The organism is Sinorhizobium garamanticum (genome assembly GCF_029892065.1).
GTDB lineage: Bacteria > Pseudomonadota > Alphaproteobacteria > Rhizobiales > Rhizobiaceae > Sinorhizobium > Sinorhizobium garamanticum.
Genome location: NZ_CP120373.1, coordinates 2,683,903 through 2,741,107, shown reverse-complemented (window position 1 = coordinate 2,741,107; position 57,205 = coordinate 2,683,903). Strand labels below are relative to the sequence as shown.

50 protein-coding genes and 1 other RNA gene (2 of these 51 running past the window's edge) are annotated in these 57,205 nt (G+C 62.7%); 12 read left to right on the top strand and 39 right to left on the bottom strand.

Annotation, left to right across the window (positions count from 1 at the left end; genetic code table 11):
* Positions 1-2,105, top strand: partial view of an ATP-dependent helicase gene (locus tag PZN02_RS12700; RefSeq protein WP_280658341.1) — the 3' portion only. It extends 472 nt beyond the left edge of the window; only the last 2,105 of its 2,577 coding nucleotides appear in the window; the start codon falls outside the window, past its left edge; it ends in the stop codon at positions 2,103-2,105.
* A 160-nt stretch (positions 2,106-2,265) separates the two neighbouring features.
* Here the strand turns inward: PZN02_RS12700 and PZN02_RS12695 are convergent, their stop codons facing one another.
* The 3 genes from PZN02_RS12695 to PZN02_RS12685 all read right to left on the bottom strand — a co-directional run bounded on the left by PZN02_RS12695 (position 2,266) and on the right by PZN02_RS12685 (position 4,189).
* Positions 2,266-2,727 carry a GNAT family N-acetyltransferase gene (locus PZN02_RS12695; protein ID WP_280658340.1) on the bottom strand — a complete coding sequence of 154 codons (462 nt, stop codon included), beginning with the start codon at positions 2,725-2,727 and terminating at the stop codon, positions 2,266-2,268.
* Positions 2,728-2,791: 64 nt separating this feature from the next.
* On the bottom strand, positions 2,792-3,439 hold the full coding sequence (locus PZN02_RS12690) for a cysteine hydrolase family protein (protein WP_280658339.1): 648 nt from the start codon (positions 3,437-3,439) through the stop codon (positions 2,792-2,794).
* An 84-nt stretch (positions 3,440-3,523) separates the two neighbouring features.
* Positions 3,524-4,189 (bottom strand): phosphoribosyltransferase, encoded by a 666-nt coding sequence (locus tag PZN02_RS12685; RefSeq protein ID WP_280658338.1) that lies wholly within the window; start codon positions 4,187-4,189, stop codon positions 3,524-3,526.
* Between the two features lie 169 nt (positions 4,190-4,358).
* Here PZN02_RS12685 and PZN02_RS12680 point away from each other — a divergent pair, with 169 nt between their 5' ends.
* Positions 4,359-5,606 (top strand): GGDEF domain-containing protein, encoded by a 1,248-nt coding sequence (locus tag PZN02_RS12680; RefSeq protein WP_280658337.1) that lies wholly within the window; start codon positions 4,359-4,361, stop codon positions 5,604-5,606.
* Between the two features lie 118 nt (positions 5,607-5,724).
* Complete coding sequence (locus PZN02_RS12675; RefSeq protein ID WP_280658336.1) at positions 5,725-6,222, top strand: CreA family protein; 498 nt, start codon at positions 5,725-5,727, stop codon at positions 6,220-6,222.
* Positions 6,223-6,286: 64 nt separating this feature from the next.
* Here the strand turns inward: PZN02_RS12675 and PZN02_RS12670 are convergent, their stop codons facing one another.
* From PZN02_RS12670 to PZN02_RS12655, 4 genes are all read right to left on the bottom strand, one after another.
* A complete protein-coding gene (locus PZN02_RS12670; protein ID WP_280658335.1) occupies positions 6,287-6,598 on the bottom strand; it encodes a hypothetical protein in 312 nt (103 codons plus the stop codon).
* A 374-nt stretch (positions 6,599-6,972) separates the two neighbouring features.
* The gene (locus PZN02_RS12665) at positions 6,973-7,308 is read right to left on the bottom strand and encodes a hypothetical protein (protein ID WP_280661480.1); all 336 of its coding nucleotides are present in this window, start codon (positions 7,306-7,308) and stop codon (positions 6,973-6,975) included.
* 260 nt (positions 7,309-7,568) lie between these two features.
* Positions 7,569-8,033, bottom strand: a complete 465-nt coding sequence (locus PZN02_RS12660) for a chemotaxis protein CheW (RefSeq protein WP_136509137.1) — start codon at positions 8,031-8,033, stop codon at positions 7,569-7,571.
* Between the two features lie 2 nt (positions 8,034-8,035).
* A complete protein-coding gene (locus PZN02_RS12655) occupies positions 8,036-10,111 on the bottom strand; it encodes a methyl-accepting chemotaxis protein (RefSeq protein WP_280658334.1) in 2,076 nt (691 codons plus the stop codon).
* A 246-nt stretch (positions 10,112-10,357) separates the two neighbouring features.
* Here PZN02_RS12655 and PZN02_RS12650 point away from each other — a divergent pair, with 246 nt between their 5' ends.
* From PZN02_RS12650 to PZN02_RS12635, 4 genes are all read left to right on the top strand, one after another.
* Complete coding sequence (locus PZN02_RS12650; protein WP_280658333.1) at positions 10,358-10,516, top strand: hypothetical protein; 159 nt, start codon at positions 10,358-10,360, stop codon at positions 10,514-10,516.
* A gap of 163 nt (positions 10,517-10,679) precedes the next feature.
* Complete coding sequence (locus PZN02_RS12645; RefSeq protein WP_280658332.1) at positions 10,680-11,279, top strand: SCO family protein; 600 nt, start codon at positions 10,680-10,682, stop codon at positions 11,277-11,279.
* Between the two features lie 210 nt (positions 11,280-11,489).
* Positions 11,490-12,365, top strand: a complete 876-nt coding sequence (locus tag PZN02_RS12640; RefSeq protein ID WP_280658331.1) for a 50S ribosomal protein L11 methyltransferase — start codon at positions 11,490-11,492, stop codon at positions 12,363-12,365.
* A 605-nt stretch (positions 12,366-12,970) separates the two neighbouring features.
* Complete coding sequence (locus tag PZN02_RS12635; RefSeq protein WP_280658330.1) at positions 12,971-14,806, top strand: aminopeptidase P family protein; 1,836 nt, start codon at positions 12,971-12,973, stop codon at positions 14,804-14,806.
* A 493-nt stretch (positions 14,807-15,299) separates the two neighbouring features.
* On the opposite strand, the gene PZN02_RS12630 is transcribed toward PZN02_RS12635, so the two are convergent.
* The 6 genes from PZN02_RS12630 to PZN02_RS12605 form a co-directional block, all read right to left on the bottom strand.
* A complete protein-coding gene (locus PZN02_RS12630; protein ID WP_280658329.1) occupies positions 15,300-15,539 on the bottom strand; it encodes a hypothetical protein in 240 nt (79 codons plus the stop codon).
* Between the two features lie 168 nt (positions 15,540-15,707).
* Positions 15,708-16,016 (bottom strand): AzlD family protein, encoded by a 309-nt coding sequence (locus PZN02_RS12625; protein WP_280658328.1) that lies wholly within the window; start codon positions 16,014-16,016, stop codon positions 15,708-15,710.
* Positions 16,017-16,019: 3 nt separating this feature from the next.
* Positions 16,020-16,739, bottom strand: a complete 720-nt coding sequence (locus tag PZN02_RS12620; protein WP_280658327.1) for an AzlC family ABC transporter permease — start codon at positions 16,737-16,739, stop codon at positions 16,020-16,022.
* A gap of 200 nt (positions 16,740-16,939) precedes the next feature.
* On the bottom strand, positions 16,940-17,761 hold the full coding sequence (gene panB, locus PZN02_RS12615) for a 3-methyl-2-oxobutanoate hydroxymethyltransferase (protein ID WP_280658326.1): 822 nt from the start codon (positions 17,759-17,761) through the stop codon (positions 16,940-16,942).
* Positions 17,762-17,763: 2 nt separating this feature from the next.
* The gene (panC, locus tag PZN02_RS12610) at positions 17,764-18,639 is read right to left on the bottom strand and encodes a pantoate--beta-alanine ligase (RefSeq protein ID WP_280658325.1); all 876 of its coding nucleotides are present in this window, start codon (positions 18,637-18,639) and stop codon (positions 17,764-17,766) included.
* A 208-nt stretch (positions 18,640-18,847) separates the two neighbouring features.
* Positions 18,848-19,447, bottom strand: coding sequence for an NADPH-dependent F420 reductase (locus PZN02_RS12605; RefSeq protein ID WP_280658324.1), 600 nt, complete (start codon positions 19,445-19,447; stop codon positions 18,848-18,850).
* Positions 19,448-20,088: 641 nt separating this feature from the next.
* On the opposite strand from PZN02_RS12605, the gene PZN02_RS12595 reads away from it, so the two are divergent.
* Positions 20,089-20,493 carry a VOC family protein gene (locus tag PZN02_RS12595; protein WP_280658323.1) on the top strand — a complete coding sequence of 135 codons (405 nt, stop codon included), beginning with the start codon at positions 20,089-20,091 and terminating at the stop codon, positions 20,491-20,493.
* Positions 20,494-20,799: 306 nt separating this feature from the next.
* Here PZN02_RS12595 and ligA read toward each other — a convergent pair whose 3' ends face one another.
* From ligA to PZN02_RS12470, 25 genes are all read right to left on the bottom strand, one after another.
* Complete coding sequence (gene ligA / locus PZN02_RS12590; RefSeq protein WP_280658322.1) at positions 20,800-22,953, bottom strand: NAD-dependent DNA ligase LigA; 2,154 nt, start codon at positions 22,951-22,953, stop codon at positions 20,800-20,802.
* A 167-nt stretch (positions 22,954-23,120) separates the two neighbouring features.
* On the bottom strand, positions 23,121-24,794 hold the full coding sequence (recN, locus tag PZN02_RS12585) for a DNA repair protein RecN (RefSeq protein ID WP_280658321.1): 1,674 nt from the start codon (positions 24,792-24,794) through the stop codon (positions 23,121-23,123).
* Between the two features lie 36 nt (positions 24,795-24,830).
* The gene (locus PZN02_RS12580; RefSeq protein WP_280658320.1) at positions 24,831-25,697 is read right to left on the bottom strand and encodes an outer membrane protein assembly factor BamD; all 867 of its coding nucleotides are present in this window, start codon (positions 25,695-25,697) and stop codon (positions 24,831-24,833) included.
* Between the two features lie 266 nt (positions 25,698-25,963).
* Positions 25,964-26,917 (bottom strand): UDP-3-O-acyl-N-acetylglucosamine deacetylase, encoded by a 954-nt coding sequence (lpxC, locus tag PZN02_RS12575; RefSeq protein ID WP_280658319.1) that lies wholly within the window; start codon positions 26,915-26,917, stop codon positions 25,964-25,966.
* A gap of 354 nt (positions 26,918-27,271) precedes the next feature.
* Positions 27,272-29,044, bottom strand: coding sequence for a cell division protein FtsZ (gene ftsZ, locus PZN02_RS12570; RefSeq protein ID WP_280658318.1), 1,773 nt, complete (start codon positions 29,042-29,044; stop codon positions 27,272-27,274).
* 101 nt (positions 29,045-29,145) lie between these two features.
* On the bottom strand, positions 29,146-30,477 hold the full coding sequence (gene ftsA / locus PZN02_RS12565; protein WP_280658317.1) for a cell division protein FtsA: 1,332 nt from the start codon (positions 30,475-30,477) through the stop codon (positions 29,146-29,148).
* Positions 30,474-31,403: a cell division protein FtsQ gene (gene ftsQ / locus PZN02_RS12560; RefSeq protein ID WP_280658316.1), complete on the bottom strand. Its 930-nt coding sequence runs from the start codon at positions 31,401-31,403 to the stop codon at positions 30,474-30,476. Before ftsQ ends, ftsA begins: the two co-directional genes overlap by 4 nt.
* Positions 31,391-32,317 carry a D-alanine--D-alanine ligase gene (locus tag PZN02_RS12555; RefSeq protein WP_280658315.1) on the bottom strand — a complete coding sequence of 309 codons (927 nt, stop codon included), beginning with the start codon at positions 32,315-32,317 and terminating at the stop codon, positions 31,391-31,393. Before PZN02_RS12555 ends, ftsQ begins: the two co-directional genes overlap by 13 nt.
* A 510-nt stretch (positions 32,318-32,827) precedes the next feature.
* Positions 32,828-33,802, bottom strand: coding sequence for a UDP-N-acetylmuramate dehydrogenase (gene murB, locus PZN02_RS12550; protein ID WP_280658314.1), 975 nt, complete (start codon positions 33,800-33,802; stop codon positions 32,828-32,830).
* A 2-nt stretch (positions 33,803-33,804) separates the two neighbouring features.
* Entirely contained in the window at positions 33,805-35,214 is a 1,410-nt protein-coding gene (gene murC, locus PZN02_RS12545) for a UDP-N-acetylmuramate--L-alanine ligase (RefSeq protein WP_280658313.1), read from the bottom strand.
* A complete protein-coding gene (gene murG, locus PZN02_RS12540) occupies positions 35,211-36,335 on the bottom strand; it encodes an undecaprenyldiphospho-muramoylpentapeptide beta-N-acetylglucosaminyltransferase (protein ID WP_280658312.1) in 1,125 nt (374 codons plus the stop codon). The genes murC and murG overlap by 4 nt, the downstream gene beginning before the upstream one ends.
* Positions 36,336-36,338: 3 nt before the next feature.
* Complete coding sequence (ftsW, locus tag PZN02_RS12535; protein WP_280658311.1) at positions 36,339-37,493, bottom strand: putative lipid II flippase FtsW; 1,155 nt, start codon at positions 37,491-37,493, stop codon at positions 36,339-36,341.
* A 65-nt stretch (positions 37,494-37,558) separates the two neighbouring features.
* Positions 37,559-38,950, bottom strand: coding sequence for a UDP-N-acetylmuramoyl-L-alanine--D-glutamate ligase (gene murD, locus PZN02_RS12530; protein WP_280658310.1), 1,392 nt, complete (start codon positions 38,948-38,950; stop codon positions 37,559-37,561).
* A gap of 6 nt (positions 38,951-38,956) precedes the next feature.
* Positions 38,957-40,057, bottom strand: a complete 1,101-nt coding sequence (gene mraY, locus PZN02_RS12525; protein ID WP_280658309.1) for a phospho-N-acetylmuramoyl-pentapeptide-transferase — start codon at positions 40,055-40,057, stop codon at positions 38,957-38,959.
* A gap of 139 nt (positions 40,058-40,196) precedes the next feature.
* Positions 40,197-41,630, bottom strand: a complete 1,434-nt coding sequence (locus PZN02_RS12520) for a UDP-N-acetylmuramoylalanyl-D-glutamyl-2,6-diaminopimelate--D-alanyl-D-alanine ligase (RefSeq protein WP_280658308.1) — start codon at positions 41,628-41,630, stop codon at positions 40,197-40,199.
* Position 41,631: 1 nt separating this feature from the next.
* Entirely contained in the window at positions 41,632-43,092 is a 1,461-nt protein-coding gene (locus tag PZN02_RS12515) for a UDP-N-acetylmuramoyl-L-alanyl-D-glutamate--2,6-diaminopimelate ligase (RefSeq protein ID WP_280661479.1), read from the bottom strand.
* Positions 43,093-43,157: 65 nt separating this feature from the next.
* The gene (locus PZN02_RS12510; RefSeq protein ID WP_280658307.1) at positions 43,158-44,903 is read right to left on the bottom strand and encodes a peptidoglycan D,D-transpeptidase FtsI family protein; all 1,746 of its coding nucleotides are present in this window, start codon (positions 44,901-44,903) and stop codon (positions 43,158-43,160) included.
* The gene (gene ftsL / locus PZN02_RS12505) at positions 44,903-45,286 is read right to left on the bottom strand and encodes a cell division protein FtsL (RefSeq protein WP_280658306.1); all 384 of its coding nucleotides are present in this window, start codon (positions 45,284-45,286) and stop codon (positions 44,903-44,905) included. Before ftsL ends, PZN02_RS12510 begins: the two co-directional genes overlap by 1 nt.
* Positions 45,287-45,292: 6 nt before the next feature.
* Positions 45,293-46,318: a 16S rRNA (cytosine(1402)-N(4))-methyltransferase RsmH gene (rsmH, locus tag PZN02_RS12500; RefSeq protein WP_280658305.1), complete on the bottom strand. Its 1,026-nt coding sequence runs from the start codon at positions 46,316-46,318 to the stop codon at positions 45,293-45,295.
* Between the two features lie 14 nt (positions 46,319-46,332).
* Positions 46,333-46,773: a division/cell wall cluster transcriptional repressor MraZ gene (mraZ, locus tag PZN02_RS12495; protein WP_280658304.1), complete on the bottom strand. Its 441-nt coding sequence runs from the start codon at positions 46,771-46,773 to the stop codon at positions 46,333-46,335.
* 415 nt (positions 46,774-47,188) lie between these two features.
* Positions 47,189-47,587, bottom strand: an RNA gene (rnpB, locus tag PZN02_RS12490) — RNase P RNA component class A.
* Positions 47,588-47,662: 75 nt separating this feature from the next.
* Complete coding sequence (locus PZN02_RS12485; RefSeq protein ID WP_280658303.1) at positions 47,663-48,850, bottom strand: NAD(P)/FAD-dependent oxidoreductase; 1,188 nt, start codon at positions 48,848-48,850, stop codon at positions 47,663-47,665.
* Positions 48,851-49,129: 279 nt separating this feature from the next.
* A complete protein-coding gene (locus tag PZN02_RS12480; RefSeq protein WP_280661478.1) occupies positions 49,130-49,663 on the bottom strand; it encodes a lytic transglycosylase domain-containing protein in 534 nt (177 codons plus the stop codon).
* 228 nt (positions 49,664-49,891) lie between these two features.
* Entirely contained in the window at positions 49,892-50,656 is a 765-nt protein-coding gene (locus PZN02_RS12475; protein WP_280658302.1) for an N-acetylmuramoyl-L-alanine amidase, read from the bottom strand.
* Complete coding sequence (locus tag PZN02_RS12470; RefSeq protein ID WP_280658301.1) at positions 50,653-51,357, bottom strand: J domain-containing protein; 705 nt, start codon at positions 51,355-51,357, stop codon at positions 50,653-50,655. Before PZN02_RS12470 ends, PZN02_RS12475 begins: the two co-directional genes overlap by 4 nt.
* Before the next feature lie 323 nt (positions 51,358-51,680).
* On the opposite strand from PZN02_RS12470, the gene PZN02_RS12465 reads away from it, so the two are divergent.
* The 3 genes from PZN02_RS12465 (at position 51,681) to PZN02_RS12455 (ending at position 54,861) form a co-directional block, all read left to right on the top strand.
* Positions 51,681-52,895: a pyrophosphate--fructose-6-phosphate 1-phosphotransferase gene (locus PZN02_RS12465; protein WP_280658300.1), complete on the top strand. Its 1,215-nt coding sequence runs from the start codon at positions 51,681-51,683 to the stop codon at positions 52,893-52,895.
* 203 nt (positions 52,896-53,098) lie between these two features.
* Positions 53,099-53,734: a LysE family translocator gene (locus PZN02_RS12460; RefSeq protein ID WP_280658299.1), complete on the top strand. Its 636-nt coding sequence runs from the start codon at positions 53,099-53,101 to the stop codon at positions 53,732-53,734.
* A gap of 116 nt (positions 53,735-53,850) precedes the next feature.
* Entirely contained in the window at positions 53,851-54,861 is a 1,011-nt protein-coding gene (locus tag PZN02_RS12455; protein ID WP_280658298.1) for a lytic transglycosylase domain-containing protein, read from the top strand.
* A gap of 49 nt (positions 54,862-54,910) precedes the next feature.
* Here the strand turns inward: PZN02_RS12455 and PZN02_RS12450 are convergent, their stop codons facing one another.
* Positions 54,911-56,278, bottom strand: coding sequence for a serine hydrolase domain-containing protein (locus PZN02_RS12450; RefSeq protein WP_280658297.1), 1,368 nt, complete (start codon positions 56,276-56,278; stop codon positions 54,911-54,913).
* 178 nt (positions 56,279-56,456) lie between these two features.
* Between PZN02_RS12450 and PZN02_RS12445 the strand changes: the two genes are divergently transcribed.
* Positions 56,457-57,205: the 5' portion of a BtaA family protein gene (locus PZN02_RS12445; RefSeq protein ID WP_280658296.1), read on the top strand. Its footprint extends 502 nt past the window's final position; only the first 749 of its 1,251 coding nucleotides appear in the window; its start codon is at positions 56,457-56,459; its stop codon lies off the right edge, out of view.

Below are 57,205 nucleotides of genomic sequence, written 5' to 3'. Positions count from 1 at the left end.
TGCGGCTGATCAAACAGCTGATCCAGGCCGAAGGGCTCGACGACAAGCGCTGGCCAGCCAAGCAGTTCGCCGGCATGATCGACACCTGGAAGAACAAGGGCCTCGACCCCTCGCAGATTCCGGAGGGCGACGCCCGCGCCTTCGCCAACGGCAAGGGCCGCGAACTCTACGCCGCCTACCAGAACCGGCTCCTGACGCTCAACGCCTGCGATTTCGGCGACCTGCTCCTGCACCCGATCCGGATGTTCCGCGCCAATCCGGACGTGCTGCGGGACTATCACGACAAGTTCCGCTACATCCTTGTCGACGAGTACCAGGACACCAACACCGCGCAATATATGTGGCTGCGGCTACTCGCCCAGCGGCCACACGGAAAAACAACTGTCGCGAGGGCCGCGCCTGCGGGCGAAGCCCGAGCCAGCCAAGGCTGGCCGGACGACGTTTCGTCCGCCCCCGCGGAGCGCAGCCGCGCCAGCGGCGACAGCGTGAGCGCGAAGAAACCCACACAACAAATCAATATTTGTTGTGTGGGCGACGACGATCAGTCGATCTATGGCTGGCGCGGCGCGGAAGTGGACAACATCCTGCGCTTCGAAAAGGATTTCCCCGGCGCCAAGGTCATCAAGCTCGAGCGCAATTACCGCTCGACCGAGCATATTCTCGGCGCCGCCGCGCACTTGATCGCCCACAACGAAGGCCGCCTCGGCAAGACCCTCTTCACCGAACGCACCAATCCGGACGATGAGAAGGTACACGTGCATGCCGCCTGGGATTCGGAAGAGGAAGCCCGCGCCGTCGGTGAGGAGATCGAGCAGCTTCAACGGCAGAAGCACAACCTGAACGACATCGCGATCCTCGTGCGCGCCTCGTTCCAGATGCGTGAGTTCGAAGAGCGCTTTATCACACTAGGGCTCAACTATCGCGTGATTGGCGGCCCGCGCTTTTACGAGCGCCTCGAAATCCGCGATGCTGTTGCTTATCTGCGCGTTCTGACAAATCCATCGGATGACCCGGCCTTCGAGCGTATTATCAACACTCCTAAGCGTGGCCTGGGCGACGCGACGATCAGCACCCTCTTTCAGTTCGCGCGAGCTCGCGGTGTTCCGATGTTGGCAGCAGCCGCCGAAATCATCGAGACGGACGAGTTGAAGCCGAAGGCGCGCAAAGCCCTCTTCGACGTCGTCACCGATTTCCGCCGCTGGCAGACGCTGCTTGAAACGACGCCGCATACCGAACTTGCCGAAAAGATCCTCGACGAGAGCGGCTACACAGCCATGTGGCAGGCCGACAAATCGGCCGAGGCGCCAGGGCGGCTGGAAAACCTGAAGGAACTCATCCGCTCGATGGAGGCCTTCGAGTCGATGCGCGGCTTCCTGGAACACGTCGCGCTCGTCATGGACGCCGAGCAGAACGAAGACATGGATGCCGTCTCGATCATGACGCTGCATTCGGCCAAGGGCCTGGAATTCGACACGGTGTTCCTGCCGGGCTGGGAGGAAGGCCTCTTTCCCCACCAGCGCGCGCTCGACGAGGGCGGCCGCGCCGGCCTCGAGGAAGAACGCCGCCTCGCCTATGTTGGCATTACCCGCGCCAAGCGCCGCTGCCATATCTGGTTCGTCTCGAACCGCCGCATCCACGGCCTCTGGCAATCCACGATGCCTTCGCGCTTCCTCGACGAACTGCCGATCGACCATGTGGAAGTGGCCGAGCAGGATGTCTCCTACGGCGGCTACGGTCGCGGCGGCTACGGCCAGTCGCGCTTCGACAAGGCCGACCCGTTCGAAAACTCCTACCAGACCCCCGGCTGGAAGCGCGCCCAGCAGCACCGCTCGGAGGCGACCCGCGACAATTGGGGCACCCGCTCCGGCCACGCCGTCGAGCGCATCGGCTACGGCGAGTCAGGCCCGCGCACCCGCATGATCGAGGGCGAACTGGTCGCCAAGTCGACCACCTCGGAACCCTCCCGCTTCAACATCGGCGACCGCGTCTTCCACCTCAAATTCGGCAACGGCAACATCGCCGCGATCGAGGGCAACAAGCTGACGATCGATTTCGATCGGGCCGGGCAGAAGCGCGTGCTGGACGGGTTTGTGGAGAGGGTGTGATCAGGCCGAACGTTGGCCGCCACATCCTTCGCTCAGCCACCGCAATAAAATTCCTCATTCCTGTGCTTGTCAGAGGAATCCAGTCGCGCCGCGTCGGCGGCGCGGGAGACTCTTGATGCAAGTTGAAGCAGGCTCGCGGGCGGGAAGAACAGGCCGGCGCTCAAATCATCATCTTGTACATCACGAAACCCGACTTCTGCGCCACCTTGTCGTAGAGCCGCATCGCCTTGATGTTGCTTTCGTGCGTCAGCCAATAGACGCGCGATGATCCTGCCCGTCGGGCCGCTTCGAAGACGCCGTTGATCAGCGCCTGGCCGACGCCGTTGCCGCGCGCGGCATCGTTGATGAAAAGATCCTGGAGATAGCAATTCGGCTGGATCGAGATGGTGCTGCGATGGAAGACGTAATGCGTGAGCCCGATCAGCCGGCCCTTGCTTTCGGCAACCAGCGCATACATCGGCTCATAGGCGTCGAAGAAGCGTGACCAGGTCATGAGCGTGATGTCCGGCGTAAGCGCGGCCTCGCCCGAGCGGCCATAGAAGGCATTATAGCCTTCCCAGAGCGGCAGCCATCGGTCGTAGTCATTGCGCACGACGGGGCGGATCGAGAGGTCTTCGGTCATTTTTAGAGCCCACCAGTAAAGACCTTGCAGAGCGCGGGAGAATAAACCCTGGCATCGATCCGGTCTATCCGGCAGTGGCGCGCCCGCTCATCGCCCCGACAATCCCCTCGACATCGCTGACGATCGCGTCACCCATATAAGCGATGTTGTCGAAGGATCGTTCGGCCGCCTCCTGATGCCCCGCTCCGCAGGCGTCGCGGATGACGACCGGAACGAAGCCGAGATCTGCACCGTGGCGCACGGTCGGATCGATACCGATCTCGGTGGCGATGCCGCAGATCGCAAAGGAGGTCAGACCGAGGTCGCGCAGGATGATCGAGAGCGGCGTGCCCTCGAAGGCCGAGAAGGTGATCTTGTCGAGAATGGCTTCGTTTTCCCGAGGCGCAAGCTCGGGAACGATTTCGAAGCCAGGCGTGCCACGCAGGAACCATGGCTTGACCGCGTCCGGATCGTCGGTGCGCTGCCAGGCCATCGCCTGGCGAAGCTGGAACGCGCCCATCAAGTCGCGCGGCATCGACATGTGCCGCAGGAAAATGACCGGAAAGCCGCCTTCCCGGGCGGCTTCGACGACCTTCAGGACCTTGGCCGTGATCTCCGGGCCGTCCTTGACCTGCGGTACTATGCCGGCCTGCATGTCATAGACGACGAGCGCCATCCGGTCCGGGCGGCAAAAATCCCGTAATGTTCTCCCAATTCTAAGTGCAGCGATCATCACCCTCTCCTCATGTTTGTCAAAGACATGAGGCGGGTGTTCGAAAATTCAATACCCGACGGCAGCGGACAGTGGCTTGGAAGCTCACCGGCCATCTTCCCTCGCCTGCTTCAGGAGTGCGACCACCTCCGCGTCCGTTGTCTGCTCGAAATTGTCGTAATAGATGCTGACCGCATGGAACGGGCTGGGACTCGCGAGGCAAACGAACCGATCGACCTCCCGGCGCAGGCTGGTAACGGCGCTCGGCGGTGCGACCGGAACGGCGAGCATCAGGGCGGCAGCGCCTTCCTTGCGCAGCGCCTGGATCGCCGCTTTGGCGGTGCCGCCAGTGGCAATGCCGTCATCGACGACAATGACATTGCGCCCCTTCGGCGAAACGCGCGGTCGGTCGCCGACGTAAAGCGCCCGGCGCCGCGTAAGTTCGAGCCGCTGGCGTTCGGTCTCCGCCTCCACATAGGCCTCTGGCGGATGCACGAGACGCATCGCTTCGTCGTTCAACACAAGCTGCGGCACCTCGCCGTCGACGAGTGCGCCGAGGCCGAATTCGGCCTGCCCTGGCGCACCGATCTTGCGGACGATCAGGAGTTCGAGCGGCGCGCCGAGATGCGCCGCGACCTCGAACGCCACGGGCACGCCGCCGCGCGGCAGCGCCATCACCACGGGATCGGCGAAATCCTCGCGCTCGATCGCACGAGCGAGCTTTCGGCCCGCATCGACCCTGTCCGTAAACGGTATTCTTTCCCCGGGCATCGCATCCGCTCCCGTTGACCTCCCAGCGTACCGCATGGCGGCCGACCAATCGCTAAAATTGCATCAAAAATTGCCGGCTTTCGTTAATGCGCCACAGGTACCAATTGACGTCGCATATTGGCTGGAACGCAAGCCGCCTTTCTATTTTAGCACGCCAGGCCGTTTCGAAATGAGCTTTCTCCCTGCCATATCGTTCTTTGCACTTTTGATGGTGCTGCCGATCCTTGTGTCGCTGCGGAGGACGGCGGCGGCCGGCATGCAGTTTTTTTGCCTCGGCTGTGCGCTTTCGGCGGTCGCAATCGCCTCGATGATGGTTGCGGATATGGTCTCGGCCTTTTTTCCCGTGGTGCTCGGCTACGCCGCGCTGATGTCCGCATACCTCTTCATTCTTCTGGGGTTTCGCGGTCTCCTCGCGCTATCCGCTCCCGCTTTCCTGTTGCCGGCGCTGGCGCTCGCCGCGGGCATCGTTGGCCTGGTCGCCTCGCTGAACGGTGACGGCAGCCCCGGCGCCCGGCTGCTGATTGCGGTCGGTCTTGCCTCTGCCCTACTTCTCGTCGCCGGCCTCGCCGTGCTCGATCGCTGGCCCGAGGCACGGCGTGCGTGCCACATGGCTATTGTCATTTCGGCAACAGTCGGCTGCGCCGCGCTCGTCTATACGCTGAGCCCCATGCATCAAACGGCGGGGCTTTCCGCATCTGCTGCCTTCGAGTTCGCGGTTGCCGCAATGCAGGTAGCTTTTCTGCCACTCCTCTTCGTCGCCGTCATCCTAACCGTCCAGAGCCGCATCATCGCTGGCCTAAGGACGACCATCGCCCGCGACGGATTGACCGGTGCCCTGTCGCGCGGGGCGCTGATCGAGGCGGGAGAACGGATTTTCGCGGACTGCCTCGCGCGGCACCGGCCGCTTGCCTTCCTGCTCCTCGACCTCGATTATTTCAAGCAGATCAATGACCATTACGGCCACGCCTGCGGCGACATTGCGCTCAAGCATTTCGCCGAGACCGTGTCCGCTTTCCTCGACGGCCGCGGTGCCTTTGGCCGGATCGGCGGCGAGGAATTCGGCCTGATCCTGCCTGATCACACCGAGGAGCAGGCGACCGCGCTCGCCGAGGCAATCTGCCGGACCGTGCGTGAAACGCCGGTCACCCGCGTCCATCAACGCATCCGGCTGACCGTCAGCATCGGCATCGCGACCGCAGCGCCTGGCGACACGATAACCGAGGTGATGATCCGCGCCGATCTGGCGCTTTACGATTCCAAGGCGGACGGTCGCGATCGCTGCACGATCGCAAGACAACGCCAGGTCGACGCCAGCGCCCGTGCGCTTGCGGCGGCAGCGGCGCAGTTGCGCCAGTCCGATAGTCCGGAGCCGGAAAAGGCGGCTCCGCGTCAGGCGACGCGCCGATATCGGTCTTGACATTCGAACTGTCAACGCAGCGCTGCGTGCCCTGGCAAAGCAACCACGGGCCGGCGCCTCGCCTTGCATTGCCGCGTCCGCCACCTATCTCAACGCTGCAATCCATCGGAGAATATTCATGTTCCGCCCCATCCGCATCCTGCTCCTTGCCGGGCTTGCCGCCTGTGCTGCAGCGTCCCTCCCCGCGCGCGCCGAAACGGTCGGCGAAGTCGGCGTCGACTGGCTCGGCAACGACATCAAGATCGACGCCGTCCGCGATCCCAAGATCAATGGTGTCACCTGCCACGTGACCTATTTCGATCGCAGCGTGATCGATCGCCTGAAGAACGGCAACTGGTTCGAGGACCCCTCCAACAATTCGATCGCCTGCAGGCAAACCGGACCGATCACCATCGGCGACATCGATCTGTCGAAGGAAGGGGAAGAGGTTTTCCGCTCCGGCCTGTCGCTGATCTGGAAAGATCTTCTGGTGACCCGGATCTACGACAAAGCCAACGACACGCTGATTTACCTCGCGCATTCGCGACAGCTGACGGATGGATCGGCCAAAATGTCGATCACCACCGTGCCACTTTTTGGCCAGACGGTTAGCTGGGAGAAAGGGCGCCCACAATAGCGCTCTCAGAACTCAAGGCGGGTTGTCCCGTCCCGCCTTGAGAATTGTTTACGCCACCCGAATGTCAGGGTGTCGGGGGAACGATACCGCGATAATAGTCACCTTCCCCGGTCTGATAGCGTTGTTGCAGGGAGGATCCGCCACTCGGATAGATGACCTGACCGTTGCGGTCGATGCTGCCTGTCGGCATCTCGTCAACCGTAGCCGGCGCGCCCTGGCTCTGCGGCACGGCCGCGGCTCGTACCTGGTTCTGCGTGCCCGGAGGATTATTCGGGTCGATGCCCGGATAATAGGAGTCCGCAAGGGCAGGCGCCGCGGCGCCGAGTACGGAGGACAGGGCAAATGCAACAACTGATGTTTTCAGCGAAACTTTCATGACATTAGCTCCTATGTTCATTCAGCATCCTGCCTCCAACGGATGCTGAAAAAGCATAACACCTTTTGAGAGCAGTTGTTCCTTGCAAGCGGTGACGTTTTGTCACGAATGACTCATGCAACCGTGATGGAACATTAAGTAACTGTAACTTGACGCCCCTTTCGCCGGCCCTGTCGCACGTAGCACGTGACCGTCGAGAACAAACCACTCCCCGCGTAGCGGCGATGGAGATCTGTAATCGCCAATAGCACGCACCGGTGACGTGGCGCTCGCCTCAGCGAGGCCACGCATTCATAACGCGAGGACGAAAAAACGCCGATCACGCGTCGTCCGGTGCTGGAAGTATGTCGGTAAGATCCAGACTATGCTGTTACTCAGGGAACCGGTGCCGGGGGCAAGATACCCTGGTAGTAGTCGCCTTCACCGCCACCGTGGTATTCGTTCCGATACTGCTCACGCACGCGAGCGGGGGCTCCACTGACGCTACCTGTCGCCATGGGATCGACGTAGATGCTACCCGTGGGCATTTCATCGACGTAGTTGGGGCCTCCTTGCATGGGTACTAACATCGTTCCTCTGTTCTGAGTCCCGGGAGGATTGTGCGGATCGATGCCCTGATAGTAGCTGTCGGCAAGGGCCGAACCCGCAGCTCCCGCAAGGGCAGATGAGAGGATGAATGCGGCGAAAGACGTTCTCATGGAAACTCTCATGGCATTGCTCCTGTATCCGTAGCAGCATCCCGCCTCCCGAGGGATGCCGTGGTTTTCCAGCATAGGGGTCGTAACCATGCTGTTTTCGTATAACGCCTCCGCCGCGCTCGTGTTCCTGGAAAGCGACTGACTATCAGGCACCTTTTGACCATCGAACTTTGAAGCGCCCGGCGGAAACCGCGGCCAATCTGGATCGTCGTCATGCGAAAAGGCCCGCCGAAGCGGGCCCTTTGCTCAGAAGATCAGTGCCTGCATTTGGGCTATGCCGCCTGCGCCAGCTCGTCGGCGATGACGGTATCGAGATTGAGGAAGCAGACCATCGTCTTTTCAAGCGCCACGATCCCGCGGCAGAAGGCGCGCTGTGCCTCCGGAATGATCTCCGGCGCGGGCTGTAGGTCCTCGCTGCGGATCGTCATCATGTCGGAGACCTGCTCGACTAGGAGGCCGACAAGCTTGCCGTTGATATCGGTGACGATGATTGCCGAGCGTTCGGATGGCTCGGTCATCTTCATGCCGAGGCGGCAAGCCATGTCGATCACCGGGATCACGGCGCCGCGCAGGTTGATGAGGCCAAGCACATAAGGCGGCGTATGGGGCATCGGCGTCACCGGCGCCCAGCCGCGAATTTCGCGGATCGCCATGATGTCGATGCAGAACTCCTGGTCCCCGAGATGGAAGGAGACGATTTCGAGATAGGCGCCGGACTGTTTGATAGCGTTGCTCATGATCAGAATTCTTCCCAATTGTCGCCGGAGGCCGTAACGGAAGGTACGGAGCCCGGCTTGTTGCCGAAAGCGCCCGCCAGCTTGCCCATCAGGGCCTTGGCGGGAGATGGAGCTGCACGAGTGGATGCCTGCGCGGCCGCCGGTTTGCGCGGCGACACCGGCCTTGCGGGGGCAGCGGTGCTGGCCCGGACGGGGGCGTTGGCCGGGGCGCCGGCCCTGACGGAGGTTTGCGCCGGAGCCGGCGCTGCCTTCCGGAACGCTGCCTCGCTCACCTGCCCGTGGCGGAATTGGCCGACGAGTTCGCTGAGCTTCTCGGCGTCCTGCGCGAGCGTGTGGCTCGAAGTGTTGGTCTGCTCGACCATCGCAGCGTTCTGCTGCGTCATCTGATCGAGCTGGCCGACGGCGGTGCTGATTTCGTTAAGCCCGGTCGATTGCTCGCGCGCCGCCATCACGATCGAGCTCATATGTTCGTTGATGCGTGCGACGTCGGCGCCGATGCGGCCCAGCGCCTCGCCGGTCGCCTGCACCAGCTTCACGCCCGTGCCGACCTCATTGCCGGATCGTGTGACAAGCGCCTTGATGTCCTTCGCCGCGCCAGCCGCCCGCTGGGCCAGTTCGCGAACCTCTTGGGCAACGACGGCAAAGCCCTTGCCGGCCTCGCCTGCCCGCGCCGCCTCGACACCCGCATTGAGCGCAAGAAGGTTCGTCTGGAAGGCGATTTCGTCGATGACGTTGATAATCTTGCCGATTTCGTTGGAGGCGCCCTCGATGCGCGCCATCGCTGAGATCGCTTTGCCGACGATGCGCCCGGACTCTTCCGCGTTGGTGCGCGTCTCGTCGACCATGCGGCTTGCTTCTTCGGCGCGCTCGGTCGCCGTCTTCACCGTAACGGTGATTTCCTCCAGAGCGGCTGAGGTCTGCTCGAGCGACGCCGCCTGCCGTTCCGTCCGGCGGGCCAGATCGTCAGCGGCGCTGCGCATCTGCCGGCCGTTCGCTTCGATCGAAACGGCGTTCTCCTTGACGCTCGAAAGAACGTGACTCAACCGCTCGACGGTGTTGTTGAAATCGCGGCGCAGCGTATCGAGATCATCTGCGAAAGGTTCGCGGATCGCGACCGCAAGATTGCCCTCGGCAAGCTGGTTGAGCGCCCGCCCAAGCGCATCGACCGCGGTCTTGATGCGGGTGACAGCTTGGTCGCGCTCGGCCTCCTGACGCCGACGCTCCTCCTCGATTTCCTTGCGGCTCGCCATCGCGTTCTGCTCCAGCGAGCGTTTTTCGATCGCCGATGCCCGGAAGAGTTCCACGGACCGAGCCATCTCGCCGATCTCGTCACCGCGCCCGAGTCCAGCCACGCTGGCGTTCAGGTCACCCGAATGAATCCGCTGCATGCCGTCGCGCAAGCCGAGGATACCCCGGCGCAATACATTGCCGTGGAACCAGATCAACGCCAGCAAGGTCGCCATCGCCGCGAGGCCGGCCGCCGCCTGCAGGATGAATGCGTTCGTCGATGCGGCTTGCGTCTCGGCGATGCGCGCGGACGCAAGGCCAGCGGCCGCTTCGCTCAACTGCGCGAGTGCGATGCCGAGACGCTCCCCGCCACCGTCGATCGCATCGTCGATGCGGGCGAATTCCTCCGCTTGCGCTCCAGCCTCCACCAGCGCCTTCAGGTCCACCTCGACCGCCTTGCGCAGTTCGGCAAGATCCGCATCGAAGTTGGAAAGGACTTCCGGCTTGCCGAGGAGACTCGCCAGCGCCTGGACATCGGCTTTCCTGCTGTCGAGCGCCGCCAGCGAAGCTTTGATTTGGGCAACGCGTTCGGGCAGGATCTTGCGCGCGTCGCGATCGACGATCGTGTCCATCGCCGCCAGCACCAGCTCAAGACCGGCAAGCCGCATTTCCTCGACCGTCCTCATGCCGCGCTGAGCAGTAATCGCCTTTTCAAGCGTCTCTCCCGCGCGCCGCTCCTCGTACAAACCGACGGCGAGCACCGAGCCGAAGCCGAGGAAGGCGGCGGCTGCAAGCGTCGCCAGTCGTTGGCTGACCGAGAGGGTGCGTCCGACGGATGAAGAGGTATTCATTGATTGACAGTCCATGGCAATGGACCCGCCTGCGGCAGGCGAAGTCCTCCGTTGCGATCGATGCGGAAGGCCGGGCTCGATCAAAACCGGATGACCTCATGTCATGTCGAAGTGATGCACTTCTCCGCGTTCGGCGACACTGGCAAACAGACCTTAAACATTTGCTAAAATATGGCTACCAGCTCTGCGGATGAACGGTTTGTCCGCGCCTCTTTCCTTGTCGCCATCGAGTGCTATGATCCTCCCATGCACACCGACACGAAGAAGTCGCTCTCGCCCCTTGTCCTCGCAGTCCTTGCGGGCGCGTTCGCACTCGTCGCACTCTTGGCCTTCCAGGGCTGGATCGCCCACGGCGCCGACATCTTCCTGTCGCTGGCCCAAGCCGGCATTTCCTGGTGCTTCTGACGCCCTACAGCGCCGTGTCGTTAGAGTAGAGCGAAGCGGTTTGGCATGCATGCCGCATGAACCGCCTGCGGCAATTCTCCCTTTGCGCCGCTGGTGGTGACGCGGTATCACAACGCCACGTTCACTGACGGCCCTTACGAAGGCTCAGCAAACTGGTAGCAAGATGAAAACCATACGCATCGTCCTTTGGGCAGCCATCCTCGTCATGGTGGCGATCCTCGGCTGGCTCACCTACGACATGACGCAATCGAGGCAGCAGGCATCCTCCGGCCCCTTCGGCGTGCCGTTCACGCTTGTCGCACAGGACGGCAAGCCGATCACTGAACAGGCGTTCACAGGCAAGCCGACCGCCCTTTTCTTCGGCTTCACCCATTGCCCGGAAGTCTGCCCGACCACGCTATTCGAGATGAACGGCTGGCTTGAAAAGGTCGATCCCGACGGCAGCAAGCTGCAGGCCTATTTCATCACCGTCGATCCGGAGCGCGACACCCCGGAGGTTCTCGGCCAGTACGTCTCCAACGTCTCCAAGCGCGTCACCGGCATTTCCGGACCGCCGGACAAGGTGCTGGAAATGGTCAAGGGCTACCGTGTCTACTACAAGAAGGTGCCGCTCGACGAAAAGAAGCCGGACGGCGACTACACCATGGACCACACAGCCTCGGTGTTCTTGCTCGATGCGAATGGGCACTTCAGCGGCACGATCGCCTACGGCGAGAACCCGGATACCGCCATCCAGAAGCTCGATAACCTGACCAAGGGCTGAGCTAACAGTTCATCTGGCATTCTTGGAAGCGCCGGCCTACAGCGCCGCGCGTCTGATAAGACGCGCAAAGGACGCTGTGGCACTTTGAATTGCTGCATGTTTTTACCCTTACGTCGGCTACGACTTAAGGAAACATGCAGTGGCCGGCGCTTTGCGTTTCCGCCCCATTCATGATAGCCGCGAGGCCGATTGCAGCCGAAGGACAGACCGTTGAGCGAGATACGACTTTTCGTCACCAGCACCGAGAAACAGGTCGGGGCCGTGCTCGATGTCATGAGCACGATCTTTGAGGACGAGGACTATGCCATCGCGACGATGGAGATCGACGAGAAGCGCGACGTCTGGGAAGCCTCGGTCTACATGATGGCGGACGAGGAGGAGAGCGTCAGGGTGCGGCTTGCCGAGGGGCTCGCTGCGGATTTCTCCCATCTGCCGATTGAACGGGAAGTGCTGCCCGATATCGACTGGATCGCCAAATCGCTGGAAGGGCTCGCCCCCGTGCGCGCCGGACGCTTCGTCGTCCACGGCTCACATGACCGCGACAAGGTCAGGACCGGCGAGATCGCGATCGAGATCGATGCCGGCCAGGCCTTCGGCACGGGCCATCACGGCACGACGGCCGGGTGCCTCGAGGTGCTCGCCTCCGTCGCGCACACACGACCGGTCCGCAACGTCCTCGACCTCGGAACGGGAAGCGGCGTTCTTGCGATTGCCGCCTGGAAACTCTTGCATGTGCCGGTGCTCGCCACCGACATCGATCCGATCGCCACCCGCGTCGCCAGCGAAAACGCCCGCCGCAACGGCGTCGTCAACGGCATGACCTTTGCCACCGCTCCCGGATTCCACTCGACGGCCTTCAGCGCCAATGGCCCCTTCGATCTGGTCATCGCCAACATCCTGGCGCGGCCGCTGATGAAGATGGCGCCGCAGCTTGTCGCCAATCTCGCCCCCGGTGGCTCGGTCATTCTCTCCGGCATCCTCGCCGAACAGCGCTGGAAGGTGCTCGCCGCCTATAACGGCCAGCGCCTAAAACATGTGCGCACCATCTGGCGCAACGGCTGGGTCACGATCCACCTCCAGAAATAGGCGCTCGGCGGGCGGATGCCACTTGCTTGCGGCCGGGCATCAAGCTTGGCGTGGGGCGTGGGCCACACCAAGCGATACATTGAATTCTCGGGGGTTCGCGGGACGGACTGCTTCCGCTAGCTTCCTACGCCCGATCGAGAGAACACACTGCCAAGCTAAGCAGAAACAGAAAAGGCCGCCCAGTCCATCATGACGGGCGGCCTTTTCGAAACAAAGGCGATGCCAGAGGCATCGCCCGTGCCCGCGAGCCTGAGGAGGAGCGCTCAAGCGGGCGTCTACCGTTCTGAAATTGGCCACCCTTGAGGGAGGAGGAGAACAGAATGACCAACTATTCTCAGAACCGCAGCTTTTTGAACCACCGGATGTTCGTCCGTGTTCGTTGAGCGCGCTTATAAACCATTATTCCGATAGAGATAGATGCGTTGCAGCATGGGTGCCATGCATGTGACGCATATGTCCGCGGATTGGGCAAATGCCCTGCATGACAGACACCCTCTCTCCGCCTGTTCACGGCCGGATATCGCCTCTTTCCTCGGCAGCGGCCTTTCCGCTAACATGACGATCATCCCAGTCGCGGTTCTCCGCCAAATTGCCGGAAATATTCCATGTTTCAGTCCTTCGAAGTCACCTCCACGCCTCAGTTTGGCAAGGAGCGCACCGCCGCTCTGCGCGCCGCTTTCTCGGCCCTTGGCATTGACGGCTTCCTCGTGCCGCGCGCCGACGAATTCCAGGGCGAGTATGTGCCGGCTTCGTCCGAGCGCCTTTCCTGGCTGACGGGCTTCACCGGCTCCGCCGGCGTCGCGCTTATCACCCAGCGTGAAGCGATCGTCTTCGTCGATGGACGCTACGTGACCCAACTCAAGGAGCAGGTCGATGGCAGCGTCTTCACGGGCGGCGACCTTATCGGCGAGCCGCCGCATGTCTGGCTGGAGGGCCATGCTCCGAAGGGTTTCCGCCTTGGCATCGACCCCTGGCTTCATACCGGCGCCGAGGTCCTCAAGCTGCAGAAGGCGCTCGCGGCGGTCGACGGCACGCTCATTTTCCTCGATCACAACCCGCTCGACAAAATCTGGACCGGCCGGCCCGCCGCTCCCCTGGGCCGAGTGACGATCCAGCCGATCGAGCACGCCGGCCAATTGGCGAAGGACAAGATTGCCGCGATTGCCGCCGGCCTCGAAAAGGCAAAGGCGGGCGCCGTCGTCCTCACCGACCCCTCCTCCGTTGCATGGACGTTCAACATTCGCGGCAATGACGTGCCGCACACGCCGCATCCGCTCGCCCGCGCGATCATCCATGCGGACGGCCGCGCCGAGATCTTCCTCGACAAGCGCAAGACCGGCATCGAACAGGAAGCCTATCTGACCCAGCTTGCCGAGATCACCGCACCGGCAAGTTTCGAGGACCGGCTGGCGGCGCTCGCGGCGACCGGCGCGGCAATCATGATCGACCCAGACCTCGCGCCCTTCGCCATCGGTGAACTGATCCGCGCGAAGGGTGGCTCGGTCGTCGGCGCAGTCGATCCGGCCCGCCTCCCCCGCGCCCGCAAGAACGCCGCCGAGATCCAGGGATCGGCCCGCGCGCACCTGCAGGACGGCGCCGCCATGGTCGAGTTCCTCGCCTGGCTCGATCAGACCGCGCCTGGCAGCGTGACCGAGATCGCCGCAACCGAAAGGCTCGAGGCCGTGCGCGCGACCCTCGGCGAGCGCATGCAGAATCCGCTGAAGGACATTTCTTTCGACACGATTGCAGGCGCCGGCTCGCACGCGGCGATCATGCATTACCGCGTGACGACGGATACCGACCGGACGATCGAGCCCGGCACCGTGTTCCTCATAGATTCCGGTGCACAATACATCAACGGCACGACCGACATCACCCGAACGGTCGCGATCGGTGCCGTTCCGGAAGAGCAGAAGCGCTTCTTCACGCTGGTGCTGAAAGGCATGATAGCGATCAGCACGGCGCGCTTTCCCAAAGGTTCGCGTGGCGTCGATCTCGATCCTCTTGCCCGCATCGCACTCTGGAAGGCGGGCGCCGACTATGCCCACGGCACCGGCCACGGCGTCGGCTCCTATCTTTCCGTGCATGAGGGACCGCAGCGCATCGCCCGGCTTTCGACCCAGGAACTGCTGCCGGGCATGATCCTTTCCAACGAGCCCGGCTACTATCGTCCGGGCGCCTTCGGCATCCGTATCGAAAATCTCGTCGTCGTCCGGGAAGCCTCGGAGATCGAAGGCGGCGACCTGCCGATGCTCGGCTTCGACACGCTAACCTACTGCCCGATCGACCGGCGCCTCGTGCTCCCTTCGCTGTTGACCGACGAAGAGCTTGCCTGGCTGAACGCCTATCACGCGGAAACGCGCGACAAGCTCATGCCGCTCATCGCCAGCGACGAAACGCGCCGCTGGCTGGAGGCCGCCACGGAAGCGGTCGCGTGCTAGAACTACAGCGCCGCGTCTTATCAGACGCGCAAGGGACGCTGTAGCACTTTGAAATGCTGCAGGAGCGTCATTTCAAAGAGTTAGATCGCTTCGCGAGTTCATTGACGCAGTGAAACGATCTAACAGTCAGCCCGAAACTGGAGCGTCCTTTCGCGCACCGGATTTCCGTGACAATGAAGGGCGTGGGGAGGCCCGGCGGCGTAGGTTGGGGGCTACAGGGGGCGGCCGGGCCTCGGTTGGGAGGTACGATGTCTCTACCAACGACACTGTTATATTTCCCGCGCCACTCCGGCGTAACCCGGAAATTTTACGGGATTACACGCTTGGTTTGAAAATCGTCATTTCGCCAGGGCTGAAAGGCGCCGCGTGGCGGCTTGGCGCGTCACATTCCTTGGGCGGCCGCGCCCCAGATTCCGGCTCGCGGAGCACGGACATTCGGCGGATTATGTTCCGGACGTGGAACCGAAAGGCCGGGCGAACCTGGCTCTTCCATTCAGATCCCCAGCATTTTCTTCGCCTCGCCGAGCGCTGCCTCCGAGCCTGCGTGATCGCCGGACTGGTGCAACTGTTCGCCCTGCTGGCGCAACTGTTTGACTTTGGCCATGTCGGCTTCGGAAAGGGAGGCGTTCGGCAGGGCCGCGTCGATCGCCGCCATAATGGTGGGGCACTTATTGGCAAAGGCAGTCACAGGTGCGAGCGCCAGCAAAAGGGCAATCGAAATCCTGATAATCATGGGGTCACTCCTCCAAAGCCGGAGGGCGGGGGTGCCTCTCCGGCAACCAAAGGATGATAATCCAGTATCGGTCCAGCGCCAATGGCGGGTGACCCGGCTGCCCCTACAGCGCAACGCGTCTTATCAGACGCGCAAAGGAAACATGCCGTAGCTGACAGGATGAGAGATCTACAGAATCACGTGCCGGATCACCATCACAGCGACCCAGCCGACAAGCAGCATCCGGAGCGTTGCGAAGCGCAGTCCGATCGCGAAGGCGACGAGCATCGCTGCCGCAACGTCAAAGCCGCCATAGACAAAGGCCGGCGCAACCAGGGTCGTCAGGACCGCCGCCGGGACGGCATTCAGCGCCGCCTCGAGCCGCGGCGGAATGCGCTTCAATTGGGTGATCAGCACATAGCCACCGAACCGGGTCGCGAAAGTTGCGAGTGCGGCGGCGACGATCAGGTAGATGAGGTTGAGGTGCTGTGCATCCACGGCTCAGGCCTCCTTTTCCACGGGCGCCGGCCCTTGCCGCAAACGATGCTCCGGCGGCAGGACGGCCGCGAGCAGGATGCCGGCAAGCGCGCCGATGCTGACGTGCCACGGCGAGCCGACGAAGTGCATGGCGGCAACGGAGGCGACGGCGCTGGTGGCGACCACGGGCAGGAAGCGATCGCGCTTGCGGAAACCGAGCACGAGCCCGAGGAAATAGATCGGCAGCAGCACATCGAGGCCGATCGCCTTCGGATCGCCGATCAACTGGCCGAACAGTGCACCGATCAGCGTGTTGAGGATCCAGGGGAAATAGATCACGAGACCGAAGCCGAGATACCAGGAAAAGGTCACCGGCAGGCCGCGCTCGCCACGCTGCTCCGTCTCCGCATATTGCGGATCGACCAGCAGGAAGAAAGCCAAGAGCTTCTGGATGAGCGTGAAGTGGCGGATGTGCTTTGCGATCGAGGCCGAATAGAGCACGTGGCGGAAGTTGACCGCGAAGACCGAAAGCACGACCAGCCACGGCTGGACATTGTTGCCGAAGAGCTCGATGCCGACCATCTGGCTGGCGCCCGCGTATACGGTTGCGCTCATGAACACGGCATCGGCAACCGAAAAGCCGTTGTCGACCGCAAGCGCCCCGAAGAGCGCACCGAAAGGCGACGCGGAAAGCATGACGGGAAAGCCGCCGCGCAGGCCCGCCCGGAAATCGTCTCTGTTCATGATCATCCTCCGCCGAAACCGGAGGCATGTCCGCGAACCGGCATGGGACAGATAGGCGCTGCCACACGCCCCGACAATTCAATTGCGCTGATACAGTGATTGAATTTTCTGATGTTTGGTCCGCGAGGGAGTCCCTCGTGCCGCCGACGCGCCGTGAATGACTGAAGGAGAGGGGAACGGAGAGATGCTCCCCGCCCCTCTCAGCGCTTCAACTGAAACGTATGCTCGATGCCCGGGAAGGTCCGCGCCTTCACCTCGTTGGCATAGTCCTCGACCGCCTTCGAGATCGCCGGGGCGAGCTCGGCGAAATGCTTGACGAAGCGCGGCTTGAAATCGTTGAAGATGCCAAGCATGTCGTCGGACACGAGGATCTGGCCGTCGCAGGCGGGTGACGCACCAATGCCGATGGTCGGCGAGCGCAGCGTCGCGGTGATCTCCCGGGCGACCGGCTCCACCGTGCCTTCGACGACGATGGCGAATGCCCCGGCATCGTCGATCGCCTTGGCGTCGCGGCGGATCTTCGCCACTTCCTTTTCGTTGCGGCCGACCGAGCGGTAGCCGCCGGTCGTGTTCACGAGCTGCGGCATGAGGCCGACATGGCCGAGCACGGGGATGCCACGGCTGACGAGGAAATCGACCGTCTCGGCCATTTCCGCCCCGCCCTCCAGCTTCACCGCGCTGCAGCCGGTTTCCTTCAGGATGCGAGCGGCGCTGCGGAAGGCCTGCTCCTTCGATTCCTGATAGGAGCCGAACGGCAGATCGATGACGACGCAGGAGCGTTCGGAGCCGCGCATCACCGCCTGGCCATGCGCGATCATCATGTCGAGCGTGACGCCGACCGTGGTGTCGAGGCCGTAAAGCACCATGCCGAGCGAATCGCCGACGAGCAGGAAATCGACATGCGGATCGAGCAGGCGCGCGATCGGCGTCGTGTAGGCGGTGAGGCTGACGATCGGGCGTTCACCCTTCAGGGCTTCGATACTGGCGGGGCTCAGCCGCCGCTTCGCGGTCTGTACGCTCATTCTCAGGCTACCTTTGCAAAATGGGCGGATTTCGGAGCGATAACACGGTTATCGAGCAGCTTCGTGGTGCCGAAGCGGACGAACAGCAAGAGCAGAACCGGCTTCTCGCCGATTTCCTCGATCGGCTCCAGCGTTTCCGGATCGCGCAGCGCGACGACCTCCGGCCGCGCCAGCGGCTCTGTCGACAGAAAGTCGATGACACCCTTCTCGACCGCCGCAGGATCGGTCACACCGCCGGCGATCAACCGTTCGGCCTCGCCCAGCGCCTTCGGTACGATCGCGGCGGCGCGACGCTCGTCGGCGGTCAGATAGACGTTGCGCGACGAACAGGCAAGGCCATCCGCCTCGCGCACCGTCGGCACGCCGATCACCGAGACGGGCTGCGCCAGATCATCGACCATGCGGCGGATGATCTGAAGCTGCTGGAAATCCTTCTCGCCGAAATAGGCACGGTCCGGCTGAACGATGTTGAAGAGCTTGGTGACGACCGTCGCGACGCCAGCGAAATGGCCGGGCCGAACCGAACCCTCGAGCTCCAAGCCAAGCTTCGGCAAGTCGACCACGGTCTCCATCGGACGCGGATACATGTCGGAAACACCAGGCGCGAAGAGAAAATCGACGCCGCCTTCGGCGAGCATTGCCTGGTCGCGGGCGAGATCGCGCGGATATTTGGCAAGATCCTCGTTCGGTCCGAACTGCAAGGGATTGACGAAGATGCTGGCGACGACCACGTCATTCTCACTGCGCGCGCGACGCACGAGTTCCATGTGGCCGACGTGAAGAAAACCCATGGTGGGGACCAAACCGATGCTCTTCCCCGCTCGCCGATGCTCGGCGAGAGCCGCGCGCAGTTCGGCGATGGTGGTGATCGTTTTCATCTTCGGACCCTCCAATCCGCCGGGGCACGGGGGTATGCGTACCCCGTTTCGCTGATATGGCCCATCGTGAGCCCCGCGAAAAGGCAACTGCACAAATTTTGGCTGCAAAGCTCTATCTTGTGCAGCGCAAAAAGACAAATGGAAATGGTGCGCGAAGCGGGATTGCAGTGGTCAAAAAGCGGACCGGATCACCGGTCTTCCCTTGATTTCAATCGAACTTGACGAGGTTCAGCGCCGGCAGCGGACCACCGGGAAACTGCATGAGCTTTCCGCCGACCGAGAGTGGGCCGAGATCGATGCCAAAGAAGCCGAGCCGGTCGATCAACCTGCCGACTTCCGCCTTGGCGGCGACGTCATCACCGGAGAAGAACAGCACGCGGCGGCCGCCTTCTGTCTCCGGATCGCCGGAGATGAGGTGTGGCTGCAAATGGTTGAAGGCCTTGACGACGCGCGCACCTGGGACGAGTTCGGCGAAGACCTCGCTCGAAAGCCGCCCCTTGAGCTCAGCGGGCTTGAAGAGCGGCGCCTCGATCGGGTTGTTCGCGTCGATGACGATCCGGCCGTTCCAATCCGGCAGACCGGAAAGCGCCTTGGACAGCTTCGACCAGTTAACGGCGACAAGCACCAGATCGGCGCTTGCGGCCTCTTCGCGCGTCCCCGCGGTGATATAAGGGGAGAGTTCTTCGGCCAGCTCTTTGAGGCTCTCCGGGCCACGGCTGTTGGAAATGACGGCCGGGATCTCCGCCCGGGCGAGTGCCCGGGCAACGGCCGATCCGATGTTGCCGGATCCGATAATACCGATGGACATGGCGACTTCCTTTCAATGTTGCGAGTCGCTGCAACCTCAGGCGGTGAGGCCACCGTCGGCGACGATGTCGGCACCCGTGACGAAGGCGGCCTCGGGGTTCATATCGGTGTCGGTCGGACCGGGACGCACCGTGTCGACGGTTATGCCACGCGGCCCGAGATCGCGTACCAGCCTGCGGTTAAGGCCGGCGCCTCCGCATGTCGAGCGAGGCGGTCGGAAACGCGGCGTAGCGCACCATCAAGCTGCCGGTATGGATAACGCGCCCACCCGCCTTCATGTTGCGCACCACACCGCCTCCTGCGTGACAACGAAGACGTCGTGACATCGACCGCAATCATTCGATTGTAATCCGCCTCGCGTCTTCTAGTCGATCGGACCACCGAGCGCGATACCGGCCCGATATCGGTCTGTTACGGCAACCACACGCTGCTTCCTGCCAATGCTCGCGTCCTCATCGATTTCGTCGCCGGTCACTTCAAGCGGCAGCGACTCGCAGAGCGTTTTGCCGGAAGCGTCGGTTGAACTGCGGGTTGAAAGCCACCGCGCGAGCACCAGTTAAAATTCGTTTCCGCCTGTCGGCTGGCGGAAACGCGCTTCGTCCTTGTTGCGTAGAAACCAACATCCTTCACGAGGAACATCCCATGCGCATGATTTTCGTAAACCTGCCCGTCAAAAACCTGGAGGCCTCCCGGACCTTCTTCTCCGCTCTCGGCTTTACCTTCAACGAGCAGTTTTCGGACGACACGGCCGCCTGCATGGTGATCGACGACAACATCTTCGCCATGCTGCTGACCGAGCCGAAATTCCGCAATTTCATCACCGGAGAGATCAGCGACACGGCCAAGGGAACGGAAGTCATCACCGCCCTTTCCGCCACAAGCCGCGCCGAGTGCGACGACATGCTCGCCAAAGCGCTCGCCGCCGGCGCCAAACCGTGGAAGCCGGCAATCGACTACGGCTCGATGTACGGAATCAGCTTCCAGGATCTCGACGGCCATGTCTGGGAATTCATGTGGATGGACATGACGGCCGAGCAGGCGGCGTAATCAGCCGCACCGGAAGCGAAGAATGCCGGCGGCGCGTAGGGTCAAGGCGTACCGCTCTCCCCTATTGTTTCCGCTGGCCTTTCCCTTTGCTCCGTCATCCTCGGGCTTGACCCGAGGATCCAGTCTCAAGCGGCCTCCGGATCGCGAGGCGCTGTCGGGCACCTTGTATTTGGATCCTCGGGTCAAGCCCGAGGATGACAGACGGGTAGCGTCCCGTGAATCCTGTACCGACAGAAGGGCCGACACGACGCCGCTGCCATCCGCGCCGTGAAAGACCCCAAGCGCTTCAAAGCCTAACGCTCTGAATCACCCGCCGATCAGCGCCAACCACTCGTCCTCGTCCATGGTCTGAATGCCAAATTCGCGGGCCTTGTCGAGCTTCGAGCCGGCACCCGGACCGGCGACGACGATGTCGGTCTTCTTCGACACGGACCCGGCCACCTTGGCGCCAAGGCTTTCGGCCTTGGCCTTCGCCTCGTCGCGCGTCATCTTTTCGAGCGAGCCGGTGAAGACCACCGTCTTGCCGGCGACCGGGCTGTCGGTCACGACCGGCATCTCCGCGCTTTCCGGCGTCACCTCCTCCAGTAGCCGCGAGACGACTTCGACATTGCGGGGCTCCTTGTAGAACTCGACGATGGCCCGGGCGACGACCTCGCCGATGCCGTCGATGCTGTTGAGCTCGTTCCAAGCGTCACCGGCAAAGCTGCCCGCCTCGACCATCGCCGCGCCAAAGTGATCGTAGCTGCCATAGGAGCGCGCGAGCAGCTTAGCGGTCGTCTCGCCGACATGGCGGATGCCAAGCGCATAGATGAAGCGGTGAAGCGCGATCTTGCGACGGTTCTTGATCGCCTCGAATAGCTTTCTGACGCTGACCTTTCCAAAACCCTCGATGTTTTCAAGCTTGGTGAGCGAGGCCTCCTGGCGACGCTCCAGCGTGAAGATCTCCGGTGCAGTGCGGATCCTCAAACTCTCGTCTTCGCTCTCGAAGAAGAATTCGATCTGTTTGGACCCAAGCCCCTCGATGTCGAAGGCATTGCGCGAGACGAAGTGTTTCAGGTGCTCGACCGCCTGCGCCCGGCAGACGAAGCCACCGGTGCAGCGGCGCACCGCGTCGACCCTGCCGGATTTCTCGTTGATGTCGCGCACCGCATGGCTGCCGCAGACAGGGCATGTGGTCGGAAACTTGTAGGGCTCGGCGCCTTCCGCACGTTCGTCCATAACCACGTCGACGATCTGCGGGATGACGTCCCCTGCCCGCTGGACGATGACCATGTCACCGATGCGGATATCGCGCCCTTCGCGGATCGGCTCGCCTCTGTTGCCGACACCGCGGATATAGTCCTCGTTGTGCAAGGTCGCGTTGGTCACCACGACGCCGCCGACGGTGATCGGTTCCAGCCGCGCCACCGGCGTCAGCGCGCCGGTGCGGCCGACCTGGATGTCGATGCCCTTGAGCCGGGTGAAGGCCTGCTCGGCCGGGAACTTGTGCGCCGTCGCCCATCGCGGCGAACGCGAGCGGAAGCCAAGGCGCGCCTGCAGGTCGAGCCGGTCGACCTTGTAGACGACGCCATCGATATCGTAGTCGAGATCGGGCCGCTCGCGTTCGATGTGGTGATAGTGCTCCAGCAATTCGTCCGCGGAATCAAAACGTTGAATCAGCGGATTGACCGGGAAGCCCCATGCCTTGAACGTCTCGACCATGCCAAGCTGCGTGTCGGCGGGCATCGCCGACATCTCGCCCCAGGCATAGGCGAAAAACCGGAGCTTGCGGCTCGCCGTCACCTTGGCGTCGAGCTGTCGGAGCGAGCCGGCGGCGGTGTTACGCGGGTTGACGTAGAGCGGCCTGCCCTGCGCCGCCATTTCTGTATTGAGCGCAGCGAAGTCCGACTTCGCCATGTAGATCTCGCCGCGCACCTCGACGACATCCGGGGCGTCGGCTGGAAGCCTCTGTGGGATCATGCCGATCGTGCGGACATTGGCAGTGACGTTCTCACCAGTCGTGCCGTCGCCGCGTGTCGCGGCCGTCACAAGCCGCCCGTTTTCATAGCGGAGCGACATCGAAAGCCCGTCGATCTTCGGCTCGGCAGTAAAGGCGATCGAATGGTCCGGAAGCCGCCCGAGAAAGCGATAGACGCCGGCGACGAAATCGCGGGCGTCTTCATCCGAAAACGTGTTGTCGAGCGACAGCATCGGCCGCGCATGGACGACCGGCTGGAAGGTGAGCGACGGGGCCGCACCAACTCTGCGCGAAGGGCTGTCCTCGCGGATGAGCGCGGGGAACCGCTCCTCGATCAGGTCGTTGCGCCGCTTCAGCGCGTCGTAATCAGCATCCGAAATTTCGGGGGCGTCCTGCCGATGATAAAGCGCATCGTGACGGGCAATCTCGCTCGCGAGAAAGGCGAGCTCCTCGGCCGCTTCCGATTCGGTCAACTGCTCGACGGGTTTTCTTTCACTCAGCATGGGCGACGACTCCGGATTCGAGAGTCGTTTTTACTGCATCATTCCTCGAATCGGAATCGATTTGACGACAAAATCATGCAGCGATTCAAGGTGCTACAGCGGTCTTTCGGCGTCCAGAAGACGCTCGGCGCTGTGGAGCGATGGGCAGGAACGAAAAGCGGCTGTGATCAGCCGTTGCCGGCGAGCAACCTTGCTGCTGCCGCCCTCGCCTCCTCGGTGATCGAGGCGCCGGCAAGCATACGGGCGATCTCTTCCATACGCGCCTTGTCGTCCATGCGCGCGACGCGAGTGGCGATCGTCTCGGATTTTTCCGCCGACGGACCCTTGGAAATCAAGAGATGCGTCGCCGCGCGTGCCGCCACCTGCGGCGCGTGGGTAACCGACAGCACCTGGACATTCTTGGAGAGGCGCTTCAGCCGCTGGCCGATGGCATCCGCGACCGCCCCGCCGACGCCGGTGTCGATTTCGTCGAAGACAAGCGTCGGCGCCGAGCCGCGATCGGCAAGCGCCACTTTCAGTGCCAACAGGAAGCGCGAGAGTTCGCCGCCGGAAGCGACCTTCATGATCGGCCCCGGCCGAGTGCCGGGGTTGGTCTGCACATGGAATTCGACGATGTCGATGCCGTCGGCGGTCGGTGACGACGGATCGCTCGCGACCTCAACCATGAAACGCGCCCGTTCGAGCTTCAGCGCCGGCAGCTCCGCCATCACGGCAGCCGAAAGCGCGTCCGCCGTATGGTGGCGCTTCTCGGAAAGCGACCGGGCCGCCGCGTCGAAAGCCGCCCTCGCCTCTCCTACCTGCACTTCCAACTGCTTCAACTTCTCTTCGCCGGCGTCCAAATCGGCGAGGTCCGCGATCATGCGAACTGCAAGCGCCGGCAGTTCGGTGACCGGGACCGAATATTTGCGGCTGGCAGCACGCAGCGCGAAGAGTCGCTCCTCGGCACGCTCCAGTTCCTTCGGATCGAATTCGGTGTTGCGGAGCGCCCGCTCCACCGCCATCTGGGCATCCGAAAGCTGGTTCAGCGCCCCATCCAGAAGCTCCACTGTCTCTTCGAGCAGCCCCGGAGCCTCGTGGCTCTTGCGCTCGAGCCGCCGGACCAGCGAGGCGATCAGCGGAACCGGCGAGGTATTGCCGTTCAGAAACTCGGAGGCCTCGCTGATGTCGCCGGCGATCCGCTCAGCCTTCATCATCCGCGCACGGGCTTCGGCCAGTTCCTCCTCTTCGCCGTCGCGCGGCGAAAGGATCTCCAGCTCTTCGACCGAGGAGCGCAGATAATCGGCTTCGCGTGCTGCCGCCTCGACGCGCTCGCGGTGTTTCTTGAGATTGCGTTCCGCGTCCCGCCAGCCGCGGTAAAGCGCGCCAACCTCTTCCGCCGCCTCCAATGTGCCGCCGAAGGCGTCAAGCAGCGCGCGGTGCGCATCGGTGTCGATCAGCGCCCGGTCATCATGCTGGCCGTGGATTTCAACGAGCGTCTGGCCGAGCTGCCGCATCAGTTGAACGCTGACGGGCTGGTCGTTGACGAAAGCTTTGGTGCGGCCGTCGGTCGACTGCACGCGGCGGAAAATCAGATCGCCATCGTCATCGATGCCGTTTTCGCGCAGCATCAGCCGCGCCGCGTGGCCGACCGGGACATCGAAGACCGCGGTCACCTGCCCCTTGTCCTCGCCGTGGCGCACGAGCGAGCCGTCGCCGCGGCCGCCGAGCGCCAGCGACAGGCTGTCGAGAAGGATGGATTTGCCGGCGCCGGTTTCGCCGGTCAGCACGGAAAGCCCGGCATCGAAGGTGAGGTCAAGCCGTTCGATCAGGACGATATCGCGGATCGAGAGCTGCGCGAGCATCCGGTTTCATATCTTCCTTGTCGAGCGCCGAGCAGGTCAGGCGCCGATGAGCCTCTTGCCTGCGCGCGCAATCCAGGACGTACCGCTTTCGCGCGGCTCAAGTCCGCCCGACTGCAGCAGTTTGAAGGAATCGGCATACCACTGGCTGTCCGGATAATTGTGCCCGAGCACCGCCGCCGCAGTCTGCGCTTCCGTGGTTACACCCATGGCGTAATAGGCCTCGACGAGTCGGGCAAGCGCTTCTTCGACCTGGTTCGTATTTGGATACTGCTCGATGACGACGCGGAACCGCGAAACGGCGGCAAGATATTCCTTGCGCTCGAGATAGTAGCGGCCGACCTGCATTTCCTTGCCGGCGAGTTGGTCACGGGCGAAGCGGATCTTCACTTGGGCATCCTCGACATAGTCCGAGTCCGGATATTTATCGACGACTGCCTGCATCGCCTCGATCGCCTTCGCGGCCGCCTTCTGGTCCTGGGTTACGGAGGGAATCTGCTTCGTATAAGCGAGGCCCTGAATATATTGCGCATAGGCCGCATCTTCCGATTGCGGGTAGAGGTTCAGGTAGCGGCTGGTGGCGTTGATCGCTTCCTGATATTGGCCGTTGCGGTAGGAGACGAAGGCGTTCATCACCAGCGCCTTGCGGGCGTATTCGGAGAATGGGTGCTGGCGGTCGAGCGCTTCGAACTTGCGCGCCGCTTCCGTCGTCTTGCCGGCATTGAGGTTGGCAAGGCCCTGATTGTAGAGAACCTCCGGCGGATCGGTTTCCGCCGTGAGCTTGGTGATATCAATATCCGGGTCGTTCTGGCAGGCTGTGATCAGGCTGCTGCCAACCACAGCCGCAACAACGACCGCGGCAACGCGCACTGATTTTCTCATGTCGAGCGAAACTGCAAGAACCATCGAATATTCCCGTTCCATTCGGCGGACCGCATCCCGCCAGCCTGCGCGTTTTAGAGCAAGTTGCCTCAAGATCGCAACGTCATGATCAGCAATTCATGCAAATTTGTGGCGGTATGCAGTGCTTTGCACGTTTTCCACGGATGAAAGCCGTCCAATACTTGGCACTGAAGCATATCTCGGCCCCCAAAATCGGCTTCCGGGAATCATCCGCACAATGAAAATGCCGGCCTTTCGGCCGGCGACTGGAGAAGAACAGAAGTTTATTGTTATGCGGACCAGGGCGCAAAGCCCGGAGCTGCGACGGCGACCATGTCGCGCGGGCGGATGCGCTGACGCGGGGTGGCCGTTTCGACGACCTCGTAGGCGGTGGGGTCGCTGAGCAGCGCCTTCAGCGCGTTCGCATTCATCTTGTGGCCGCCGCGATAGGAGCGATAGCAACCGATGAAGGGAGCGCCGGCCAGCGAGAGATCGCCGACGGCGTCAAGGGTCTTGTGGCGAACGAACTCGTCCGCATAGCGCAACCCCTCGACATTGACCACCGTGTTGTCGTCCGAGATCACCACCGAGTTTTCGAGGGACGAACCAAGCGCGAAGCCGCCGGCCCACAGCCGTTCGACGTCGCGCATGAAGCCGAAGGTGCGTGCGCGTGACAGTTCCCGCTTGAAGACCGAAGGTGTCATATCGCCCTTCCAGGCCTGACGGCCGATCAACGGGCAGTCGAAGTCGATCTCGACCTCGAAACGCATGCCGTCATAGGGCGTGAACTCCGACCAAGAAGCACCCGAGTCGATTCGCACCGGCTTGATGATGCGGATATAGCGGCGCTTGACGGCCAGCGCCCTCAGGCCCACCTGTTCGATCGCGTCGATGAAGGGCTCGGAGCTACCGTCCATGATCGGAATTTCGGCGCCGTGAACCTCGACGAGCAAGTTGTCGAGGCCGAGCGCGTAGATCGCGGCCATCACATGCTCGACCGTGGCGATCGACGTCGCCGGCGACAAGCCGAGAACCGTGCAGAGGTCGGTGTTGCCGACCTGCGAAGAGACGGCCCTGAACTCGGCAACGCGGCCGCCGGCGAGAACCCGCTGAAATACGATGCCGGCGTCGGCCTCGGCCGGATGGAAGGTGATCGACACTTCCGCGCCGGAATGGACGCCAATCCCCTTCAGCGTTACCGGGTTCGCAATCGTCGTCTGAAACCCGAGGAGCTCAATTCCCATTCTCGTCTTCACTTTCACTCAATGCGGCCCCGGCACTCGATAAGCCGTCGGCCAAACGCACGAGGGATGCAGCAATGTTCAAGGCGCAAGTCAGATGCCCGAGGATCCACGCCTGCTGGCCGAACCCTCGACTCTTCGAACTAACAGCGCCCGATCGAATCGTATGCGTCCCCAATTCCGATGCTGAAAATAAGATTTTGGAGGCACCATTCCAAATCACTGTTCGTTTCGCATTGTTACGCAATTGTCATGCGCGCAACACAAATTGCAAGCCATTGAAATAACGAGGAAAATCGAAAAATGCCCGGGCTGTCGCCCGGGCATTCGGCAAGGTGAAGGAACAGTCCTTCAAAATCAGTTCGACTGGCGGCGAAGGAATGCCGGGATTTCGAGCTGATCATCTTCGTGCGAGCGCGCCTGTGGCGTGGCGCGGCCGTGATCGTCGAGCTGACCGCGACGCGGTGCATAAAGGCTCGCTTCCGGCGAAAGCGGGCGGCGCTGCTGGGACGCAGCGCTCGGTGCTGCCGCCGTCATGTCGGCCGAGACGCCATGGTCGTCATCGTCGCGGCGGGAAAGCGAATTAGTGATTCGCTTCAGGAGCCCCATCGGGCCGCGCTCTTCCTGGTGAGCGGGGGCGGCATGCGCGCGGTGGTCGATCTCAGCCTTCACGACCGGCGGAAAATCCTCGACCTTCGGCATGCGCACCGGTTCGGCCTGCTGGCGCATGACCGGAGCAGGCTCGTGGCGGACCGGCTGCGGATGCACTTGCGGGTGGACCTGTGCCTGCACCGGCATTTCGACCGGACGCTGCACCGGCGGGGCCTGACGCACTACGGGAGCGGCCTCCACCGGGGCAGCACCGGCGAAAAGCTTGCTTTGGGGCCGAAAGGCTTCTTCCTGCACTTGCTGCACCGGCGCGGCAACCCGGGCACGGGTGGCGATATCGAGTTCGCGCTCCATCTCGGCTTCGCGGATTGCGAGCGCGATCTGGTCGACCGTGTTTTGCTGCTGCACCGGCTGAGCGACCGGCTGCGGCTGCGGTGCCGACGGCTGGTGCTGGGCAACCGGCTGCGACTGGGCCGGGACTGCGGCGGACGGGCGAACAATCGGCTTCGGCGCTACCGGACGAAAGTCAGCAGTGCGACCGGCCACCTCCGCGGCCGTGCGATCGATACCGGTTGCAACGACGGAAACGCGGATCAGGCCTTCGAGTTCTTCATCGAATGTGGCGCCAAGGATGATGTTGGCGTCCGGATCCACTTCCTCGCGGATGCGCGTTGCAGCCTCGTCGACCTCGAACAGCGTAAGGTCGCGACCGCCGGTGATGGAGATGAGCAGGCCTTGAGCGCCCTTCATCGAGGTTTCGTCGAGCAGCGGGTTGGCAATTGCGGCCTCGGCGGCAGCCATTGCGCGGCCTTCGCCCGATGCTTCGCCGGTGCCCATCATGGCGCGGCCCATTTCGCGCATCACCGAACGGACGTCGGCGAAGTCGAGGTTGATGAGGCCTTCCTTGACCATGAGGTCGGTGATGCAGGCAACGCCCGAATAGAGAACCTGGTCGGCCATGGCGAAGGCGTCCGCGAAGGTCGTCTTGTCATTGGCGATGCGGAAGAGGTTCTGGTTCGGGATGACGATCAGCGTGTCGACCGACTTCTGCAGTTCGGTAATGCCCTGATCGGCAAGCCGCATGCGGCGCTGGCCTTCGAAGTGGAAGGGCTTGGTGACGACACCGACGGTCAGGATGCCCTTGTTACGAGCCGCCTGGGCGACGATCGGAGCCGCGCCCGTGCCGGTGCCGCCGCCCATGCCGGCGGTGACGAAGCACATGTGCGTGCCGTTCAGGTGATCGATGATCTCGTCGATGCACTCCTCGGCGGCCGCGCGGCCGACTTCCGGCTGCGAGCCGGCGCCGAGACCTTCGGTGACCGCAACACCCATCTGGATGATTCGTTCAGCCTTGGTCATGGTGAGCGCCTGCGCGTCCGTGTTGGCGACGACGAAGTCAACGCCCTGCAGGCCCGCGGTGATCATGTTGTTGACGGCGTTGCCGCCGCCGCCGCCGACGCCGAATACCGTGATGCGGGGCTTCAGCTCGGTAATATCCGGCTTTTGCAAGTTGATGGTCATGTCACTGTTCCTTCTCGTTTTCTGGCCGCCTTGCCGAGCCGGCCAAATCTTTCAAAACTCAAACACCTGTTGCGTCCGACACCCTGCGGCATCGGCGAAGTTCAGAAACTCTCTTTCAGCCACTGCCCCACGCGGGCGATGCGGCTGTTGCCGCCGCCGAAGGTGGAGAACATGCCGCCATGGGCAGCATGGGTCTCGAGGTCGGCGACCTGCGGATAGATCATCAGTCCGACGGCCGTGGAGAAGGCCGGCCCCTTGGCGGCGGCCGGCAGGCCGGAGACGCCGAGCGGGCGACCGATGCGTACATTGCGGGCGAGAATGCGCCGCGCCGCTTCCGGCAGGCCGGTAAGCTGGCTGGCGCCGCCCGTCAGCACAATGCGTTTGCCGACGATCGGGCTGAAACCGGAGCGCTGGATGCGGTCGCGGATGAGCTCAAGCGTCTCCTCGATGCGGGCGCGAACGATGCGCGAAACCAGTGCCCGCGGCACATGGGTCGGCTGGTCGCGATCGTCCTCGCCGATTGGCGGGACGGAAACGATATCGCGCTCGTCGGCACTGTTCGGCAGCGCCGAACCGTGCACGACCTTGAGGCGCTCGGCATCCTCGATGCGCGTCGAAAGCCCGCGCGCAAGATCTGTGGTGACATGGTGACCGCCGAGGCTGACGGCGTCGGCGTGAACCAGCTTGCCTTCGGCAAAGACGGAAATCGTTGTCGTACCGCCGCCCATGTCGATGGCCGCGCAGCCAAGCTCCACCTCGTCGTCGACGAGTGCGGCGAGACCGCTGGCATAAGGCGTCGCAACGATGCCTTCGACCGAGAGATGGGCGCGGTTGACGCAGAGCTCGAGATTCTTAAGAGCCGCCCGTTCGACCGTCAGCACGTGCATATCCACGCCGAGGACGTCGCCGAACATCGCCAGCGGATCGCGGATGCCCCGCTCGCCGTCGAGCGAGAAGCCGGTCGGCAGCGAATGCAGGATCGCCCGGTCGGAGCGTTGCGACTGCTGCCCGGCGGCGGCGAGAACCTTCTTGAGATCGCTCGCATCGACTTCCTGCCCGCCGAGATCGATCGTCGCGGTGTAGACGTCGCTCTGCAGGCGGCCTGCAGAAACATTGACGATCAGACTGTCGATCGTCAGCCCCGCCATCCGCTCCGCAGCATCGACAGCAAGTCGGACGACACCTTCCGCCGCGTCGAGATCGGCGATGACGCCGTTCTTCACCCCGCGTGACTTCTGGTGGCCGATGCCGATGATTTCAATGTTGTGGGTGCGACCGGGCAGGATCTGGCTTTCGGCGCGCGGCGTCAGCCGGCCAATCATGCAGACTATCTTGGTCGAGCCGATGTCGAGCACCGAGACGACGTGCGACCGCTTGGACGACAGCGGCTTCAGGCGCGGAAGGCCGAAATTGGAAGAACCGAACAAACTCATATCCGCTTCTCCTGGGCTTTCAGCATCTTCTCCCTCGCCTTCAACGCGACTTCCCGCCGGGCAACGGCTTCCGGCGTCAATTGGACTGTGGTGCGGTCTTCAAGCCTCAGGTCGACGGCGGCGATATCGCGCTCGAGAAGCTGATGCTTCTCCTCCATCTCGGAGAGAACCGTCATCGCCCGCGCGACGTCGTCCTCCGGAAGCTTGACGATGATGCCGTTGTCGAGGCGCAGATCCCACCGCCGGCTGGAAACCCGCACGAAAGCCTTCACGCGCGAGCGGAACTCCGGCCAGCGGGAGAATTCGTCGTAGAAGCCGGCGGCCGCCGTCTCGGCATCGCGGCCGACGAACAGCGGCAGGGCGGCGAACTTGTTGTCCCGGAGCGGCGCGATGACACTGCCGCTACGCTCGATCAGCGACAGGTCGGAACCGTGCTGCCAGATACCGAAGGCCTTGCGTTCCTCGAGGTTCACCTCGATCGTGCCCGGATAGACCTTGCGCACAGTAACGTTCTGTACCCAGGGCAATTCGCTGATCAGCCTGCGCGCCTCGGCGATGTCGAGAGCGACGAGCGACGTCGCGCCATCGAGCCCGAGCTGCTGAAGAATATCGATCTCGGAGGTTTGCTCGTTGCCGGAAACCCGGACGTCCTCGATGGCAAAGCCGGCTGCGGTCGTCGAGGCCTGCGCGAAATTCTGCGTGTGGCCGCCGAGCGACATGCCGTAGAAGCCCGTTGCCGCGAAGAAGGCAGCGGCCGACAGGGTGCCGGTATGCGCCGGAAAGCGGATACGCCCGGTGCCGAGGCTGACCAGGAAACGGACGACCTTGCGCAATGGACGCGGCAGCACGAACGTCTCGTCCGCCTCAGCGGCGACGCCGAGCGGGTGACGCACCCTTCTGCCCTTTCTGCCCCTCAACGCAAACACGATGCGTCCTCCACCATCCACCTCAGAAACTCACCAAACTGAAGGCCCGCATGCTGCGCCATCTCGGGCACCAGGGAGGTCGGGGTCATGCCGGGCTGGGTATTGATTTCCAGCCAGATCAACTCGCCTTCGCCGGGACCACGATCATCGAAGCGGAAGTCGGATCGGCTGACGCCGCGGCAACCGATTGCCTGATGCGCCTTCAAAGCGAGTGTTTGTATTTTTTGGTAAATATTTGGTGAAATCTGCGCCGGAATGACGTGGCTTGAACCACCTTTTACGTATTTTGAATCATAATCGTAGAAGGCATGCCCCTGAGGAATGATCTCGGTGACGCCAAGGGCGATATCGCCCATGACGCCGCAAGTCAGCTCGCGGCCGGCGATGTAGCGCTCGACCATGACGCGGTCGCCGTAGCGCCATTCGCTGGACGCGATCACCTGTGGCGGATGCGACTGGTCTTCCTTGACGATCACGACGCCGAAGCTCGAACCTTCGCGAACCGGCTTGACCACATAGGGCGGCTTCATCGGGTGCTCGTTGCCGAATGTACGCCGGTCCGTGATCAGCGCCTCGGCAACCGGAATGCCGGAGGCCTTGGCAACGTGCTTGGCCTGCGCCTTGTCCATGGCGAGCGCCGAGGCGAGCACGCCGGAATGGGTATAGGGAATTTCCAGATACTCGAGGATGCCCTGGATCGTGCCGTCTTCGCCGAACGGACCATGCAGGGCGTTGAAGGCGACGTCCGGGCGCAGATCGGCGAGAACCGCGGCTACATCGCGCCCGACGTCCACGCGCGTGACGCGATAGCCTTCGGCTTCGAGGGCATCGGCGCAAGCAGCCCCGGAAGACAGGCTCACCGGCCTCTCCGAGGAAAATCCGCCCATCAGGACAGCAACATGCCTGCCGCTCATCAAAACCCCCAAACAATGCGCCACTATCACAATGCTTGCTTGCGTCTGGCTGATTCCGGCTGCCGAGTCACCGGCGACCGAACAGGGTCACTAGAACGGCATTATGGTTAATGAAGTGTTTACTTTGGTTAACTCTTCTCATGAAACGCATCAGGTTCGCCGCCGAAAAACGCCTACCGAAACAAGGTAATCAGACGCAACATCAGTGGCTTGCGCGACAGTGTTAAGAAAGGAGTGCAGAAGCCGGAAAAATAACGGGCAGGAATTCTGGAAAGGCGACGCGCCTTCCGCGAGCACACCCACGCCGGCCCTTAAACAGGATCGGAGGCACTCCTCGGTTGGGGCTGGCGCGTGCCCTTCATCGCCAACGTGCCGCGCTCATCACGCTCGTCTGCCTGCTGCTGTCGAAGGAAAACGACGTCTCCGGCTGACGGCAGCGGCAAGACAACGAAATGAAAAAGGGCCGCGACGGTAACCCCGTCGCGGCCCTTTCGTTTTCCTGTTTCCGGCTCAGGCGATGCCGCGGCCGAGGAATTCCTTGATCTCGTAGCCCGGCATGAAATTGCCGACACGCTTGATTTCCCATTCGAGGCGAACGCCGGAATGTTCCAGCACGCGGGAGCGCACCGTTTCACCGAGATATTCGAGCTCGTAGCCGGTCGCCTGCCCCGTGTTGATCATGAAATTGCAGTGGAGCGGCGACATCTGCGCACTGCCGAGCATCAGGCCGCGGCAACCCGCCTCGTCGATGAGCTTCCAGGCGGAATGGCCTTCCGGGTTCTTGAAGGTGGAGCCGCCGGTCTTCTCGCGGATCGGCTGCACCGTTTCGCGATGCTGGCGCACCGCGTCCATGTCGGTGCGGATCTTGTTCTTGTCTTCCGGATAGCCTTCGAAAATCGCATGCGTGAAGATCAGGTCCTTCGCCGCTGCAGTGTGACGATAGGAATAACCCATGTCGGCATTGCTCAGCACATGCTTCTTGCCCTTGCGGTCGACTGCATGGACCTCCACAACCCGCTCGCGCGTCTCGCCGCTGTTAGCACCGGCATTCATCCTGAGCGCCCCGCCGATCGAGCCCGGAATGCCGTAGTAGAAATAGAAACCGCCAATACCATGATCGAGCGCCATGGCGGCGATGTTCTTGTCCGGGCAGATGGCACCCGCTTTGATGCGGTTTTCGCCGACGAGTTCGAGATCGCCAAAACCCTTGGCGGAAAGGCGGATGACGACGCCAGGTATGCCGCCGTCGCGCACGAGCAGGTTGGAGCCGACGCCAATCACCATGACCGGCACGTCCTCCGGCACGAGCTTCAGGAACGTGACGAGATCGTCCGTGTCGTGCGGCTGGAACATGAGCTCGGCAAGCCCACCGGCGCGAAACCAGGTGACGCGGTCCATCGGGGCATCGGGCGTGATGCGTCCGCGCACCGCGCTGACGCCGCTTCCGAGCGCTTCGAGAAGTTTCTGGCCGTTAACCTGTTTCATGCTCAAATTCCTGAAATATTCGCGAGTTCCTTGGGCAGGGCCGCAGCCCAATAGGTAATGCTGCCGGCTCCCAAGAGAACCACAAAATCGCCCGGCTGCGCAATCTTCGAGACGATCGGCGCGATCGCCTCCTGCCCGGCGACGTTGCGCGCATCGCGATGCCCGGCAGCCTTGATGCGGTTGACGAGCGCTTCCGAATCCACGCCCTCGATCGCGTCTTCACCCGCCGCATAGACGGGCGCGATCAGGATCGTGTCCGCATCGTTGAAGCAGGAGGCGAAATCCTCGAAAAGGCTCGAAAGACGGCTGTAGCGATGCGGCTGGTGGACGGCGATGATCCGGCCCTGGCAGGCCTCGCGCGCCGCCTTCAACACCGCCTTGATCTCGACCGGGTGGTGGCCGTAGTCGTCGAAGATGCGCGCGCCGTTCCACTCGCCGGTGAGCGTGAAGCGACGCTTGACGCCACCAAAGGCGGCGAGCCCCTTCGCGATATCCTCCGTCTTCATGCCGAGGCGCTGAGCGACGGCAATAGCGGCCGTCGCATTGGAAACGTTGTGGCGGCCGGGCATCGGTAGCCGTAGGTCCTTCATCGTGATTACCTGGCCGGTGCGGCGGCGGCGAATCTCGATATCGAAGACCGAGGTCGCGCCGTCCATGCGGATATTGTGGTAGCGCACGTCGGCCTGCGGGTTCTCGCCATAGGTCACGACCTTGCGGTCCTCGATCTTGGCAACCATTGCCTGCACCTCGGGGTGATCGAGGCAGAGCACGCCAAAGCCATAGAACGGCACATTCTCGACAAACTGCCGGAAGGCGGAACGCACGGCGTCGAAATTGCCATAGTGATCGAGATGTTCGGGGTCGATATTGGTGACGACTGCGATGTCGGCGGGCAGCTTCAGGAAGGTGCCATCAGACTCGTCCGCCTCGACCACCATCCATTCGCCGGCGCCCATGCGCGCATTCGTGCCGTAGGCATTGATGATGCCGCCATTGATGACCGTCGGATCGAGCCCGCCGGCATCGAGCAGCGCCGCGATCATCGAGGTCGTCGTCGTCTTGCCGTGCGTACCGCCGATGGCGATTGCGTTGCGGAAGCGCATGAGTTCGGCCAGCATTTCGGCGCGCCGCACCACAGGCAGGAACTTCTCGCGCGCGGCGATCAGTTCGGGATTGTCCTTCTTGATGGCCGTCGAGACGACGACAACTTCGGCATCGCCGAGGTTTTCAGCCTTGTGGCCGACGGAGATCTTGATGCCCTTCTCGCGAAGGCGCTGCACGTTGGCGCTGTCCGACTGATCCGACCCCTGCACCCGGTGCCCGAGATTGTGCAGCACCTCTGCAATGCCGCTCATGCCGATGCCGCCGATACCGATGAAATGTACGAGCCCGATCGTCTTCGGCATTTTCATGAGCGTGTTTCCTTGAATTTCTCGACTGTCAAACCGCTGGCAATAGCCTCTACGAGAGACGCAAGCAAGCGCGCGGCGTCCGGTTTGCCGGTTTCGCGGGCACTGGCGGCCATCTGCGCCAGGGACTGTGGATTGTTCATGGCATCGGCGAGGATACCCGCAAGCCGTTCGGAGCTGAGCTCGGCCTGCGCGATCACGCGGGCACCGCCCTTGGCCGCGAGTGCGGCCGCATTCGCCGCTTGATCGTGATCGAGCGCATAGGGATAGGGCACGAGGATCGCCGGCCTGCCGATCACGGCGAGCTCGGACACCGTCGATGCGCCAGAGCGGCAGACGATGAGCTGGGCGGCTGCTATCCGCGCCGCCATGTCGTTGAAGAAGGGAGAGACCTCCGCCGAAACGCCGAGTTTGTCGTAGGCAGCGATAACGCCTTCCCGGTCCTCGGAGCGTGCCTGCTGCGTGACCCGCACGCGCTGGCGCGCGGCGTCGTCCAGACGGCAGATCGCCTGCGGGATCGCCTGCGAGAAATATTGCGCGCCCTGGCTGCCGCCGAAGACCACCAGATGGAACGGCGCGTCGCCTGCCGAAACCGCATAGGGCGCGCCCGCCGCTCCGAGCACGGCCGGACGAACGGGATTGCCGGTCGTCACCGTTTTCGTCGCGAAAACCCCGGTGCCTTCGGGAAGAAAGCCCCCGGCGATTGCCTGCACGCGTGAGGCCAGCATCTTGTTGGCCCGTCCCATCACCGCATTCTGCTCGTGGATCATAGACGGCACGCCCATGCCGGTCGCTGCGAGCAGCGGCGGTACCGTCGGATAGCCCCCGAAGCCGATCACCGCCTTCGGTTTCAGGCGCGCGATCAGCCGCCGCGATGCGCGCAAGCCGGTCCAGAGCTTCCAGACCGATCGCGCCAGTTTGACCGGGTTCTTCGAGCCGATCGTCGCCGAAGGTACGATGTGGATTTCGTCGGCCGGAAACCTGCCGGCAAAGCGCTCGGCGCGGCTGTCCGTCACCAGATGCACGGCGTAGCCGGACGCTTTCAACTCATGCGCCAGCGCTTCGGCGGGAAAGAGATGGCCGCCGGTGCCCCCGGCGGCAAGAAGAACGATACCTTTGCTCATGACTTACTCCGCCGGCATTCCGACACCGGATCGAAACAGGCTGCGCTCCACGGCGCGCTTTTCCGGCCGGTGGCGCGTCAAAGCCAGGATGAATCCGGCCGTCACGCAGATCGCCACCATCGAGGAGCCGCCATAGGAAATCAGCGGCAGGGTCATGCCCTTGGCCGGAAGCAGTTCGAGGTTCACACCGATATTGATCATCGACTGGATGCCAAGTTGCAGCACAAGACCGGCGACGGCAAAGCGGTTGAAATCGTTCCGCTCGCGGAAAGCATGGCTGAGACCGCGCATGACGAGGAAGGAAAAGATCAGCACGATGGCCATGCAGAAAACGATGCCGAACTCTTCCGCCGCGACGGAAAAGACGAAGTCGGTGTGGCTGTCGGGAATGATGCGCTTGACGACGCCCTCTCCCGGGCCGCGGCCCAACCAGTCGCCGCGAATGATCGCTTCACGGGCCGTGTCCACCTGGAAGGTATCGCCCTCGCCGGTCAGGAACCGGTCGATACGGCCGGCGACGTGCGGCAGCATGGTATAGGCGACGAAGAAACCGCCGACCGCGGCGCCCGCAAGCACGATGATCCAGAGCCACGGCATGCCGGCCATGAAGAACATGCCCCCCCAGACCGCCGTGGTCAGGATGGTCTGGCCAAGGTCCGGCTGGGCGACAAGAAGCGCACCGACGATGCCGAACAGCAGGATGGCGAAAAGATTGCCTGGGATTTCCGGCTGCCGTGCGTGCTCGGAGAAAAGCCAGGCGCAGACGACCACGAAGGCCGGTTTCATGAACTCCGAGGGCTGAATCGAGATGCCGGCGATCGATATCCAGCGCAGCGAGCCCTTGACCTCCTGACCGACGAAGAGAACCAGCACCATCATCCCGAGCGAGATGCCGAGCAGGATGATCGCTGTGCGCCTGACCTGGCGTGGCGAAAGGAAGGAGATGCCGACCATCACTGCGAGCGACGGCAAGAGGAAGAGCGCGTGACGCTTGACGAAGTGGAAGCTGTCGAGGCCGAGCCGTTCGGCAACCGGCGGGCTCGCCGCGAAGGACAGCATGAAGCCGACGCCCATCAGGAGGATGAAGGTCGCCAGAAAAAACCTGTCGATCGTCCAGAACCAGTCGGCCACGGGGCCACGTTCGGCTCGGCTTACCATCTGTCTGTCCCCTTTTTCGGCGCAGGTCTGCGCCAACGTCTATCGTTCAGGCCCGACTCCGCTCGTCAGACGAGCATGGTCACGCCTTCGAGTGCCGCCACATGCCCGACAAAGGCATCTCCACGCACCTCGAAATTCTTGTACTGGTCGAAGCTTGCGCAAGCCGGGGAGAGCATTACGGCCGAAGGCCCTCCCTCGTCCCGTGCCGCATCCGCCGCCGCATGGGCGACCGCCTTCTCCAGCGTTCCGGAAATCTCAAAGGGCACGGCCTCGCCGAGCGTCGCTGCGAACGCCGGTGCAGCCTCACCGATCAGATAGGCCTTGACGATCTTCGGGAAGAACGGCGCCAGCGACGTGATGCCGCCCTCCTTCGGCAGACCGCCGGCGATCCAGTAAATCCGATCGTAGCTCGACAGCGCTGGCGCCGCAGCTTCCGCATTGGTCGCCTTGCTGTCGTTGACGAAGACGACGTCACCTTTCTTCCCGACCGGCTGCATCCGGTGTTTCAGCCCCGGGAAGCTGCGAAGCCCATCGACGATGTCCTTCTCGGCGACGCCGACCGCGAGGCAAGCGGCAATCGCGGCGGCCGCATTCTGAGCATTATGCCCGCCGCGCAGTGTCTGGATGCCTTCAAGGTCGGTGAACAGCGAAGACGTGCCGCCGCTCGCGCGCATCAGTTGCGAGCCTTCGGCGTAAAATCCGTTGCCAAGCACATTCCGACGCGAAATGCGCACGACCTTGGTTCCGGCGCGCTCCACCCGGTCGGCGATCAGGCTCGAGAAGCTGTCGTCGACGCCAACGATCGCCGTGCCGCTTCCAGCCACCAGCCGTTCCTTGATATTGGCATAGTGCTGCATCGTGCCGTGACGGTCCAAATGGTCCGGCGTGAGATTGAGCAGGACGCCGGCCGTGGACTCAAGCGTCGGCGCAAGATCGATCTGATAGGAGGAGCATTCCACCACGTAGAAGCGCCCGGCCTTCGGCGGATCGAGCGTCAGCACCGCAGTGCCGATATTGCCGCCAAGCTGGGTGTCCCGCCCGCTTTCTCTCAGGATATGGGCGATCAGCGCCGTCGTGGTCGACTTGCCGTTGGTGCCGGTGATGGCGATGAAGGGGCAATCGGGAGCATACGCCCGACGTTCACGCACGAACAGTTCTACGTCGCCGATGATCTCGACGCCGGCCTGGCGGGCGAGATCGACTGTCCAATGCGGCTTCGGATGCGTCAGCGGCACGCCGGGAGAGAGCACGAAGGTGGCGAAGGCAGACCAGTCGACGCTGCGCAAATCGGCCGTCGAAAGCCTCGCGGCCGCAGCCTTGGCGACGCTGTCCGGATTGTCGTCCCAGGCGACGACCTCCGCCCCGCCCGCGACCAGCGCTTGCGCCGTTGCGAGACCGGAACCGCCGAGCCCGAAGAGTGCGACCTTCTTGTCCTTGAATGTGGTGACCGGAATCATCGCGCATTACCTGAGCTTCAGCGTCGATAGGCCGATCATCGCGAGGATGACGGCGATGATCCAGAAGCGGATCACCACCTGGCTTTCCGTCCAGCCCTTCTTTTCGAAGTGATGGTGAATCGGCGCCATGAGGAACACCCGGCGGCCGGTGCGCTTGAACCAGAAGACCTGGATGATCACGGACAGCGTCTCCATGACGAAGAGACCGCCGACGATGATCATCACGACTTCGTGCTTCGTGGCAACGGCAACCGTGCCGATGAGGCCGCCGAGCGCCAGCGAGCCCGTATCGCCCATGAAGATCGCGGCGGGCGGTGCGTTGAACCAGAGGAAGCCGAGGCCCGCGCCGATGACGGCGCCGAGGATCACGGCGAGTTCGCCGGTGCCGGGCACGAAATGGATCTGCAGATAGTTGGCGAAGACGGCGTTACCGGCGAGATAGGCGATGAGCCCGAAGGCAGCCGACGCGATCATCACCGGCACGATGGCAAGGCCGTCGAGACCGTCCGTCAGGTTCACGGCATTGCCCGCACCGACGATGACGAAACCGCCGAAAAGCACGAAGAAATAGCCGAGATTGAGCATCAGGTCCTTGAAGAAGGGGAAAGTCACCGAAGAACCGAAGGTGGAGCCGGCGGTCCCCGCCGAAAGCGCCGCCTGCATCATGAAGAAGACGGCGATCGCCGCGATCACGAATTCAATGCCAAGACGCGCCTTGCCTGAAAAGCCCTTGTCCGACTGCTTGGTCACCTTGAGATAGTCGTCGTAGAAGCCGATCGCGCCGAAGCCCAGCGTCACCAGGAGGGTCGAAACGACATAGACGCTCGAAAGATCGGCCCACAGCAGCGACGAGACGACGATACCGGCGAGGATCATCAGGCCGCCCATGGTCGGCGTACCAGCCTTCTTGAAGTGGGTCTGCGGACCATCGGCGCGGATCGGCTGGCCCTTGCCCTGGCGGATGCGAAGCGATGCGATCATCGCCGGGCCGAACAGGAAGACGATCAGGGCGGAAGTGAAGAGAGCTGCACCCGTGCGGAAGGTGATGTAGCGAAAGAGATTGAAGAATTGAAAGTGGTCCGCCAGTTCCACGAGCCAGATCAGCATAAGGGACCTTTCCCCAAAGGTTTAGAATCGGACATCGTCCAACAGAATCGTCTGATAGACGTTACCCACTTGTGGTCGACTATGTTAGGCCATATCCCCTGGCCGAGCGCGGTATCCACCACATGCAGTGGTGGCAACGCTATACTTCACCGCCCCTCGCCGCGTCTTCCGGATAGGCGTTTAGAAGCGCCTGAACGATCCGCCCGCAGCCGGTTCCCTTCGACGACTTGACCATCACCACATCGCCGGCGGCAACCGCTGCGAGTGCATAGTCCGTGAGATCGTCGACCGACTCGCGATAGACGATCGAAACCTCTGGCGGCAGAGCGTCGCGCAGATGCGCCATCTCGGGCCCGGTGAGCCACACGTCCGCAATTCCGGCCTCGACGATCGGTTTCGCAAGAGCAGCATGAACATCGGCCGCGTGCTCGCCCATCTCCAGCATGTCACCGAGGATTGCGATCCGGCGTCCGCCAACAGGTGGCTCGGCGTCGCGCAGCAGCGAGATAGCGGCGCGCATCGAGGCCGGGTTGGCATTGTAACTTTCGTCGATGAGCGTCAGCTGGCCCGCGCCGACTTTCAGACGGTGCTGCAGTCCCCTGCCCTTTTCCGGCCGCATGGTCGCAAGCGAGGCCAGGACCTGATCGAGATCAGCGCCTGCAAGCTTCGCCGCCGCGATGACAGCCAGTGCGTTCTCGGCGATATGGCGCCCTGGAGCGCCGATCGCGATTTCAAGCGTCCTGCCGCCGATCCCCGCCCAAAGCACCGATCCTTCCGATCGACCAGCGAATTCGACCAGCCGGAACTCGGCTTTCGGATTGGCGCCGAAGGAATGGATGTAGCTCACACCGGCGACGCCGGCGGCCCGCTCGAGAAGGGTGCATTGGGGGCTGTCGAGGTTGAGAACAGCGTGGCCGCCCTTGACGACACCCTCGAAGATCTCGGCCTTCGCCGCTGCGATCTCGTCGAGGCTCTCGAAATTGCCGAGATGGGCCGGAGCGATGCTGGTGACTACTGCCACGTGCGGGCGAACCATCTTCGTCAGCGGCCGGATCTCGCCCGGGTGATTCATGCCGATCTCGAAAATGCCGAAGTCGGTCGCTTCCGGCATCCGCGCAAGGGTCAGCGGCACACCCCAGTGATTGTTGAAGGAGGCAACGGAGGCGTGCACGCGGCCGAGCGGGGATAGCACATGTCGCAGCATCTCCTTCGTCGTGGTCTTTCCGACCGATCCGGTGACGGCGATAACCTTTGCCGCGCTGCGATCGCGTGCGGCGCAGCCGAGGCGGATCAATGCCTCCAGCACGTCATCGACGACGATCATCGGCGCGATCAACCGACCGAGAGCAGGAATCTTGCTCTCGCTGACGACAAGAAGGGAAGCTCCGTTGGCAAGGGCGATCCCGGCATAGTCGTGGCCATCGACGCGATCGCCCTTGATCGCGAAAAACGCCTCGTCCTTGTTTATGGTTCGGCTGTCGATCGAGATGCCGGCAATGCCCTCTGGCAGATTTCCGACCGGACGGCCGTTCATCGCAGCCAGAAGATCGCTGCTTGTCCAGAGCCAGGTCAAGTCATAGCCCTCCCAATGCCTTGCGTACTTCCTCGTGGTCCGAGAACGGCAGCGTCACGGAACCGATCGTCTGCCCTTCCTCATGTCCCTTGCCTGCGACGATCAGCGTGTCGCCGCTTTTCAGCATCCTGACCGCCGTGCGGATCGCCACGGCGCGGTCGCCGATTTCGGTCGCGCCCTTGGCCGCGGCCATGATCTCGGCGCGGATGACCTCCGGCACTTCCGAACGCGGGTTGTCGTCGGTGACGATGACCACATCGGCAAGCCGCGTGGCGATCTCGCCCATGATCGGCCGCTTGCCCTTGTCGCGGTCGCCGCCGCAGCCGAACACAATAATGATCCGGCCGGTGGTGAAAGGACGAACCGAGGCCAAGACGTTCTCAAGCGCATCCGGCTTGTGCGCATAATCCACATAGGCGAGCGCGCCGTCCTTCGTGTGCCCGACGAGCTCTAGGCGCCCGGACGCGCCCTGCAATTTCTCGAGCGCCGAAAAGGCCGCCTTGGCGCTGATGCCGGTGGACATGGCAAGGCCGGCGGCAACCAGCGCATTGGCGATCTGGAAGTCGCCGGCAAGCGGCACGTGGATTTCAAAGATATCGTCGCCGATATGTACCTCGGCCGACTGCTTGTGGCGGAAGTGCTCGACGCGTTTCAACGTGATGAATTCGCCCTTGCGTCCGACGGTGCGCACATCCTGGCCGGCTTTGCGGGCGGCGGCGATCGCCTGGTCCGACCATTGGTCGTCGGCGAAGATCACCGCCGGCGCGCCCTTGGGCAGGAGGTTGGAGAAGAGGCGCATCTTCGAGGCCATGTAATGCTCGACCGTGGGATGATAATCCATGTGGTCGCGGCCAAGATTGGTGAAGGCTGCGGCGGCAAGCCGAACGCCGTCGAGACGGCTCTGGTCGAGGCCGTGGCTGGAGGCTTCCATCGCCGCGTGGGTCACGCCGGCATCGGCGAGTTCTTTAAGCAGCTTGTGCAGCGAAACCGGGTCCGGGGTGGTCAGCGATCCATAGTCGTTGCGGCCCGGCGCCACGACGCCGGTCGTTCCGATCATCGCGGCAGCAAGGCCCGAATGGGCCCAGATCTGGCGGGTGAAGGAAGCGACGGAGGTCTTGCCCGCCGTGCCGGTCACCGCCACCATGGTCTCCGGTTGGCGGCCATAGAAGGCGGCTGCAGCCTTCGCCAGGAAACGGCGCGGCTCCGAAAGCCCGAATACTGGCGCGCCGGCTTCAGCAGCCGCGCCAGCCGCGGTGACCACGGCCGCGGCGCCACGCGAAAGCGCGTCGGCGATATAGGCGGCACCATTCGCCTTCGTCCCGGCGACAGCGACGAAAAGATCGCCCGGCTTTACCTGTCGGCTATCGGCCGTAATGCCGGCGATCTCGATATCCGAGGAAACGCCCTTCAGTTGCGCCGAAAGTTCCGGGAAAGCTGCTCCCGCCAGGTCCTTGATCTTCATGAACTGCATGTCTCGCATCAATTTCGATCCGCTGATGACGAATCGTCCGCATTCTCATTTCACGGTCAATAAGACACAAGCAAGGCAGAACCGTCTTCACCAAATTTCGGTTCGACTCCCAGAAGCGGCGCGGAGCGGCTGATGATGTCACGCACCATGGGCGCTGCGTTGGAGCCCGCGGTCCGCCCGCCACCTTCGCCGGTCTTCGGCGCATCGATGAAGGTCAGCACGATGTATTTGGGATTGTCGATCGGGAAGGCGGCGAGAAAGGCGTTAAAGTTCAGGTCACTTGCGTAACGACCGTTGACCACCTTGTCGGCCGTGCCGGTCTTGCCGCCGACGTTGAAGCCGGGAACGAGCGCCCGCTTGCCGGAACCCGCGATACCGTTCCAGCGAAGCAGGAAACGCATGTCTTCGCTGGTGCTCTTCTTGACGACCGCTGTCGCAAGCTCGTTTGCCTGTTCCTCAGTCCGCGGCAGGAAGGTCGGCGGGATGAGCTTGCCGCCATTGACCAGCGCCGCTCCGGCGACCGCCGTCTGCAACGGCGTCGTAGAGACGCCGTGACCGAAGGAGATGGTGATCGAATTGATCTTCTTCCATTCGCGCGGCTGGCTAGGTGTCTTGACCTCCGGAAGCTCCGTCGGCAGCTTCGACAAGAGCCCGATGCGCGTCAGGAATTCCTTGTGCCCGGGAATTCCAACCAGATCGGCGATTTTGGCTGTCCCGATGTTGGAGGAATACTGGAAGATCTCCGGAACGGTCAGCACGCGGCGCTTGCCGTGAAAATCCTTGATGGTGAAGCCGCCGATGCGGATTGGTGCCGTAGCGTCGAAACTGTCGTTGAGTGTCACCTTGCCGGAGTCGAGCCCCATCGCGATCGTGAAGGTCTTGAAGGTTGACCCCATCTCGAACGTGCCGTTCGACATGCGGTTCATCCAGCCTTCCTCGGCGCCTTCCACCGGCTTGTTCGGGTCGTAGTCCGGAACCGAAGCCATCGCCAGCACTTCACCGGTATTGACGTCGAGCACCACCGCACCGGCGGCAATCGCCTGGAAATTCTTCATGCCGGCGTCGATGACGTCACGCACGATGTTCTGGACGCGGACATCGATCGAAAGCTTGACCGGCTCGAGTTTCGCATCGCTGGTCATCCCGATCGCCGCCAGGTCGGCAAGGCCTTGGCCGTCGATGTAGCGCTCCATGCCGGCAACGCCGCGGTTGTCGATATTGACGTGACCGAGGATATGGGCGGCGGTCGGACCACCGGGATAGAAGCGCCGCTTTTCCGGGCGGAAGCCGACGCCGGGAATGCCGAGCGCCAGGATTTCACTCTGCTGCTTCGGCGTCAGTTGCCGGCGCAGCCATTGGAAGCGCGATTTCGACTTGAGCTTGTTGTAGATCTCGCGGGCGTTGAGATCGGGCAGAACCGTCGCCAGGCGCTCCACCGCTTCGTCGGCGTCGACGATCTTGTGCGGCTCGGCATAGAGCGACACGGTGCGGATATCGGTTGCGAGGATTTCGCCGTTGCGATCGAGAATGTCGGGGCGCGAAGCCATCAAACTGTCGGCCGGCCCGATCGAGGAAACGGTTTCCGGCTGCGCCATGCCGTACTGCACGAGCCGCCCTCCGATCACCGCATAGACGATGCCGAAGCTGGCAATGACGATCGCCACCCGGTTCTTGGCCTGGCTGGCGCTCCTCTTGCGTGCTCCCTGGATCGTGACGTTGACCCCGTCGGACGGGCGGTTGTTGCCGCCTGCCGAGAAATGCGCCTTGCTCTTCAGCACCATGATACGGGAGAGAAACGACATCAGCGCGCCACCGATCCTGTTGCGATACCATCTGTTTTGATGACGGCGGCGATACCGTCTTCAGCTGGCTTGTCGTCTTCCGGCTGCGGCAGATCCGCTTTCAGCATCGGAAGCTCCTCGGGACGCGCAAGTTGCGTCGAGGGGGTCGGTGCGAGTTGCAGGTCGGCGGCGAAAGCGGCCACGAGGCGCTCGAGCCGGTTCGGCTGGGTCAGCAGCGCCCAATCCGCCCTCAAGAGATCGATCGTGTCTTCCTCGAGCTTGATGGCGGCGTCGAGCCGGCGAACTTCTTCGCGCTTGTTCTCGGCCTGATGCTTGATCGTGTAGGTGACCGTAGCGGCTGCCGTCATGACGACGATCAGGACAATGTCGAGCGTTCGCAGCATCTTCTCTTAGCCCCCCAGTTTCGCAAGGCTCGCCAGTTCCGGCAGATTGAAAATGGACAGATCGTCTCCCGGCGACGGGGCCTCCGTGCGGATGCCGGCTCTGAGCTTGGCAGACCGGGCGCGCGGATTGCGGGACGCTTCTTCCTCGCTGGCCGCAATCATAGGCTTACCAACTGGCGTGAAGGTTGCGGCGCGGGCAGCGACCATCGGCAGGTGGCGGGATCCGGCCGCCTTACCGGATCGGTCCTGGAAGAACGTCTTGACGATCCTGTCTTCGAGAGAATGGAAGGTGACGACGACAAGGCGCCCGCCGGGCTTCAGCACCCGTTCGGCCGCGAAAAGCGCATTGGCGAGCTCCCCGAGTTCGTCGTTGACGAAGATGCGAAGCGCCTGGAAGACGCGGGTCGCGGGATGAATCTTGTCCTTGGCCTTGCGCGGCGTCACCGTCTCGATGAGGTTGGCGAGGTCACGCGTCGTTTCGAACGGCGCCTCGGCGCGGCGCTTCTCAATGGCGCGGGCGATGCGGCCCGCCTGCTTCTCCTCGCCGAGGAAGCCGAAGATGCGGATGAGATCGGAGACCTTGGCGCGGTTGACGACATCGGCGGCAGAGACCCCGGCGGCCGACATGCGCATGTCGAGAGGCCCTTTCTTCTGGAAAGAAAAGCCCCGCTCGGCCTCATCGATCTGCATCGAGGAAACCCCGATATCCAGCACGACGCCGTCGAGGCCACCTGCCGGCGCATGTTCGGCGAGTTCGGAAAAGCGGGCATGAACGAGCTTGAGCCGCCCTTCGGAGGCAGCGACAAGAGGTTGACCGGCGGCAATCGCCGTCGGATCGCGGTCGAGCGCGATCACGTCGGCACCGGCCTTCAGGATGGCGGACGTGTAGCCGCCGGCACCAAACGTGCCGTCGAGAATGACCTTGCCCGGTGCGGGATCGAGGGCGGCGAGCACTTCGCTCAGGAGGACGGGAATGTGACGAACCGGTCCGCCGTCGGCTTCAAAATCTCCGCCGCTTTGATCCGTCATCATTCCGCCTCTCCATTCTATTCCGGACGCAACCCCCGTTGCTTGCGCCCTTCCCGGGCCTCCGCCTGCGCCCTCGTAAACGCCTGCGGCTCCCAGAGCTGAAAATGATCGCCCCGTCCGACGAAAGTCACGTCGGTCGAGATGCCGGTGAAGTCGCGAATGAAATCCGTCACCATCAACCGGCCCTCCGGGTCGAGCTTCACAAAGACGCCGCCCCCATGAACGAGGAGCGACATCTGGTTGGCGGCATCCGAAAACGGATCCTCTGCCGCCATCTGCTTCTCGAACCGGTCCAGAAGCTCCGGCCCACCGACGCTGATCGCCGGAAAAACGAAGTCCTGAAAACAGTATAACTCCCGGACGCCCCCATCCGAAAGCACGGCGCGGAACGCCGAAGGCACGGACACCCGCCCCTTTGCATCGATCCGGTTCGTAGCATGTGACAAGAAGCGGTTCATGACGCGAAACGGCCGCCTCCGACTGACGGGCCACGATCATTGGCCCGCGCGAACACCTGCCTGCGCGCGCAAAATATCCCCGCCGGACACAAGCATGCCCGCCTGACCCTTCCGAGGAAGGAACCTTGGAATTTTGCGATGATGGGCCACGACGCGGCCCTTGCGCAGTACCATTATGGGATAACATGGGACCATATGGGCGTCAATGGGAGAGGCTCGTAATAAGCCTCGCGGATGATCAAATATTGATAGGTTGTTAAGTTTAACAAAGAGTTACGACCGGGACCCTAATCCCTTGGAATCCCGCGCGAAACCGCCCTACGGCAGCATTGGTCGCGGGAACTTTCGGCTGCTGATTCGTTTGAGAAAAGGCGGTTCCGCTCGAAATGCGGCTGCGAGCAGCAGGAGAAGAAAAATCGCCAGTTGGCCTGTAAGCCGGGTTCTGTATGGCCCCGCCCCCGAAGGAACGGGACGTGGCAGCCATTCATCTGGGACTGCGCTTGCGCGCAGCCTCTTGCAACCCACCCGGATGACGCGCCTGGAAACCGGCTGGACGCTTGCGCGCCCGTGTCATCCCTATTCGGTCTTGCTCCCGGTGGGGTTTGCCGTGCCGTCCATGTTGCCATGTCCGCGGTGGGCTCTTACCCCACCCTTTCACCCTTACTCCGCGAAGCGAAGCGGTTTGCTTTCTGTGGCACTTTCCCTGGGGTCGCCCCCGCCGGACGTTATCCGGCACCGTGTTTCCGTGGAGCCCGGACTTTCCTCCCCCCGCGGCCTTTCGGCACTTGCGGGGCGCGGCTGCCCGGCCAACTGGCAGAGGGGTCATTAACCGACCGAAACGGCAAGCGCCAGAGAAATCGAATATTTCATCTTCGCTTGCGCGGATCGGTCAGCGGTACGAAACCGCAAAATCGGTCTCGTATTCAGGGGCATCGAGGTGCCCGTTCAAGACGAGCACGGCACCGAGCCGGCCGATCTCGTCAGAACTCTTGGCGGCCTGTCCGTTACCGCCGGTGACGACAGCGAGGCGATCGCTGGCAAAACCGATATAGGGATAGCCGTGCCGCGTGAACGACGTGACGCATGGCGCAAAATGCGTCGAAACAGGCTGGAAGCCCGGCATCACTTCGGCCAGCAGGTCATGCATATGATCGGCTGCCGCTTTGCTGCCGCCAGCGCGGAACCATTCCCTCACCGCCGGTTCGCTGGCAAGCACCCGGTCGGTCGGGTCGCCGCCAACCTTGATGTAGTGTTTGCCGTCCGCATAGGCAACCGGCGGCAGCAAATAGTAGCTTCGCTCCTGCTGCGGAGCCGCGCAAATCAGCGACGGCATGCCCTCGAAGCCGGCGAGATCTTCGACACCAACCTCGGCGAAAAGCACAGTGCGCGCCTTCACGACAAGATCGATCGGCCGGGGCAGCAGCGCCTTCGACAGCGAGAAGCCGCCGGCCGCGATGAGGACGCGCCCTGCGCGAAATGTTTGGCCGTCGGCGGTCGCAATGGCGATGTGATCCGAACGCTCATCGACGGAAATCACTTCGGAACGGATGACCCGCGCACCCGATCTTTCGGCAAGCAGCGTCTGCGCCCGCACCAGCGCCCGGGGGTTAATGTGGCCCGCGCCGCGCCCCTCATGGATACCGCCATAGCCGTGTGGGAAACGGAACCAAGGGAAGCGCTCTAAGAGATCATCGCCAGAAATTAGCGGCGCCTCGACGCCGAGCCTGTCGCGGGCGCGCCCGACCTTGTCCAAATAGTCGAATTCGCCGCCCGGCGCCGGTGCCGCGATCAGGCAACCGACCTCCGCATAGAAGTCAATGCCACTATCGCCGGCAATCTCCGCGTAGCGGTCGATCGAGCGGCGGGCGAGTCGGGCCCATACCGGATCTTCGTCGATCGTGCGGGTAATGCGGGCATTGTCGTAGTGGCTGGCGAAAACGCCACCGTGGTTGGCCCAGTCTTCCGGCTCGTCGGGGCCGATGAGCGCGACGGTTGCACCCGCAACGGCCAGATGCCGCGCGGCCGCAGCCCCCATCATGCCCTTGCCGACGACGACGAAATCAAAGCTTTCCGACATGCCACTCCCCGATCGTTCGCTCCGCCGGGGATAACATGCCGCAAAAGCAATGGCACCGAATTCCTTCGGGAATTAACGGTTTGCCGGAACGCGGGACCTATCCGGCTACTGCATGATTCCTTAAATCGAAACCGACTTAAGGACAAAATCATGCAGAAAACTCAAAGCCCTACAGCGACCTTTGCGCGTCTGGCTAGGCCTCGGATCGAAATCGGTCCGAGGCAAGTCATGTGTCGGTTCGGGGACGGAGCCGCCCCCCCGGAACCAACGATTGAACGTTTAGTTCAGAATGCTCTGAACCTTGCCGCAATAGCGCTTCGACACCGGATTCATGCGCTTGGCGCCGTGGCCGGCATTGTATTTCAGAATTGTGCCGCAGGTTGAGCCGTCCGAAAGCTCTTGCGCCTTCGCCAGATACAGCATGCCGAACTTGATGTTGGTTGCCGGGTCGTAGAGGCCCTTGGCGGAACCGGAGTAGCCCATCATGCGGGCGGTGGCGGGCTTGATCTGCATCAGGCCGATCTCGCCGGCGCTGCCGCGCGCATTCGGGTTGAAGTTGCTTTCGACCTGCACGACCGCGTGGGCAAGGCCGGCGGGCACGCCATATTGCTTGGCGTAGGACTGGATGAGAATCGTGTACTGAGAACCGTTTGTCAGCTTTAGATCCGGTTTCGGATAGCCTGTGGTTCTGGTGACCGACGGAAGGGCAGAAGTCTTGATGGTTTTGTCGACATCCCCTGCATACGACATACCCATCCCGGCGAAGAACATGCCGAAGCATGCCGCCACCGCAGCAACAGACGATATTCTCATGTAGTTTGAAGTCTCCGGTCTGGGGAACCGCTCGCGCCGGCGCACCCCGCCGCCACGACCGAATTTCCCGATCGTTTTTATTGACAAAAGAGCGGCGCGGTCGCGCTGCATCCCCTGCAGTTGATGCAGGGAAAATGAGGGGGCCATCATGGTAAACATGTGGCAACACAAGAAAATCGTGCAGGAAAGTGGTGAGCGCGCTAAATTAGCGCCCCCAAAAATCGCCGCCTAAAGGCTGAGATTCGGAAGTGCGGAGAGCAGGCGGTGAAGCGTGTCGATGGTCGAAACATCGGCGATTCCGTCCACTCTCGCCTGACGGAAATGCCGCTGGAATGCGGCCACCGCGCCTTCCGTCTTTTCACAGAAATCGCCTGTTACTTCAATACCATAGCCGTAAAGCGACAAGAGCGACTGGATCGCCTCGACCGGCTGCCCGCGGTCACCGCGCTGGAAAAACCGGCCACCGCTGACCGGCGTCGGTTCGACCCAGTGGCCGACCCCTTTGGCGTGCAGCACATGCCAGGGAAATTTTTCTCCCGGATCGACCTTGCGAATTGGTGCGACATCGCTATGCGCAAGCACTCTTTCCGGGGCGATGGACCAGCGCTGGCCACAGTCCCGACACAATTCGACGACCGCCTCGATCTGTGCTTCAGGGAAGTCCGGCAGTCCGCCCGGATGGCCGACATTGGCGATCTCGATGCCGATCGAACAGGAGTTGATATCCGTCTCGCCCTTCCAGGAGCTCTTGCCAGCGTGCCAGGCGCGTCGCTCCTCCGCGACGAGCTGGTCGATGCGGCCGTCCTCGTGGACGAAATAGTGGCTGGAGACCTGGCTTTCCTCGCGGCAAAGCCAGTCGAGCGCCGAAGCGGCCGTCTCCATGCCGGTATAGTGCAGCAGGATCATATCCGGACTCCGCCCACCCGCCCGCTCGCTATAATTGGGCGACGCCACCAGGCGCGCACCGGGAAAATCGCATGTCTTCGCTGTCATGCGGCGCGGCGTTCTTTCTCGATCGCCTCATAGGCTGCGTTCAGTGCCGCCATGCGATCGTTCGCGATCGCATGAAATTCCTCCGGCACGCCCCGCGCCACCAGCATGTCCGGATGGTGCTCGGACACGAGCACGCGATAGCGCCTGCGGATCTTGGCGAAATCGTCCTTCGGCGACACGCCCAGCACCTCATAGGGATCACCCATGAGGTGGACATGGCGCGCCATGATGCGCTGGAAATGCTCCTCGTCCATCGTGAAGATCTCCGCGACCCGCATGAGGAAAGCGAGTTCCTTCTCATGCACGGCGCCATCGGACTTCGCGATGTGGAAGAGCCCGTCGATGATGTCTTCAAGGATCGGGCAGTTCTTCTCGCAGGACGAGCACAGCGACGCCATCTTTTCGGCATAGGCCTCGTAGCCCGCGACGTCCTGACGCGCGAGGTTGTAGAGACGCGCAACATTCTGCGCCTGATCCGCGGGAAATTTGAAGATATCGCGGAAGGCGGCAACCTCGGTCTCGGTGACGATGCCGTCGGCCTTCGCCATCTTCGCCGAAAGCGCAATCATGGCGACCGAGAATGCGACCTTGCGCCGCGTTTCCGGATCCCCCTCAAAGAGGGTCCGAACGGCCTCCACCACGCCTGCGAGCGCATTGCCCGTGGCCGTGACGATTTTCAGCAGGCTGTCCCAGAATGACATATGTGCGATTTTTCCCTGTCCACCAGCAGCATGACCTGATGTGGTGGCAAATTGCAAGCGGCCGGTCGCCGGAAAACGTCACGGATGACGAGTTTGTGATGGCCCCTCAATAAATCATATCGCCGTAAATCTCAACCTATTTCGAAGTATATACGCGTCGAACGATTCAGCACCTGACGGCCGAACTTTTGAAGCATCCACAGGCCTGTCATTTAACTTCCATCGGATTTGCGCTAGACCACGGTGTCCTTGAATGAGCAAGGATCATGAACATGACCGGCTCCGCTGAGCCGTTGCCAGTGCCGAATCGCCGAGGAGGAACCATGGCCAAGAAGAAAGTCGCAATGCTGACGGCGGGCGGGCTTGCCCCCTGCCTTTCATCCGCTGTCGGCGGCCTGATCGAACGGTACACGGACATCGCGCCCGACTACGAGCTCGTTGCCTACCGTTCCGGTTATCAGGGCCTGCTTCTCGCCGACCGCATCGAGATCACCAAGGACATGCGCGAGAAAGCGCATGTCCTCCATCGCCACGGCGGTTCGCCGATCGGCAACAGCCGCGTTAAGCTCACCAATGCCGCCGACTGCGTGAAGCGCGGGCTCGTCAAGGACGGCCAGAACCCGCTTCGGGTCGCCGCCGAAAGGCTGGCGTCGGACGGTATCACGATCCTGCATACGATCGGCGGTGACGACACCAACACGACTGCCGCCGATCTTGCCGCCTATCTCGGTGCGAACGGCTACGACCTGACGGTGGTCGGCCTGCCGAAGACGGTCGACAACGACGTGGTGCCGATCCGCCAGACGCTCGGCGCCTGGACGGCAGCCGAATACGGCGCGCGTTTCTTCGACAATGTCAGCAACGAGCAGAGCGCTGCGCCGCGCACCCTCGTCGTCCACGAAGTGATGGGCCGCCATTGCGGCTGGCTGACGGCGGCAACCGCGCGCGCCTATATCCAGATGGCCGAAGGCCACGAATATGTCGACGGCTTCATGATGAACGCGCAGCTGAAGAACATCGACGGCCTCTACCTGCCGGAGATGAAGTTCGATCTCGAGGCCGAGGCGGAGCGCCTGCGCGAGGTCATGGACCGCGTCGGCTTCGTTACTCTGTTCGTCAGCGAAGGCGCCTGCCTCGACGCGATCGTCGCCGAACGCGAGGCGGCCGGCGAAACGGTCAAGCGTGATGCTTTCGGCCACGTGAAGATCGACACGATCAACGTCGGCAACTGGTTCTCGAAGCAGTTTGCCGCCCTTCTAGGCGCCGAACGCTCGATGGTACAGAAATCCGGCTACTACGCCCGCTCCGCGCCCGCAAACGGCGACGACCTGCGGCTGATCCAGGGCATGGTCGATCTCGCGGTCGAAAGTGCGCTCAACAAGGTCTCGGGCGTCACCGGCCATGACGAGGACCAGGGCGGCAAGCTGCGCACGATCGAGTTTCCGCGCATCAAGGGCGGCAAGCATTTCGACACGTCGACCAAGTGGTTCGGCGATGTCATGGACGTCATCGGCCAGAAGTGGCAGGCGGCGGACTAGATCACGATGATTTCAGGTCGGATCGACCTGAAATCATAAACGTGATCGCTTCTAAGAAGTTAGCGCGGGATGCGGGCGGAAAACCGCGCACACTTTTCCTCATCCCGCGCTAAGCTGCACCCGAAATTGCAGTTGACGGCTCCGCGCTTGCATGGCTCCCTCCCTGTTCTTTCCGGGAAACCATTCAAGCGTGGAGCCTTTTCATGTCCTTCGAACACTGGTTTGCCTTTGCGGCCGCCTCGGCGGTGCTGCTCGCCATCCCCGGCCCCACCATACTCCTTGTGATATCCTATTCCCTCGGCCACGGCCGCAAGACCGCAGGCGCGACCGTCGCTGGCGTCGCGCTTGGCGACTTCACCGCCATGACCGCCTCGATGCTCGGTCTCGGCGCCTTGCTCGCCACGTCGGCCGCCATCTTCACCGTATTGAAATGGGTCGGCGCCGCTTACCTCGTCTGGCTCGGCATCAAGCTCTGGAAGGCACCGGTCGGCGGCGAGGGTCAGGATGCCGACGGAAGAGCCTCGGCCGAAAGGCCGTGGCGCATCTTCCTGCACGCCTATGCCGTCACCGCGCTCAATCCGAAGAGCATCATCTTCTTCGTCGCCTTCCTGCCGCAGTTCCTCGATTTGTCGCGACCGCTTTTTGCCCAGATGGCGATTTTCGAGGCGACTTTCCTCATCCTCGCGACACTCAATGCAGCGCTCTATGCCTTTCTCGCCTCGGCCGCCCGAAACACGATCCGAAAGCCGAATATTCGCCGCGTGGTCAACCGCACCGGTGGCTCGCTGCTGATCGGTGCTGGCCTGCTGACGGCCGGTCTGAAACGGGCGGCGTCGTGAAAATCTCCCCCGTGCTTGCCGCAACCGGCGGCATGGGTTAATGGAGATTCAAGCGCGGTGGTTGGCATCCACTGATTTGCAGGGGCTACGGGGCCCAGAAGCACGAAAGTGACACGATGGCTATATTCCGTATCCCCCTTTCAAAACGGGCATTTACTGCCGCTGCCCTGGCATCGGTGGCCATTGTCTCGGGGTGTTCCACGGTCGAGCATACGTCGCTTGAAGAACTGACCGCCGTGCAGACAGTCACCCCCATCGCGAAGCCCGGGACGGAAATGACGGCCTATGCCCTGCCGACACCGGACGGGGCGGCAACCACCGCTTCGAGCGCGCTCGCAGCACAGGCGATCCCAGTCGCCGCCACGACGACGGCAACGCTGCCGGCCACGATGGAAATGGCGACGGGCGTCACCCCAGCAACGGATACGACATTGGCCTTTGCGGCGCCGCAGCGAGTCGCAGTTCCCGTGGCCAAACCGGGCCAGGCATTCGAGGTGGCGATGGCAGCACCAGCCGGTACGGCACTCCCCTCGACCGCCGAGCTTGCAGATAAGCCGGCCGGCGCCGAGCCCGCGGCCGTGCCCTTTCTAGGGGTCGCCGCCGCCATGGAATCGGATTTCGACACGGGCGAACCGGTCGGCCTCGAAACGCTGGTCGCCAAGCGGATGATCGTTCCAACGGCACGGCCGAACACCGGGATGATCGGCTCGGCCGTCGGCGCCGTTGCAAGCGTCATTCCTGACTCGATGAAGTTTTCCAAGACGCCGACCAGTTCGCGTCCCGAACTCGACCGGCTGATCAAATATTACGCCGAGCTGAACGGTATTCCGTTGGAGCTCGTGCACCGGGTCGTCAAGCGCGAGAGCAACTACAATCCCCGCGCCTACAGCAAGGGCAATTACGGCCTGATGCAGATCCGCTACAACACCGCCAAGGGGCTCGGTTATGAAGGACCGGCCGAGGGCCTGTTCGACGCGGAAACCAATCTCAAATACGCGACCAAGTACCTCCGCGGCGCCTGGATGGTGGCCGACAACCAGCATGACGGCGCGGTGAGGCTCTACGCCAGCGGCTACTATTATCACGCCAAGCGCAAAGGCCTGCTCGACACGCTCGACATGCGGTAGGCCTCGCGGCACCGTCCGGCAAGTAATGTGGCTTTGACATCCGAGGCGCTCAATCGAGCGCCTCTATTATTTTCGCGTTCAGCTTCTGCACGTCGTAGCCGGTGCGCGATGGCGTGAGGCCTAGGCGGACGACAGCCAGCCGCAGCGAGGGAACGAGCATGATCGCCTGTCCGTCGTGCCCGAGCATCCAGAAGGTATCCGGTGGGAAGTTGCCCGTGCCGGCGCGAATGCCGTTTTCCTGCAGCCACACTTGGCCGGAGCCATAATCGCCGCCGGATGCCGCCGATGGCGTGCGCATGAAGGTGACGTAGCCCTCAGGCAATATCCGCCTGCCCTTCCAGCTTCCATCATCCAGCAGAAACTGTGCGAAGCGCGCCCAGTCCTGCGCCGTCGCATACATGTAAGAGGAACCGACGAAGGTGCCGCTCGCGTCCGTTTCCATCACGGCGCTCGTCATGCCGAGCGGGGCGAAGAGCGCCTTGCGCGGATAAGCGAGCGCTTCTGCCGGATCGTCGAACGTCCGCATCCACAGCTGCGACAGAAGATTGCTGGTGCCGCTCGAATAGCGGAATTTTGCACCCGGCTGCGTTTCCAGCTGCTTTGACGCTACGAAGCCGCCCATGTCGCTTTCGAGATAGAGCATGCGCGTCACATCGGTGACGTCGCCATAGTCCTCGTTGAACGCGAGCCCGCTCTGCATCGCCAGGAGATCGGCGAGCTTGATCCGCGACCGATCATCACCGCTCCAGACGGGCAGCAGGTCGCTGCGACCGATATCCATCTTCCCCTCACCGATCCGCAGGCCGATCAGCGCCGCAGTTACCGATTTCGTCATCGACCAGCCAAGCAGCGGCGTGTCCCGATCAAACCCGGGACCATAGGTCTCCGCCACCAACCGGCCATCCCGCACGACGGCGATCGCGCGTATGCCGGGACCCGCCAGACCGGCATCCTCGACGACGCCTTGAATCGCCGGATCGATGTCGGCCTTGCTGCCGTCAGGCCAGCCGATGGCCGCATCGTGCGCCCGGGATGCTCCTGGCTCGGCCTTCGCCTCCCGTGCCGAACCCGCAAGCGCCTGCGCGCCGCTATCGTCAACGTTGGAGCAACCAAATCCTGGCCTGTGGATCGCACGGCCAGGAGCGGCAAAGCCGAATATCCGCGCCGTCACGCGCTCTTTTTCCCGATCGACCGAGACGCGGACGAACTTCAAGAGCGGATGGCCGGGCGCCTGCACGTCTTCCGCAAGAACGGCTTGCGGATCGCGTTTGGCAAGGAAGACATTGGAGCAGACGATCTTGGCGGCGTAGCCGTCGCCGACCTTCAGAAGCTCCGGCGGAAACAGCGCCAGCCAGCCGCCGATGCTCGCAAGACCGACGACCACCACCCCCGCGATCGTCTTCAGCAAACGTTTCATGCGCGCCCTCCTGGCTGCTGCACCGCCACGTCTCCGCCGTGCGGCACTCGCGAGAGAAACAGGATTCCAGCGAAAGGAAAAGCCCCTTGGGAAGCTCGCGCCTGTGCGAAACCCCGTCATCAAAGTGTAGCGGAGTCACTTTAGAAGCGGCTAAGTTTCAATTGGATGGCAGGCAAAGATGAAAGAACTAGCCCCCGATGCCGGCTTCAGCAGGAAGAATCCGAAGCTCAAAAGCGCGCTGCTACAGCACAAGGCCCTCTCGCTTGCAGGCCTCTCTGAACGCCTGTTCGGCATGCTCTTCTCGGGGCTCGTCTATCCGCAGATCTGGGAAGACCCGATCGTCGACATGGCGGCAATGCAGATCCGACCCGGACACCGAATCGTGACGATCGGTTCCGGCGGCTGCAACATGCTGACCTACCTGTCCGCCGGCCCTGCCCATATCGATGTCGTCGATCTCAATCCACACCACATCGCACTGAACCGGCTGAAACTCGCGGCCTTCCGCCACCTGCCGAGCCACAAGGATGTCGTGCGGTTTCTCGGCGAAACCGGCACGCGGTCGAACGTGCAGGCCTTCGACCTCTTCCTCGCTCCGAACCTCGACGCGGCGACACGCACCTACTGGAACGGCCGTGCGCTCGGCGGACGCCGCCGCATCGGCGTCTTCGGCCGCAACATCTATCGTACCGGCCTTCTCGGCCGTTTCATTGCCGCCAGTCATCTGCTCGCCCGGCTCCACGGCATCAACCCGGAGGAATTTGTCCAGGCGCGCTCGATGCGCGAACAACGCCAGTTCTTTGACGACAAGCTCGCGCCGCTGTTCGACCGTCCGGTCATCCGCTGGATCACCAGCCGCAAAAGCTCGCTATTCGGCCTCGGCATCCCGCCGCAGCAGTTCGATGAGCTCGCGAGCCTGAGCGCGGA

Excerpts from the sequence above, each read along its gene's own strand:
- PZN02_RS12475 (WP_280658302.1), bottom strand. The coding sequence starts at position 50,656 with ATGACAGCGAAGACATGCGATTTTCCCGGTGCGCGCCTGGTGGCGTCG.
- PZN02_RS12690 (WP_280658339.1), bottom strand. The coding sequence starts at position 3,439 with ATGATCGCTGCACTTAGAATTGGGAGAACATTACGGGATTTTTGCCGC.
- PZN02_RS12680 (WP_280658337.1), top strand. The coding sequence starts at position 4,359 with ATGAGCTTTCTCCCTGCCATATCGTTCTTTGCACTTTTGATGGTGCTG.
- murG (WP_280658312.1), bottom strand. The coding sequence starts at position 36,335 with ATGAGCAAAGGTATCGTTCTTCTTGCCGCCGGGGGCACCGGCGGCCAT.
- PZN02_RS12620 (WP_280658327.1), bottom strand. The coding sequence starts at position 16,739 with ATGAACAGAGACGATTTCCGGGCGGGCCTGCGCGGCGGCTTTCCCGTC.
- murC (WP_280658313.1), bottom strand. The coding sequence starts at position 35,214 with ATGAAAATGCCGAAGACGATCGGGCTCGTACATTTCATCGGTATCGGC.
- PZN02_RS12485 (WP_280658303.1), bottom strand. The coding sequence starts at position 48,850 with ATGTCGGAAAGCTTTGATTTCGTCGTCGTCGGCAAGGGCATGATGGGG.
- PZN02_RS12645 (WP_280658332.1), top strand. The coding sequence starts at position 10,680 with ATGAAAACCATACGCATCGTCCTTTGGGCAGCCATCCTCGTCATGGTG.
- PZN02_RS12630 (WP_280658329.1), bottom strand. The coding sequence starts at position 15,539 with ATGATTATCAGGATTTCGATTGCCCTTTTGCTGGCGCTCGCACCTGTG.
- PZN02_RS12670 (WP_280658335.1), bottom strand. The coding sequence starts at position 6,598 with ATGAAAGTTTCGCTGAAAACATCAGTTGTTGCATTTGCCCTGTCCTCC.
- PZN02_RS12465 (WP_280658300.1), top strand. The coding sequence starts at position 51,681 with ATGGCCAAGAAGAAAGTCGCAATGCTGACGGCGGGCGGGCTTGCCCCC.
- PZN02_RS12635 (WP_280658330.1), top strand. The coding sequence starts at position 12,971 with ATGTTTCAGTCCTTCGAAGTCACCTCCACGCCTCAGTTTGGCAAGGAG.
- PZN02_RS12460 (WP_280658299.1), top strand. The coding sequence starts at position 53,099 with ATGTCCTTCGAACACTGGTTTGCCTTTGCGGCCGCCTCGGCGGTGCTG.
- mraY (WP_280658309.1), bottom strand. The coding sequence starts at position 40,057 with ATGCTGATCTGGCTCGTGGAACTGGCGGACCACTTTCAATTCTTCAAT.
- PZN02_RS12580 (WP_280658320.1), bottom strand. The coding sequence starts at position 25,697 with ATGGTTCTTGCAGTTTCGCTCGACATGAGAAAATCAGTGCGCGTTGCC.
- ftsL (WP_280658306.1), bottom strand. The coding sequence starts at position 45,286 with ATGCTGCGAACGCTCGACATTGTCCTGATCGTCGTCATGACGGCAGCC.
- PZN02_RS12595 (WP_280658323.1), top strand. The coding sequence starts at position 20,089 with ATGCGCATGATTTTCGTAAACCTGCCCGTCAAAAACCTGGAGGCCTCC.
- ftsA (WP_280658317.1), bottom strand. The coding sequence starts at position 30,477 with ATGAGTTTGTTCGGTTCTTCCAATTTCGGCCTTCCGCGCCTGAAGCCG.
- ftsW (WP_280658311.1), bottom strand. The coding sequence starts at position 37,493 with ATGGTAAGCCGAGCCGAACGTGGCCCCGTGGCCGACTGGTTCTGGACG.
- rsmH (WP_280658305.1), bottom strand. The coding sequence starts at position 46,318 with ATGATGACGGATCAAAGCGGCGGAGATTTTGAAGCCGACGGCGGACCG.
- PZN02_RS12675 (WP_280658336.1), top strand. The coding sequence starts at position 5,725 with ATGTTCCGCCCCATCCGCATCCTGCTCCTTGCCGGGCTTGCCGCCTGT.
- PZN02_RS12515 (WP_280661479.1), bottom strand. The coding sequence starts at position 43,092 with ATGAAGATCAAGGACCTGGCGGGAGCAGCTTTCCCGGAACTTTCGGCG.
- PZN02_RS12655 (WP_280658334.1), bottom strand. The coding sequence starts at position 10,111 with ATGAATACCTCTTCATCCGTCGGACGCACCCTCTCGGTCAGCCAACGA.
- PZN02_RS12660 (WP_136509137.1), bottom strand. The coding sequence starts at position 8,033 with ATGAGCAACGCTATCAAACAGTCCGGCGCCTATCTCGAAATCGTCTCC.
- PZN02_RS12685 (WP_280658338.1), bottom strand. The coding sequence starts at position 4,189 with ATGCCCGGGGAAAGAATACCGTTTACGGACAGGGTCGATGCGGGCCGA.
- PZN02_RS12695 (WP_280658340.1), bottom strand. The coding sequence starts at position 2,727 with ATGACCGAAGACCTCTCGATCCGCCCCGTCGTGCGCAATGACTACGAC.
- murD (WP_280658310.1), bottom strand. The coding sequence starts at position 38,950 with ATGATTCCGGTCACCACATTCAAGGACAAGAAGGTCGCACTCTTCGGG.
- panB (WP_280658326.1), bottom strand. The coding sequence starts at position 17,761 with ATGAGCGTACAGACCGCGAAGCGGCGGCTGAGCCCCGCCAGTATCGAA.
- lpxC (WP_280658319.1), bottom strand. The coding sequence starts at position 26,917 with ATGGGAATTGAGCTCCTCGGGTTTCAGACGACGATTGCGAACCCGGTA.
- PZN02_RS12480 (WP_280661478.1), bottom strand. The coding sequence starts at position 49,663 with ATGAGAATATCGTCTGTTGCTGCGGTGGCGGCATGCTTCGGCATGTTC.
- PZN02_RS12650 (WP_280658333.1), top strand. The coding sequence starts at position 10,358 with ATGCACACCGACACGAAGAAGTCGCTCTCGCCCCTTGTCCTCGCAGTC.
- PZN02_RS12455 (WP_280658298.1), top strand. The coding sequence starts at position 53,851 with ATGGCTATATTCCGTATCCCCCTTTCAAAACGGGCATTTACTGCCGCT.
- PZN02_RS12470 (WP_280658301.1), bottom strand. The coding sequence starts at position 51,357 with ATGTCATTCTGGGACAGCCTGCTGAAAATCGTCACGGCCACGGGCAAT.
- ligA (WP_280658322.1), bottom strand. The coding sequence starts at position 22,953 with ATGCTGAGTGAAAGAAAACCCGTCGAGCAGTTGACCGAATCGGAAGCG.
- panC (WP_280658325.1), bottom strand. The coding sequence starts at position 18,639 with ATGAAAACGATCACCACCATCGCCGAACTGCGCGCGGCTCTCGCCGAG.
- PZN02_RS12450 (WP_280658297.1), bottom strand. The coding sequence starts at position 56,278 with ATGAAACGTTTGCTGAAGACGATCGCGGGGGTGGTGGTCGTCGGTCTT.
- murB (WP_280658314.1), bottom strand. The coding sequence starts at position 33,802 with ATGAAACAGGTTAACGGCCAGAAACTTCTCGAAGCGCTCGGAAGCGGC.
- PZN02_RS12510 (WP_280658307.1), bottom strand. The coding sequence starts at position 44,903 with ATGTCGTTTCTCTCCCGTATCATGGTGCTGAAGAGCAAGGCGCATTTC.
- PZN02_RS12555 (WP_280658315.1), bottom strand. The coding sequence starts at position 32,317 with ATGAGCGGCAGGCATGTTGCTGTCCTGATGGGCGGATTTTCCTCGGAG.
- recN (WP_280658321.1), bottom strand. The coding sequence starts at position 24,794 with ATGCTCGCGCAGCTCTCGATCCGCGATATCGTCCTGATCGAACGGCTT.
- PZN02_RS12665 (WP_280661480.1), bottom strand. The coding sequence starts at position 7,308 with ATGAGAGTTTCCATGAGAACGTCTTTCGCCGCATTCATCCTCTCATCT.
- PZN02_RS12605 (WP_280658324.1), bottom strand. The coding sequence starts at position 19,447 with ATGTCCATCGGTATTATCGGATCCGGCAACATCGGATCGGCCGTTGCC.
- mraZ (WP_280658304.1), bottom strand. The coding sequence starts at position 46,773 with ATGAACCGCTTCTTGTCACATGCTACGAACCGGATCGATGCAAAGGGG.
- ftsZ (WP_280658318.1), bottom strand. The coding sequence starts at position 29,044 with ATGACCATCAACTTGCAAAAGCCGGATATTACCGAGCTGAAGCCCCGC.